We start from the raw sequence: 57671 nt of genomic DNA on the forward strand, positions 1-57671 counted from the left end.
CTCAAGGAGCTGCGCCTGCACGGCATGGCCACGGCCTGGGCGGAGTTGACTGCGCAGGGTGAGTCGAACACAGCCTCGTCCAAGTGGCTGCTCGAACACCTGCTGGAACAAGAGCACACAGATCGCGCCATGCGCTCGGTGAGCCACCAGATGAACATGGCCAAGCTGCCGATGCACCGCGACCTGGCCGGCTTCGACTTCAGCGCCTCCAGCGCAGACGCTCGTTTGATCAGCGAACTGGCCAGTCTGGCCTTTACCGACACCGCGCAGAACGTGGTGCTGATCGGTGGGCCTGGCACCGGTAAAACCCACCTGGCCACTGCGCTGGCCGTGTCCGGCATCACCCGGCACGGCAAGCGCGTGCGCTTCTACTCCACGGTCGATCTGGTCAATCTGCTGGAGCGCGAAAAGCACGACGGCAAAGCCGGGCGGATCGCCCAAGCTCTGCTGCGCATGGATCTGGTCATCCTCGACGAACTGGGTTATCTGCCCTTCAGCCAGGCCGGCGGTGCGTTGCTGTTTCACCTGCTATCCAAGCTGTACGAACACACCAGCGTGGTGATCACCACCAACCTGAGCTTCGCCGAATGGTCGAGCGTGTTCGGCGACGCCAAGATGACCACCGCCCTGCTGGATCGGCTGACCCACCACTGCCACATCGTCGAAACCGGTAACGAGTCCTATCGCCTGCAACACAGTAGCTTGGCGGCCCAGGCCAAGATCAAATCACGGGAGCGAAAGCGTAAGGGCGGCCAGGAACCGGAGGACGATGAGCCGTTCTGATTTCATGGCGACGACGGCCTGCTACATGGCTGCGTGTGGCAGGTCTTAAACAACTGAACTGGGCTAGCGAAGGAGTGGGGGCAACAGCAGCTGCGCTGGTAGACTTATCCACAGTTGCTGGTAACAAAATCAGCAATCCGCCCTGGGTCAAATTTCAATCGGCAGGGTGGGTCAATTTTCCATCAGCGCCAACACACTAAGCAACCATCAGAAAATTTTGACTGTACGCCAAAAAATTCGCATCTACCAGCATCTAAACAGGCGTTGTTGATTATCATAAAACACTGACACTGTATTATATAATCGTGCTTTTGTGTTATTTTTTTAATATTTACTGATTACGTACTTGCTTAACCACTCAGTTGCGCTAGAATTAATAGACGCGAAATTTAAATCTCTAATTTTCCAACACTTAGTAAAACTTCGTTTGCCATCCCACTACCATTGTAGGAGCAAATCAGGAGACATAAAAAATTAGCGGTAGCGTGCCTGGCCCTCTAGATAAGTATTGGAGACTGTAATGAAGTTTGAAAAGTCACAGACAGCAATCGACCACCTGACTCCCGAGCAACACCGAATTACCCAGGAGGCGGGCACCGAAAGGCCCTTCACGGGCGAGTACAACGACAACAAGGAGCCTGGCATCTACGTCGACATAGTGTCGGGAGAGCCACTGTTCGCTTCGACGGACAAGTTCGATTCGGGTACTGGCTGGCCCAGCTTCACCAAGCCGATCGTTTCGGCAAACGTGAACGAGGTGCGGGACAGCGCACACGGCATGGTCCGGACGGAGGTCAGGTCAGTACACGCAGACAGTCATCTCGGCCATGTGTTCCCCGATGGTCCTTCCGACCGCGGCGGTCTGCGGTACTGCATCAACTCAGCGTCCCTTCGCTTCATCCCGCGCGACGAGATGGAGTCCGAGGGATACGGTGAATATCTCGATCAAGTAGAGGAGGCTTAACATGCATCAGCGCGCTGTTCTCGCAGGAGGATGTTTCTGGGGCATGCAGGATCTGATCCGCAAGCGGCCCGGCATCATCTCGACCCGTGTGGGTTACACGGGCGGCGATATTCCGAACGCCACGTATCGTAATCACGGCACGCATGCCGAGGGGATCGAGATTGTCTTCGACCCGACAGTGACGAGCTACCGGAACATCCTGGAATTCTTCTTCCAGATCCACGATCCGACGACGCTGAACCGCCAGGGCAATGATCGTGGGCTCTCCTACCGGTCGGGCATCTATTATGTCGACGAGGAGCAGAAGCGCGTCGCCGAGGATACGATCGCCGATGTGGATGCCTCGGGGCTGTGGGATGGCAAAGTGGTGACCGAGGTCCAGCCGGTCGGCGAGTTCTGGGAGGCCGAGCCCGATCACCAGGATTATCTGGAGAAGCGCCCGGGCGGCTACACCTGCCACTTCGTCCGTCCCGGCTGGGTGCTTCCGAAGCGCCAAAAGGTTGACGACGTACAGCCAGCGGCCGGGACCGCGGCGGAATAGGCTTCACTGCCGTTGCCACTGCGCCGGTCCGGTCCGCAATCTTCGTGACCGCGTCGTTCAGCGACGCGGTCATCGAACCCTACTTCAGAGTGACGGCTCGTTCCAGTCAGTCGCCATCGCAACACCAGGATCGCAGATTTATGCCAGACCTCTCGTCCTTTCCGATCACGCAGCGCTGGCCGGCATCTCATCCCGATCGCCTGCAACTCTACGCAGCCCCTACGCCCAATGGCGTCAAGGTCTCGATCATGCTTGAGGAGACTGGCCTGGCGTACGAGCCCCACCTGATCGACATCTCGAACAACGAGTCGAAGGATCCGGCGTTCGTGTCGCTGAACCCGAACGGACGCATACCGGCGATCATCGATCCGGCTGGCCCTGACGGTAGACCCATCGCCTTATGGGAATCCGGTGCGATCCTCCTCTATCTGGCCGACAAGACGGGTCAGTTCATCTCCACCGAACCAGGCCAGCGTTACGAGACCCTAGCGTGGGTGTTCTTTCAGATGTCGGCCATCGGGCCGATGTTCGGACAGCTAGGCTTTTTCCTGCGATTTGCCGGCAAGGACTATGAGGACAAGCGACCTCGGCAGCGCTTTGTTGATGAATCCAGGCGTCTTCTCGGGGTCCTGGATCACCGGCTGGAGGGCCGCGAATGGATTGTCGATGATTACTCGATCGCGGACATTGCGACGTTTGGCTGGGTGAATGCGCTGGTCGAATTCTACGCAGCGGGCGACATCCTCGGCCTAAGCAGCTATTCGAACGTGCAGGCATGGCTCGAACGCGGGCTGGCGCGACCGGCTGTACAGCGTGGCCTGCGAATTCCTGCGAGGCCTGCATGACCATTATCGCCGCATATTATTACAACGAAGGTAAGCGAGTCCGTGAAATCAGGCTCGATGAGCACGTCGAACTAAACGAGAATCGCTCGGGCTTCTGCTGGATCGCGCTTAGCGAGCCCACCGCAGACGAACTCAGCGCGATCCAGACGACGTATAACCTCCATCCTTTGGCGATCGACAACGCCATGCACCCGCTGTGCCCGCCCAAGCTCGAGGTCTACAACGATGAGTTGTACGTCGTCGCCCAGACCGCCGAGCTGGTCGGCGACCGGATCAGCTACGGCAAGATGGCGATCTTCACCGGTCACAATCACCTTATCACCGTGCGGCACGGCAATGCCGGAGCGCTGGGCAAACTTCGGGAGCAACTCGAGGCATCGCCGACACAGTTCGGCAAGGGTGTCGACTATGTGCTGCACGCGATCTTGCACCGAGTGGTCGACCAGTATCTGCCCATCTTCGAAATGATCGAGGACGACGTCCTGGCGATGGAGCGACGGTCGCTGCACGATTTCCTCGGGCCAGAAGAGGTGGCGCGAATCTTCGAACTAAGGTCCGAACTCACGCGGTTCCAGCGCACGCTCGGGGCTATGGCCGAGCTGGTGCGAAAGCTCGTTCGCGGCCACTTTCCCTGCATCAGCGCCGAAATGACACCATATTTCCACGACGTCGCGGACCATGTCCACCGCGTGCAGTCCATGGTCGACGGCCTCCTGCTTGTCCTGTCCACGGTCTTCGAGGCCAGCAGCCTTCTGGAAGCGCAAAGGATCGGTGTGGTCACTCGCCAGCTCGCGGCCTGGGCGGCGATCTTGACGGTCCCGACGGCGATCGCCGGAATATATGGCATGAACTTCAAGCACATGCCGGAACTGGACACGCCATATGGCTACTTCGTCGTGCTCGGAGTGATAGCGGTGTTCTGCCTTCTCCTGTTCATGCGCTTCAAGAAGGCCAAGTGGCTATGAGTAACGCACTTCGCGAGCTTCTCCGTCCGCCGAGTCACAGCGCGCTTTGTGCGCGAGCGTGTCCAATCCAGTTCAAGATGAAGGTGCTTCCATGACCTCCCAGGTGACCGACGTTCTAGAAGCAGTCCAGTCATTCATCGCCAACGGCTATGACCGCGAATACCGCGTCAAGGACGGCAATCTCGTCGATCTCGAACTAGGGTCAACCCTCGATGCATGCAGCATTCGCGTCGATGCGGCGTTGCGCCTCGAGAGCGGGGACGACGGCGAAGATGCCTCCAACATCTACGCGATCACCGATCCGGCGACAGAGCATAAAGGCCTGTTGATCGACGTGTTCGATGAAATCTGCTACCGCGACCCAGTTCAAGAGTCGGGACCTCAATGTAGAAGAAGTTGACTAACGAGCATTCGCGTCATCCGATCAAGCAAGCTGGAGACATTTATGAAAGCCATTGGTTACAAGGTTCCGGGACCCATCGCCGCGGATGCCGCGCTGGTCGACATCAATCTGCCTCGGCCTGTCGCTGCAGGATACGATATCCTGGTTGAGGTGAAGGCCGTCTCGGTCAACCCGGTCGACTACAAGGTCCGCAACAGCACGCCGCCGGCAGATGGCGATTGGAAGGTGCTGGGATGGGATGCCGCCGGGATTGTGCGCGAGGTCGGCCCCGACGTCACGCAGTTCGAGTTAGGCGACGAGGTCTATTATGCCGGATCGATCACACGGCCCGGTACCAATGCGGAGTTCCATCTCGTCGACGCCCGGATTGTCGGTCACAAACCTGCGTCGCTCTCCTGGGCGGAAGCGGCGGCGCTGCCGCTGACGACGTTGACGGCCTGGGAGGCGATGTTCGACCGCCTGGACGTGGCGAAGCCCGTACCCGGTGCGGCGGAGGCGATCCTCATCATCGGTGGCGCGGGCGGGGTTGGGTCGATCGCCGTCCAGATCGCGCGACAGCGCACGGACCTCACCGTCATCGCCACAGCCTCTCGACCGGAAACCCAAGAGTGGGTAAGAGGGCTTGGAGCTCACCACGTCATCGACCATTCTCGTCCGCTCGCGCCACAGATCGCCGAACTCGGCATCGGTGCTCCCGCTTTCGTCTTTTCGACCACACATACCGAGCAACATGTCGCCGACATCGCCGAACTGATCGCCCCACAAGGACGGTTCGGACTGATCGACGATCCCAAGGCATTCGATATCATGGTTTTCAAGCGCAAGGCGGTGTCGATCCACCACGAGCTGATGTTCACGCGGTCGATCTACGGCACGCCCGACATGAATGAGCAGGGCGAGATTCTGGATGCGATGGCAGCGCTGGTTGACGACGGCAAAATCCGCACGACGCTGACCCGGCGACTGTCGCCGATCAATGCCGCCAATCTGAAGACGGTGCATGCACTGATCGAAAGTGGCGCGGCTAAAGGCAAGATCGTCCTCGAAGGCTTCTAACGACCGCGATCGCCAAACATCTTGTCCAACCTCAAAAAGCCGAACGGGTTATGCCCCAGCGATGAGAATCCCATGACCAAATCTATTGCCACCGCCTCGATCAACCGCGAAACCGCAGTCGCCCTCATCGACGCGGCGCTCGCTGCGGCCCGTGCCATCGGCATCCCGGCTGCCGTCGCCGTCGTCGACGCCACCGGTAACCTGCGCGCGTTCGAGCGCACCGACGATGCGCCGTTCCTTACCGTCGATGTTGCCATCGACAAGGCCTGGAGTTCCGCCTCGTTTGGGTTCCCGACCCATGTCTGGAACGACTATGTGACCAACGATCCAAAAGTGGCGCCGCTAGCCTATCGCCCTCGGATGGTCGCTGTCGGCGGCGGTTATCCGATTCTGGAGGATGGGAAGTTGATCGGCGGCATAGGCATCTCCGGAGGCAACTATCAGCAGGATCAGGATGCGTGCGTCGAGGCACTCATGAAAATCGGGTTCCAGTTGCCAGCCTGACGACTGTGAGGCCATCACCGGTGGTAATGGCCAACAGATCCAACCTTTGAGAGGCCTAATGATGGAAGCGTTCGTCGTCTTTACGCGGGAAGAAACCAGCGACCCACATGCACTCGCAACCTATTCTGCAGGCGTCGGACCATCGTTCGATGGTCACGACGTTACCTTTCTCGCCGCTTATGGCGCGATCCAGCATTTGGAGGGGCCGCCCATCGAAGGGGCCGTAATCTTGCGTTTCCCGACGATGCAGGCCGCTCGCGACTGGTATGACAGTCCCGCCTACCAAACCATCGCTGCTCAACGCTTTGCCGGTTCCCGTTACCGCGCCTTTATCATTGAAGGGCGGCGGTGACATACCGACAGAAGCACTTCGGCGCTGACCACGAGGTATCGGCGTGTGAACTCGCATCTTGGGAATCTGTGGGGGGGACCAAGACAGCGGCGCTAGGGGCTCATATCGTCGATCGGATCAGAGAGTTGCTCGGCGAGAATGGGTTATCTATTGCCGAGCTGACGGAGCGGAGCCGCCCTCTCCCAACGGATTGATTCAATCGTTGACGCTCCTCCTATCCGGATCCGGGTTTTCGCACGCTGATCAACAGAGTTACAGCGCGCAACGCCTGTAGTGGGCATCAGGGGATGGGTGGCAATCAGGATGATTGCCCACCTTCCAACGATTAACCTTGCTCAAGTTGCTTCACTAGTCGCTCCGCGTCGAGATGGAAGTCCGAGAAAACAATGCTACCGCCAGCGTCGATAACCGTAAACCACGGAGTTCCTCGTGTGCGGTAGTCTTCCATGAAGGTTGGAAACGGCGAGCCGGTCGGTTGCTCGTCGTGACCGAAAACGATAGGAAGCTCATACTTGAGCTGGTTCACGCGCAACTTCTCGAAGGTATTCTCATGCGTTCCTTCGAAGACGGTCTGGATCACTGCGAACCCCACGTCTTTTGAGCTCAACGCTGCATGCAACTTTTGTAGCGTCGGAAACCCATGCAAATGGCAACCTTGGCACCAATGCTGGAAGGCAAACAAGATTTTCGGGCCGGGCCCGATATCTGACAGTTTGAACGGCGCGATACTTTCCCCATCTTTGCCAATCCATTTTTGCACCCGCAGCTCAGGCGCTTGTCGTTCGATCTCGTTCATCTGATCCTCCAACCCCGATACAGAAGCTTAGTGGATGATCGCGCGTCGCGACGGTGCGCGAACGTCCGACCTTATTTTCCCTATTTCCTGAAGCCAGAATAGATCAGATCGACATTTCGTCCTTAATATACTCAAGCTGCCGGCGAGCGCGAACTGGGCAACCATGCGCTGGTGAGCCTTGAGCTTTGCACGCTGCCCATCCGTTTGAGAGCGAACCTGCAACTTCCGCTCCGCATACCGCAGATCAGCGTACGCAGCCTTGGGGTTATCTACCCTATAGCCATTGGGTATTGGGAATCATGCTGGCCTGACGCTATGTTCGATACGCGATTTTTTACGATGATAGAGCATCTGTATCTGATTTTTAGTCGATTGGCTTATTCGGCGGATGTGCGGGCAAATGCTTTACGCAGAGTACTGAAATGAAGGCCGGCTTCGGTCTGCCGTATCGAGCAAGAGGGGTCACTATGGTCACCAGAGGTTTCACCGGTCGCGGTTCAGGCGACCAGTCCGATCGGATTCCGCCAGGTCAGCATCTGGTGGAGGATTTCCCTGTTCTGTCGGCCGGCCCTACGCCGAGGGTAGAGCCCTCCGACTGGAAATTCACAGTCAAAATTGGTCCGAAGCCCGTCAAAACGTGGAATTGGGGCGAATTCAACACTCTACCAAAGACCCAGGTGACAAAGGATATTCACTGCGTCACCTCTTGGTCCAAACTGGATACCGTTTGGGAGGGTGTACTCATTGAAGACATCCTTGCAGATGCAGAGCTTGATCGGCCTACCGATTTCGTCTTGGCGCACTGCTACGATAATTATTCGACAAACGTCCCTCTGACGGATCTGCTTTCCGGGAAAGCGATGGTCGCCCTCAGTTATGCGGGCAAGCCACTTTCCCGCGATCATGGGGGGCCGGCGCGTCTTCTAGTGCCGCACCTTTACTTCTGGAAATCCGCCAAATGGGTGAATGCGCTGCAATTCACGACGCGTGACGAGGCCGGCTTTTGGGAGCTGCACGGCTATCACATCTACGGCGATCCGTGGCGCGAACAACGATACACCCATGACTGAAAACGAAGCGCAAGTCCGTTCGTGGCAATCATGCGTGATCGACGACATCATCCAGCAAACACCGAGTATCAAGAGCTTCTTCCTTCGGTTGAGCAAGCCGTTCGCGCACACCGCAGGTCAGCACGTCGATATCCGGCTGACCGCGCCCGACGGCTACAGTGCAATGCGCAGCTACTCGATCGCGTCATCGGCAGTTTCGACCCCGATCGTCGAGATAGCTATCGAGCGCATGCCGGATGCCGAAGTTTCGCCGTTTTTTCACGACATCGCGGCGATTGGTGACGAAATCGAAGTTCGCGGTCCGCTCGGTGGCCATTTCCTTTGGCCTGAGCCTGCCATAGATCCGGTTCTGTTGATCGGGGGAGGCTCCGGCCTCGTGCCGTTGATGGCAATGATCCGGCAGCGCCGCGCATTGGCCCAAGCCGTTCCGACAGCGTTGCTCCTGTCCGCACGAACCGCCGAGGACGTTCTCTTCTCAGAAGAACTTCATTGCATCGAAATCAGCGATCCGGCGTTCGTCCTGGCGCTCGCGATTACGCGCGAGAAACCGGTTCGCGCATCGGACTTTGCGCGACGGATCGACGGCATGATGGTCCAAGAAATTCTAACCAGGCTTCAGGGAAAGCCGACGCAAGTGTTCGTCTGCGGGTCTAACGGATTCGTCAACATCGCAACCGATAGCGCGCTGCTGGCGGGCTTGGACGCCTCCATCATCAAGACGGAGCGCTACGGGGGCTAGCGGCGCGAGCTATCTCACGTCGCGCCGATCGTAGACGTGCGCCCTGGGAAGCTTTGGCGATCAACGTGAACCGTTTTGCCGAACACAGTCTTCGTACCCCCCGGCCTCTAGAACGCCTTCGCTCGCGATACCTGGCTCGACATCAAGCTCAATTTGAAAGTTCCTGCACTATCCGTCGTCCTGATATGCTCGACCAGCATGATGGGCGATTCGAGCGGGACCGCTTCCGTCCCAATCGAGGCTCGGTTACCTTAGAGCATCGGCTCGGCGCTACAGGAGGCGCGTGCGGCCTCTGCCTGGCGGTGAAAGCACTTTGGGCCATGTCGCCTGGATAGCGGCCAATCGTCAGCATCTGCTCCGATGTCGGCCAAGGTGCAGTCGCCATCTTTGAACGCCGCGAATTGGAGATCAACGCCATGACAGCGATCCGCGTGCAACTGCCGGAGATGCAATATGACAACTGATGTATTGCTGTACACCACGAATTGGTGCCCGTTCTGCCGCCGAGCGAAGGCGCTCCTCAAGGAAAAGGGCGTGCGATGGAAGGAGCTCGATATTGAGGCGGATCCGGCTCACCGGCAGGCCATGGCGGAAGCGTCGGGGCGAAGCTCCGTGCCGCAGATCTTCATCAATGGCACCCTTATCGGTGGCTCCGATGAGCTATTCGCGCTCGATGTCAGAGGCGAGCTCGACAAACTTCTCGGGCGCAACCCGCCTGCCACCTGAGGAGGTGCGGCTTGGGGCAGCCAGCCCGCGAGCCTTCGCCGGTTGATGAATACAAAAGGAGAGTCCGTTGGTCTCAGCCATCTGGAAAGACACTACTATCGCCACAAGCGACGAAACAGTCATCGTCGAGGGAAATCACTACTTCCCACCGTCAGGAGTCGACCTGAGCCTGCTTGAGATGAGCCCGCACACATCTGTCTGTCCGATCAAAGGCGCCGCGCGCTTCTTTCATGTTCGCGCGGGTGACGCGCTCAACGTGAACGCCGCTTGGACCTATCCCGCCCCCACTCCGGATGCCGAGGGTATCCGGGATTACATCGCTTTCTGGAAAGGCGTGGACGTTGCCTAGCAGACTGGACGGACGACTTCGCTGATAGCCATGCGGGCGCCGACATCTCAATTATCCTGCCCACCCCGGGCCTCGTCGGCTGCAGGAATCTGCCCGGCACCTTAGCGCGACCCGGCACTGGCGGTCTCGCACCCGCCGCGCCTCTGTTCTATCAATAAGGATGGATGACATGGAGCATTCCGAGTTCGATGCCGCTTTCGCGAAGCTTGCGGAGGGATACAGAGAAGGGACTTATGAAGGCCGGCGTTTCAGCTTGATCGTCCGGCGATCTGGGGACGGACGTCGCAACAGTCTGTTCGCCAGGGAGTTGGACGGGACTGACATTGTCAGCTTCAACCTCTTCCGCGTTACATCAGATAGGACATTGTTGAAGCCGTGCGAAATGTCCGCCGAAAAGGTCGTAGCGTTCGTGCTGGAGTTCCGACCGGACACCTGACGGGCAGAAGAAGATCCCGGCCAACCGGCGCGCCTGCGACGGCCGGCTATCTAAGGCTGCGCAAGCCTATAGCCGCAGCTCATTGCACTTCGTCTGGCGAGGAATTCAACATCGATACGTCGCCATCCGCGGGGATATCGGTACAGGCGCCCGTGTAAGCCAGATTGAGAAATCCTAAGCGATGACTAACACCAATGACGCCACCCTTCCGACACATTCTATTCTTGAGGAATGCACAGCGATGGCTGTCGTCAACGCTCTGAAGATTATTCTGAAGAACAGCTACGCGATCTACCTTAAGACAAAAAATGCCACTCGGGCGCATCCCGCCCCTACTTCAGGGACTTTCACTTGCTTCTCGCTCTGTCACTCACAGCATCGGCACGCCCATGACGCATGGTATCCAGGCCTCATAATTTTCCCATATAACCTTCTTGTCTTTTGCGCACCCAGAAAGACTCGAGGCTTTAACTGGACAGATGAACCCTCGAGGGTAGTGTTCACCTGATTGGCTTTCTCATATCTGATGTTGATTCGCACAGTGTGCCAACCAGGTGATAGTTTCAAAAAACCTGCGCTTCAGAGCGAATTAGACGATCTTCGATAAGAGCGATCCGCCTCAAAATCCAAAACATCTAACATTGTCCTAGAGCCATATTTGTACCTAGTACTATGGCGCTCCCATTAACACATTTGATGATGCACAGAAAACTTAGCTCATGATAGCTTTCAGCTAACAGCTATTCGGAAGCCCGAAAGGATTCAACCGTTTAAGCGTGAACCGTCGATTATAAATACTTTCGTAAGTTAGCTTTAAAGGACGCTTTTAGTCCTTGTAAATACGCATTACGACTCCACAGCTACCAAATCCATACGGCGCCAGCAACCATTAAAACACCCGACACTACTAAAACAATAGTAGAGGCGCGATTGCTGCCTTTCAAAGTATGACCAACACCCACATCCATAACTAGGTGTCGAATTCCGGCTACGAGATGATAAATAAATGAAGAGTATACCAACCAGAAACTAACTTTGCCGAAAGGTGAAGAAAAAATCTCCTTGACTTCATTAAAACCCTTTTCTGACTCCAACGATTTGCTCAGCATATACAGTATCAGTCCCAGAAAAATAAAGAGCATAATTCCTGAAATCCGGTGCAGAATCGATGTAAGCGCCGTGAGAGGAAGCTGAATGGTTCGAATATCAAGATTAACCGGCCGCTTTTTATTCATTTTGACTCCAGTCAACAATTCTAGTGGGGGATTTCAGTTTTCGATCTCATTCATCATAGCAGCTGTAACTAAGGCTGGCGGCGACAATAATGGAGATATTCTATATCTTATCTTAAACAAATCTCTAAAATGGAACAAGTCACATTTAAAGTGCTTTGCGCTCATCATGCTTGTGATTATTTTAAAGCAAACATGTAATCTTTCTTCTGCATCTAAAGCCTTGCCCATCAAGTGCTTACCACAATCATTTTATCGACGTATGCAGCGCTTCTTTGCAGGTCAGTATTTTGATTATCGTCAAATTTCTCAGTTGATTTTCAATATGTTTTCATTCGACCAAGTGCAACTGACTTTAGATAGAACCAATTGGAAATGGGGAAAACGAAATATTAATATCCTGATGCTCGCAATCGTTTATCGTGGAATAGCGATACCTATCCTTTGGACATTGCTTAATAAACGTGGAAATTCAGATACGAAAGAGCGCATTGCTTTGATTCAACGCTTTATAGCCATTTTTGGTAAAGACCGTATTGTGAATGTGTTCGCAGACAGAGAGTTTATCGGTGAGCAGTGGTTTACATGGTTAATTGAACAAGACATCAACTTCTGCATTCGTGTTAAAAAAACTTCATTGTCACCAATCATTTAGGAAAGAATCATAAAATTAGTGATTTATTTCGCCATCTTAAAGTTGGTCAAATTGAATGTCGTAAACGACGGATTTTGGTTGGTCGGGTGAAACTATATATAAGTGCACTACAGTTAGAAAATGGAGAGCTTTTACTCGTCGTTTCTCCTCAGTTTAATGCCAATGCTATTCAGGATTATGCATTACGCTGGGAAATTGAAACCTTATTCAGTTGTCTCAAAGGACGCGGGTTTAATCTTGAAAATACGCGCTTGACAGACCCTAGACGAGTGAAAAAATTGATTGCGGTGTTAGCTATAAGCTTCTGTTGGTGTTACTTAACGGGTGAATGGCAACATGATCAAAAAAAAGCGATAAAAATAAAGAAGCATGGACGACTCTCAATGAGTTTATTTCGCTATGGTTTAGACTATGTTCAAATGGCGATTCAGCGTTTAATTGGTTTTGGGAAAAAAGAAGAGTTTAAGGAAATTTTGGCAATTTTAAGAAGGCAGAATCCTGATAGGATAAGGGTTCTGTGAAATTTGTCGTGTACAGAGTTTTTTCATTTAACAATATCCTCATTACAGATTTTTATAGCATTGGTATTTGTTCGATCAGTTGAGAACATAACTGAATGTTGTTTTTTCATAAGCATATCGACATCATCATTTATGAGTAGAGGTAATAAGGAATTTTAAAGGTTGAGCCATATTCCACTACACCAAGTTTTAAGCGTTGTGCTTATTTAATTTAATTATAGTGAAAAAGTTAGCTTATAAATTTTAAAAAAAAATTAATGACCATGGTTTTTATTAAAATATCTATATAGACAATTAAGCTAATTAGGTGGGCAATTATGAATATGTTGGTAAATATAAAAAGAGAAGTGCAAGCATCTGAATTAGACTTTATTGAAGTCGAAAAGCTAATTTTGCAATGCGAAAAAGCAAAATCGTCAATAAAGGTTATTTATGAAAGCATCAAAGATATTGAACTTGATGCTTACCAGATTGTGAGTGCAATCACCCGAAAATCATATTCATCATCATTCAATACTGAAGAATCTGCTTTAAAACAAATATCGTCATGCTTCTGGAGGAAGTTAACTGAGATCATCAATCTTAGAAACTTTATATCTGAAAAAGAATATGATGCGTTGTCAGATAAAATTGCTCGTCATGAAATTGAAGATTTCACGATGGATAACGTGAATGTATTTTTAGAATCTATCTGGTCTACGCGCCACATGGCATATGCTCGTAAAGTTGATTCATTGTTTTGCCAATTATCAAGCAAATACAAAACCAATCTTGGTGCTGGTATTAACCCGTGCGTGATCATTCATCACAATAGCTACCATTCTTATTGCAGACGAGATAATTTAGTGGAAGAAGTACGCTTTATAGCAAGGCAGTTATTTGGCAAGCCTTTAGACCACACTAGATTAGATAAACTCAGGTTAGATCGTGGTATCTGGCATAGCATTGATGATAATTTATTACGCATTAAGATCTACGAAAACGGTAACTGTCATATCTTGTTTAATCAATGCGTAGTTGATCGCATTAACCAGGTATTAAACCTGTTATATCCGAATCAAATTGGCATAGATCCAAATGTAAAACACAAACGCCGTGCGTATGATGAACCCATTTTATAAAGCTCATTAAAAAACCATCAATTGTTATTGTGGTTTTTTTTTAGATATATACGGTACTAATTTTGCGATCGTGCCACTGGTGAACATACACTGACCATATCACTATGGATACTTGGGATAAATCATATCCCTTAAAGGCAGATTTAAATTTAGACTCCATTTTTCGGAGCTGCATTCTCTTATCACGAGATGGCTCTAATTCAATATCCCCAATGAATTGAGAATTGCAATAAGATCTTGTTCAGGTGTATCAGCAAGCACCGTCACGTTATAGCCACCGCTAAACTGGTGTAATTCAGCACAGTACTCAACATCAGACGCCGTGAGTACCAATTCAACATCAAAATATTGAATCACTTTAAGCACCTGGTACTTAGAGATGGATCCGTAAATTTGAACAACTCCTATAAGTGATATTCTGCTCCTCAAATGATGTTATAAACATCAATATATGGAGTATTTTATGGCACGTAGACCAAGAAGAAATCATTCAAATGATTTTAAAGCTAAGGTAGCACTTGCTGCGATTAAAGCAGAAAAAACACTTGCTGAATTGAGTGCTGAGTTTGATGTTCATCAAAACCAAATTATTGACTGGAAAAATCAATTGATCTCAGCTTCCTCGCAAGCTTTCGATCAATCAAAAGCTCCAACAGAACCACCCATCGATCTAAAAAAACTACATGCAAAAATCGGTGAGCAGGCATTAGAAATTGATTTTTTAGAAGGTGTGTTGAAGAAACTGGGCCGCTTCAACCACAAAAGTTAATCGACGACTCACTTCAGATTTCAGTATCTAAGCAAGCTAAGCTGCTGAAAGTCTCCCGTGGTTGTTATTACTATCGCCCAAAACCTGTGAGTGCATCAGATCTGAAGCTGATGCGATGTATTGATGAATTACATATGCAATATCCTTTTGCAGGCAGTCGTATGATGCGTGATTTGTTGAATCGTCAAGGACATCATATAGGACGACGTCATACACGTACTTTAATGAAGAAAATGGGTATTCAGGCGTTATATTGCAAACCAAATTTAAGCCAGGCTAATCAAGCTCACCGTAAATATCCATATCTGCTCAAAGGGTTGGCTATTCAGCGCAGTAATCAAGTGTGGTCTACGGATATAACGTATATCCCTATGGCAAAAGGCTTTGTTTATTTATGTGCTGTGATTGATTGGCATAGCCGCAAGGTACTTGCGCATAGGGTATCGATTAGTATGGAGGTGGATTTTTGTATTTCGGCTTTAAATGAAGCGATTGAAAAATATGGTCGACCTGAAATATTTAATACAGACCAAGGCAGCCAGTTTACCAGTGATGCATTTATTGATGTATTGAAATCAAATGGCATTCAAATCAGTATGGATGGTAAAGGTCGATGGGTAGATAATGTGATGGTTGAACGATTATGGCGGAGCGTTAAATATGAAGAGGTGTATCTCAAAGCTTATAGCAGTGTCACAGATGCGAAAAAGCAATTAAGTGCATATTTTGAGTTTTATAATTTGAAACGACCTCATTCGAGTCTAGACAAAATGACACCAAATGAGTTTTACTATGATCAGCTACCCCAACAAAACAAGGTGGCTTAACTAGAGCGGAATATCACTTATAAATACGCTTTTAGTTGTTCAAACAAGTGGGACCACCTCTCTTTGCTTTAAAGAATCCGTTGTTTTCAGCTAACTTCATCGCTTCAGCAATGGTGATGTTTTCAAGCACAAGACGGTCTTGAGCTGGTTCATCTTCATATGTTTTAAAACTTAACAATTTAATTAAACTTAATTAATTAACTAATTGCTCGTTAAATTATTCTTAATGCATTACGGCGATACGGCTAATAGAAAAATCATATTAGTACGCAAGCGATGTTTTTTAATTGATTAAAAAAGATTGAAAATCTTATTTTTCGAGAAAAGTTTGCCAGGTTGTGTTTTCCCATAAAATGAAACTATCAAAAGCAGAAAGCTTAAAACTTGGAGTGAACAGCATGTCAAATTTAAACGCTCAATCAGTACAGTTACAAGGCACTTTATACATCGGTTTCCCTAAAACTTTTAGCGGTGCTCACATGGAAACATTGTTTGATGAAATCTCAGATTACATCGACAACAACTGTGATTTAACCCTTGCGGATCTTCAAGCGGATAGTGACTATGCTCAACTTCAATTTCAACAGCACATGCCGACATTGGCTGATAAAACAAATTTCTTCTTCATGGACGTTGAAATCTACGTTGCAACATTAAAAGAAAACTTTGGTCATACATCAGTACTCGACCAAGTTACCTCAGTAAATATCTTTGGCAAAAACCTTGAAGACATTTGCACGTTAATGGCTCAAAACGGCTACGCATACGACCGTATAGAAGATTGTTGGTCACGCGAACTTTCTTAATTCAATTCACCCATACGCACGGATAACGTGCGTATGCCACTGAATCACATTTGAGGATATAAACCATGCAAAACCTAATTACAGCGCATTGCGAGCTAACCATCAAACATGATGAAAAACAGCAAAAAAATGTCGGGCCTGTTGTTGTGACGTTTGGGGCGATCTTTACTGCTGAGTCGGTGAATGAACTGTTTTGCGCTATATGCCAAGACGGAATCAGATTTAAAGCAATCTATAACCCCGACAATATGTATTTTTTACGCCATGAGCTAAGCCCAATTGCTGATTTGTCAGTTAAGACAGACCAAGACGGCAACATTATTGTCAGTGTGATTGCATCCACTAGCCCATATTTTGAGATCAAAGTACTAAAAAATGGTTTTACCAACTCAGACACCTTAAATAGTTCTGCGATTCGCACGTTGGTTCGCAACCATCAAAGCCCATTCCAAGAGCAAATTTCTGACTACTTTGAAACAGACCAAATTTTTAAAACCATGCAAGCAATTTTTGCACACACGTATTTAAGCCGATAAGGAACTTCACCATGACGACCGCTACTGCTACCGCTGAAAAGACCGTGTTCAAACGTGAAACGTTGGAGCTGAAGAACATCCATGTTTACACCCAAAACGACCGCATTAACCAAAAGAGTCGCGTTGGCGACCGTGCATACGACAATGGATTAGTGAAAGACATCCTGTTCAGCCCTATGCTTTGGGCTACCCCTGAATTTTCATCTAGCTATGTTACTCAGATTCAAATTAAAGGCACACGCATTTATGATTCACTTTGCAGTTATACTGGCGTTCGCACCTATTTTTATAAGTTGTCAGACAGTGAGTTTGGGTGCATGTATCAAAAACGTCCGTACCCACAAAACGACTTTCTCTTAATTTTTGCAAACTTAACGCAAATGTTTAACGATGCAGTTTGTTACTTTGGAAACAACAGTAATAAAAACGCTTTTAAAAGTCTAGATTTTGACATCGAATGCGGTGTTTCACGGTTCAATTTACAGCAACGCTTATTAGAGTTTTATAAGAAGTCTAAACGCCAATTGACCATCAGTGAAACAACAAGCGGGATGCTTGGTGACTCGAATCTTCGCTATAACATCTTTGTTCGCAACCAACCAAAATTGGACAAACACGGCAAGCCGTTAAAATGCACCAAAAAACTCATTAAGCTGTACAAAGAGCGTGGCACAGTTGCGATCTATGGCGGTGACTGCATTTCACCACTCAAGCTCGTTAAACACCAACAAATCAAGCTAGAGAGCGAAAATGGCAAGTTTTCATATACGACTGACTTCATCACGTTGTACTCAGTAGAACAAGACATGTACACCTTATATATTCCCTATTCTGTACTTAATGAAAGCTACGGAACAACTAATAAATTTTATGGTTTGCATCTCACCCAAGAAGAAGCAGAAAAAACCATCCCGAAATTATTAGAACGTACTCAAAAGTATTTAAACCATAAAAAAGGTTAATACCCTTGCGTTGATCAGCTAATTGATCAACTGCTGGCTTTATAAACGCAAACGATGTTTTTTTAATTGATTAAAATAATCCAAAACTTAATTTTGATAATTCAGCACCCATAATTCTACTAATGCATTTCCATCAAGCCTTAATTCAAACCATATTCAATTAACAATGAATTAACACCACTACGGCGTTATTTCTTAAATGTGGTATATGGCTTTACCCACCCCCTACTCGTCTATGGCTAATTGTTCCAGTGTCAGTCAAAAAATGAAATATAATTCATTCTCAAAAATGAGAATCTGTTCACAAATGGGAACGCGAAGCAGCCTTAATTTTAAAAATACCAGTTCATCTAGACTAAATTTGAGTAAGTCTGATTAATATTGAATAAAAAACCTAAGTTTTTCGCCGTATGTTTTAATCTTCAAGGGTTTAACTTTAATGAAATTTTTTTTAAATAAACTAATTTAGTGGATTTTGACCGTTATAATGGTTTTATCTCGAGGCATATTGCCTTAAACTTGGAGCCGTGTGATGTTAAAACTATCTAGTATCTTTTCTCATGAAGCTAGGATTGAATCCCTTGTTATTCAATTTGAAGCCGATTATCAAACTGCACTAAAGCAAGGTTTAGATATTTACTTTGGCGTTGGCTATGCAACTAATGAGGATAGTCAATCTATACAGGCGTATCTTGTGAAAGATAAGGAGATTTATAAAAAGCATTACTGGAGTTGGGAATACCCAAGAACACCACACAAAATTGAAAAAACTAAAGCTGAGCACCGCCATTGGTTAAACCTAGCTGATGTACGAAACGCTGCGCTCGAGGCGAATATTACAAAATAAAAAGGTAATCTAAATGATAAAAAAAAGTGTGGGTTTTGAACGTGCTTCTGATGTTCAAGCCATCGTTTACTCAGTAAAAGATGGATCTGCAGTTTTTGTCGTACCAAATGGCTTTGTGGTGCTGGAGGTTCCATTGTCACAAACTCAAGCCGAGTACTTCAAGATGTATGAGAAGTCACCTAATGTATTTGTGTTGTACGGTAAGGCAAAATTCCATTACGTGTGTGATTGTGAAGTTGAACTGGTTGGCTTTAGTATAGAAAAATCTAAGCTAACAAATCAATTGGTCAATCCAAGCTTATTTAGCCACATTGATAAACCTGCAGTCAGTATAGATTGCATCTATGATGATATGTCTGCACCAACTATAAGCCCTGGCTTTTATTGTTAATTAGCTGGTATAAAAGATGCCCGAAATTCGGGCTTTTAATTTGTCTGAAGACAAGTTATTTCAACTCGCACGGCGCTTTAATTCTGATGTTATTTGCCCAAGAATAAACATCCGAACCTTTTTGTGGGAAAGGCTGACTCTTAGAATACTGCAACCAACACACCGAATTATGGGTTGGATCTTGTGCCTTACGTTTTTCACGTAATTTAATCAGGCTTTCTCTTAACGCTGCAGTATCGTATTTTGGATCAAGTGACCTCTGCACACGACAAAAAAATCATCCCCACCCGATTTTCATAGGTTTAGGGGTTAAAAAGCTAACTAACTGTCGAAATACAGTCTTATCATTGTTAAAGAACACCAAGTGAAGGCCCTCAATCAACACATCCAGGCCAAGCGCAAACAAACTGGCTTGAGGTCGAGCGTTTGACTTTAACTTGCGCTTTAACGGCTTATCTTTGTCTTTATAAATACCGACATGATAAGCCCAACAAAATGCTAAGGCGTTCACTGCGACTAATTTACTGACCCGATCAAGATGGGTTAAGTGGGTATCTTCAAGATTAAAGCCACGGCCCTTTAGACAAGCAAATAAAGTCTCAATCTCCCAACGCTTAGCATAGCTTGTCATCGCATCCACTGTTTCTAGTTGATTGGTGGCCACAATCACTAAACCATAGTCTTTATCACGCTTGGCAAATACTCGAACCAAACAACCATCGACAGTCAGTATTCGTCCATGTCGATATGTTTCTTGATGGCTAACATGGAGTAATAACTCTTTAATCTGTACCAACTTGCCATGATGATTCTTAACTTTACTGTTCTTCTTAATCCGTATGGCAAAGGGTATGTGATTATTGGTGAGCCAGTTAAACCATTTTTCGCCAACAAACTCTCTGTCTGCTACTATCATCTCAAGGTTATCTTTGCCAAATTGTTTGATAAACCGCTCAATAAGTTCACAGCGTTCAAGATGGTTTGTATTACCTCGCTTATCTAGCATTTGCCAGTATAAGGGGATGGCTATCCCTTTATATACCACCCCTAGCATAAAGATGTTGAGGTTACTTTTACCCCATTTCCAGTTGGTGCGGTCAATGGTTAAGGTGAGTTTGCCTAGCCCAAATAGTCGATATATCATTAAAGCCAGTTGATCGTAGTCTATCCTCGCTTCGGCAAAAAATCGCTGTAGTCTGCGATAGTGACTGTCGGTCTTGCCACCCTTAGGAAGGTGTCTTGCTATTTTTTTTAAGATTACTGCTTTGAGCAGTAATCAGGGCTATTATCATTAGGCTCAAACATGTGATTCTTGCCTTGTTCATACTCAGGTTTTGGGTTAAAGTTTCACTAAGTCTGTTAAAGTTTGGCATGGTCTGATTCGTCTTAAAAATTACTATTATGCCTTTGCTTTAACAGACTTTTTTGTTTTTTGTCGTGTGCAGAGTCAAGTGACATAAAACCTACCGCAAACAGATCCGCATAAGATTCTCGCCATAGTTGCGTTTTACCGCTACTTTCAGCCGTTACAAAGGTAGATACATCATCCATCTTTACTTTGGACCGATCAGACGGCGCAATTGAATTTAATGCTTTAAGTGGCTGGCCAAGTTCACCAGGCACATCGGTCGCACGATCTAAACAGTGAGATAACTCGTGCGCTAATATCAGCATTTCCCAATCGTTGTAGCTTACATCGGTTTTTGCTTCTTTATACATGGTGTTCATGCTGGTTTTAGACATATTCACCAGGCAATATCCTGTACTAGATCTTAATGAAGCTGGAGAAGCTTGCGGTATATCTAAGGAAGTTAAAGCCCAACTTTCGTTAAAGTCACCTAACACAAGTGGCGCGTTGTAGTTTTCCTTGGCAAACTTTTGTAGTTGATTGAAGTTACTACCCGGTACCATCGCAGCAATATGGTCATGGTTGAACTGTTTCTTTTCTAGCGTTTTGAAACACCATATAAAACCATATGACAGTAGAAACATTAGGAGTGGAACAACAGCAACAGAGAGCATAAGTAGCTTAAAGTTTTCGTCTAGTCGCTTGGTTCGGTCTTTGGTCTTAATATAAGGTGTTGCCAAGCACCAGCTGAGCACTACTGTCATCAATATTAAAATAACAAGAAAAGTCATGGTGTAGCCAACTGGTTCAATAAACGTAAAGGCAATCCACGCATAACAAGTTAGGACGGTTAAGGTCCACAAAATGATGTTTAAAATGATTTTTGTTTTCACGCAGTTAGCATCCCTAATCTATAAAAATAAATGTGGCCCATTAAACGGGCCATATTGAGTCTGTTCTCTTCATCATCGCCAATGTGGTCGATATAAATAATTAACAAATCATCAAAGCTAAAAACTTTTCTTAAAAATTTAAGTTGGCTGCACACCAGGATAATCGTTGTAGTTGCCATCAATAAATTGATTGGTCGATTTACTGACATCATACCAAATCGGCATGCATTTCGACTTGTCACTTTGATCGATGGCCATGTATGGAAGTCCTAATTCGTTTTGAATCAATTCAGCACCCATAAATGGCTCAAGAACCTTCATAGGAATGGAAAACAAACACTCAACATACCCATTATCATGAATGACCTTCCGACTGGCTTTAGAAGCACTGTCAAAGCGCAATGCATTCCACAAGTGAGAAGCTTCATTGATGGTATGTGGTTGTTTTAGGTAATTAGGATTTTCAGACGCATAGATCGACAGTGTATTCACATCAATCATCAGCTTAAGTACACCTGAACCGACCATATGTTCAATCGGTATATACAGCATGATAGCGCCGTATCCTAAGCTTCGTTTTTTAGCATCTGGATGTTCACCAATACCACCAATAACGCTATGAATAAGAATAGGTAGAGTTGTGTTCATTTTATAAACCTTTCAATAGTTTTGTAGCTCTTTATACATTTGATACCGCGTATAGCAGATATATAACACGGCGATGTTAATAGAGATTGCATGAAGAATGATGATCAGGTTGGCACCCGATAATTCATCATATAAGGGCGAATAAAACGCATAAACGACTGAGAGTTCAGACATTAAAATCCAAAAAAAGCGGATAGAGGGGATATATTTAAAAGCTTCACTTTTTGCTTAATTTGTTTTTGCTGACTCATATTTCTCACCATTAGATTACAGCCATTAATATTGATTAATGATTTCATCCATCACATAAATTGAGTAGTTGTACTGGTCTAAGCGATATTTGCTTTCTTCAGTATGTTCACTGGCCAATGCTTGTAGTTGAGTTTCGTTCATGGAAGAAGCATAGCGGTTACGGATTGATTTAAGCTGGCTCAATTCTAAACGTCCAGTACTCTTGGTCAGATTGCTGACAGTTGTGAATAGATCCTGGTCATATTCTTGCAATTCACCATACAGCCAAGCAAGGTGTTCTGCATTGATGTATGGGTTATTTTTTTCATAGTAGTTTTTCAGTTTGAATAAACTCAAACCACATATGAACACAGCAACCATAAGGCTAATGACAAGCCCCTCACCGAGTTTAAGTAGGTATAGGAATATAAAGATACTAATCACGCCAATGGCAATAGAGATATATCGCATGGTTTGATTTTGGAACATTTCTAACATGGGCATTACTCACTTTTTGTAATGTTGTTTTGATAAAGATGGTCTATTTGAGCGATGGCAAGTTTCATGCGTTCCGTGGTGCAAGTCAGGTCGTCATCAAAACGATGGTTGAATTCAACAATCCCCTGTTCTTCCATGTCTTGCATTTCACGCTTAGCATTACTTAAGCCTTTTTCTATACCAACCAGATTCAAGTTAAAGAAGTCTTCTAGTAGCTTTTCACTCTCAATGATTTGTTTGAGCTCAGTAACATAGACTTCAGTTTTCTTTTTGCTGATTTCCGCAGCCATCGCATAACGAAAGTTGCCGTTTACAACAACAGTTTTGAGATCTGGTGAATATTCGTTGTATTCACTTGGAATTCGACTAACGGACTGGACGGCGTGACTCCAGCCATACTTCTGAAAATATTCAATTCCCGTCATGGTATATACCTACGATTGTTCTTTTTTAAGTTCAATAACAGCCAATAACGCTTTGTTTTGGCGTTCCAATTCATATTGTTTTTGACGGTCTACATTTTGGCGATCGAAAAGTTCTCTAATCTGCTGTTTGTAGTGGTTGTCATAGTACGAATAGGCTTTACGTTCTGCTTTTCTACGTGCAATGCGAACTTTGGGATGCCAGTTGAATTCTTTGTCGTCTGCATAACCCCTCATGAACTCAACCAGTTTGCTATCACCACGCATTTTACAAACCTTAATGAAGCCCATTTCTAAAACTGTAATTGGCGCACGGCGCGGATCTCCAAACTCCCAACGCCGTTTAATCCCAAAGCCACACATCTCTATTTGAACCGTAATCATGGTTTAACCTTTATCAAATGTTTGAGCTTCTGGATCTTCGACATTAAATCTGGACCATCACTTTCATGGTAAACAAGGTGTTCATTAACGAATGTGATAAAAGCATCCAATTCAGTTTGAATCGTTGCCAATTGATTGCGTAACCACTGGCATGTGGCTTCATCTTGTTTTATCGCCGTTTCAAGCAATCCTCTCGCATGTTCATAGGCATTTGCCTCACCTTGCGCCACCATATCTGCAGATGATTTCCAATCGCCCCATTTCTTATTCCAAAAGTCATCGAGCAACTGCAGTAATTTTTCCACTTCCAATTGGTCATCGCTGATGGCTGGTGTTTGCATTTGATAGATAGATTTTTTAGTTTCTACTTCACTTTGCATCCAACCATCACGAAAAGCTTCCCATTTCGCCTGATGCACCCAAGAAGAATAATTGCCACTGGCCAACAGACTACCGACCACGCCGTATCTATTTTCAAAAGCGCTACGAGCTTCAATTTCTGAAGCAATGTTTTCATTAGTATTTTGCGTATCAATCATGCTGACTATCCCCATGAAGCAAAGGCACTTGTAATGAGATTTTTGTTTCCTTCATCTCATGAAGTTTTTGAATCGCACGTTCTGGATCTATCACCCATGCATCAAAGAGAAGTTGAGTGACAAAAGAAAACTTCTCACCAACTTTGCGGAACGGTGCGCCGTGGCTATTCAGGAATTGTTCAAACACAAGATATTGCTGTTCGATGGCCTGGTTAAGTTCAAACAGGTCAATACAGCCCTCTAGCAAGTTGTACTCACCTGAAGCATTCGGCATAAACATCCATTTACGCTCATGGGTTAAGCCATCTACATGTAGGTAGGCATGTTTGTTGAGACTAGTCCACTCAGGTTTCATCATGACGTAGGTGTTGTACTCGTCATCTTCAAGATAGTTGTAGTGGGTAGCATCAACGGGTTTCTTTGCTAAAACAGAAATGGCCTGTTCAAGTGTCAGACCGAGAATGAGTGCATGTGGTGTAGTTGATGATTGGTGATCCATATTCCCTACCCCTTAGATTGTCGGGCTAGTCGGTTTAGGACCACTCAAACAAACTTCGTTTTGAACGTGATTGTAGATCTCAGCCAAGTGAGGGCGTGTGCTAAAAAATTGATCTTTTGATGTATCAGAGAGGTTAGCACTCATGATGGTGAGTAGTGCTTCATTTTTGAATTGCGCTTGAACCGCCGTCTTTAATGCACCATTCAATGAAGCATGCAGATTGTTGAATAGCGAAATAACACGGGCATTCTGATCATTCTTTTTGAAGAAGATAAAATTAACTTCACGTTCACGGAAAAACACCAGCTGATATTCAAGCCCTGATTCTGATAAATCATTCCCCATATCAATCAATGCATCATCTGGTACGGCGAACGCAGCGTATTTTGAATCAAAGTTTTGAAGTGCTTTATTTGAGATTAGATTCAAACTTACTTTGCTTTGAATCGGCACACATTGGCTCAGTTTCTTAGCCAAGTAATGTGCAGCAGCCATGTGATGTGATCCACCAGCATTTTGAACAAAAATCTTAGGACTCCAGCCATAGATAAAAAATTGATCAGTGGTTGTATCTGGAGAGTTCAATAAACGGATTTCTGGCCATAACAACATTCGATCTAAATTTTCCATACTCACATCACTAATGTAATCAGGGCATGCGTTTTTTACAAAATCATCAATGCTACGGTACTGGCTTAAATCCGACTTGGAATTTGAGAAGCCCCCAATTTCAGATAGGTCAAGTAAGCATGGTGTTTCAAGATGAATGATTTCTGCAAAAATCGGGTTAAATACTTCAGCCAATTCTTCAGCAAAGGTAGAGATGTAGAACGGCTTATGATTTTGCGTATCTTGACCAAGGTAGCTGATGGAATCGTTATCTTTGGCATGTGGATTCAAAACAATGTTTTTGCCTGGTACAAAATTAGTAGGAGATATACCAGTCATACAAAGAGAATCTTTGATTTGATGAAAAGGGAAAACATCGGTCATGGCGATGCTGTCAGAATTGACTAAACGGGTATCAATAAAGGGTTTTAACTTGAGATTCTTATAAAGCTTATGTTTTGCTGAAAATACCGAAAGTAAAGTGTCTAACATTTTAAGCACTCCATTGATTAATGCTTTATTAAAACTAATAAAGATATATTAATACAGAAAGTGCTTATAAGTATTTTTTTGGAAAATTAATTTAAGAATTGCGGTTGAGTGGTATTAGTTGCAAGTGGTTGTACGGCGTTGTTATCGACAGACTTTGAGTACTGTTGCACTTCAACAATTCGCACACCTTTAACGTGTAAACGTGTTTTATAGTCAGTCATTCCAAGTGTTTGTAAGTCGTCTAGCTGTTCTTTAGTCATTGCCTATATCCTGTATATTGGATGTGATTTAAGGGCAATTTAATTGATGTATTAAGGATTGTAAAGGGTAAAACACAGTTCATTAAACTTTTTATGAAATGGTATATACCGATTAAGCCTAAAACAAAACAAGGTTTTAAGAAGTGGTTTAGTTATGTTTAAGAATACGCACGTTAAAACTAAGTTGTTATATTAAAATGCATCTAAACTAGGGTTAAAACCAAACTGGATGCCAATATGTGTTCAAACATTGAATCTTACGCCGTGAACCTATCCAATGTACCTAAAGCTATCTCTTGCTTGAATATGTATGACTTTCAAACGTTAGCACTAGGACCAACCTATTTACCCCGATTTATCACTTGCAGATCGCCACATTCCATATACGGCGCTATTGGTTGCATTTGATGTGAATGCTCTGAAAAGTTTCGCTTAATCGAAATGATGGTGCCTGAAGCCATTCCGCTGTCGCAGTTGTTGTTATTGGCCATATTCAATGAAACGCCGTATAAGAGCGAATATGAAATAGCCCAATACATGCCGAGTGATGAATTAAGGCGTATTAAGTACAAACAGCTCACCCAAAAAAACTAAAGGCTGGATAACCAGCCTTATGTCTTCTACATGGATGCGTTTAGTCATCCTTTTTTTTGATTGTAATGCCTGATCGTAATGAAGCTGAAGAACCTTTTGAACCAAGTATCACCAACAATTTTTCAAAAGTAACGCATTCGTGCGAGAACGGGTTTTTCATCAAAGCTTTTTCAAACTTAGCTGCATACTGTTGTTCTACGAATTCCATTTCATTTTGAGTGCTATGTGAGATGGCTTGATCAAGACTGGCTTTGTTTTCCGCAATGTATTGTGTCTGATCTTCAGGTTTTACATGGCGTGGTATCTGAACAAGCTGATATTCAGTAATTGGCGCAACGGTTAAGTCATATCCTGTTAGGATCTCTTTCAATTCATCATAGTAGCTGTCTAGGTTCATTGGTGTGATAACGGCGCGAGTCACAGTTTCAACATCACTTTCCTGTTGAGCCTGTTCAGGTTCGCTTATACGTTCACCATAGATATTAAATTCAGCATCAAGATCCGCATTGTTGTAAGCACCAGCTTGTACTTGAGGTGAAATGTCAGAATCTTTACCGAAGTACTGGAACTGTTTTCGCTTCTCAATAATCTGGTCTTTAATGTTTGCTTCTTTTTGTGCTGAAACAATACTTTCACGGTGTTTTTGTTCTTTGGAGATTTCACCTTTCGCCGTGGACGAAGACATTACTGTTCTTTGACCAGGTGCCATCCCTTCAGGTGTGATGGATTCAAGACGTCTTGCTTCAAGAATCTGATGTACAAAATCTTGAGTAAAGTCTTTTACCGTGTTGTTGTTTTCGTACAAGGTGTTATTGAGCTTTCTGCAGATCTCAAAATCACCAAGCGCCGTGACATTGGCAGATGAATTGTTGTCTGTCAGTAGCGTGTGTTTTTCCTCAATCTCATGAATGAAGTCTTCAATTTTTAAAGTAGGATCGTAGATTTCAGATTTTTGGATATTGAAGATTGGGCAAAGGTCATTTAAGCGTAAGTACTTGGGTTGATCACCAGCCACATAGAACGCCAACATTGATACGATTTTAACGTCTGAAGTTTTACCACCTTCCCCTTTAGTTGATATGAGCAAGGTAAATTCGCCGTTGTGCTGTCCGGCAATTTGTTCAATTGTCACACGTTTTTCTTTGGCGAACTGGACTTCTGTTTGTGGTACCGAACGGTTGAATACTAGACCTTGATACATATTGATTGAGTTAACTTTACCTTGCCACTCTTCACCAGCAAAACCATCAACCAATTTGTATGTTGTACTTTCAGCACCCGAAGTAGTACGTCCAATGGCTTTAACGGTCGTGTTACCCCATGTAGCAGCTGCTTCCTCTTTAGATCCACGTTCAATATCTTCAAATGTTTGAGCACCGAACGTAATAGAGAAGTTAAGCGAACGTGCCTGAGCTGGTAAAACCGAAGCACCGACAATAACGATGTAGCCCCATTCGTCCAAAAATAGCTTAAATGAAGTAGAGGCGTTGGTTGGTCGTGCGTCAATAATGGCACGGCGTAAACCTTCCATTTTGTTACCAAGGGAACCAGCCATCATTTGTTTAATTGAGCCAATGATTAATTTTCCGAGCATTTTGAGTGAGTCTGGTGAACGCTCAAGAGCTGGTAATGGCACAGTTAAGATACGGCGGTTAAGTACAACGTCAAAAATATCAATATCACCGCCATGCTCTACACCAAAGATGTGACCATAGTTAAACGTCAAGTCGTTAATCGCCTTGGTTAACTGCATGGTGATATAACCGTGTTGCTCACGGGTTTTGGTTTCTTGTTTCTTTAACTTTTTAGGGTTGCTTGAATAACCAGGTAATGAAACGAGGTAGCCTTGAAGCTGTTCAGCCACACGTTCAAAGTCAATCCCGTATTTATCGTTATGACAAAATACCAATTCTTCAAGTGCTTCAAGTTCCATGTATTGCGTGAATACTTTTGGTGAAAGCTGAATGAAGCCATTGTCACGTAGATAGACCAAAACTCGTGTAAGTGCAGCGATAAAGGCCATCGCACGACCTTTCCACATGTCACCACCGCCACCGCCTGAGTCATCAAGCAAGTTGATCAAGAATTCAATCAACATCCCTGAGCTGGTGTTGCTCATTTGGTTCATTGAGTTGGTCATCTTGTCGGTTTGTGCACGTAGCATGTTACGACCTGAGGTAATGAAGTTGATCGTTAATAGATCCTCATTACGCCCAAAGCGGTTACATAAACGATAGTGGTCTTGTTGAGCCTTGGTATCACCTTTTGCGTCTACAAAGATATAACCTGAGTTTTGTACGTACTGGTTGGCACAGTTACCTAGCATGTATTCTGTTTTACCCGAACCCGTAGTACCTAACACAATTTGATGTGTACGGTCATCGGAGTTGGATGCATAAACAGGTAGACCAGTTTCACGGCAACGACCAAGGTAAGTCACACCCTCACCTTGTAGCTTATCGCGATTGGTACGTGCGTATTCCAAAAAGGCTTTTGGATTGTCCAGTACGTCATCTTTTACGCGTGATGTAATGTCAGTTGACGCATCCAGTGAGTTTGAATGCAACGGCGCACGGAATGGCCACTCAAAAAAGTAATCATTCGGATGTGTGTAGCGTTTTAATAGGTAATACGCGATCCCTATAAATATCTCACCGCCAAACGGAACAACAAACAAAATAACTGCAATAGCACCAAGAACGCCAACCAAATAATTAGCGCCGTCTGGCGCTGTAAGTTTTAAATGGATTTTCTCTAAGCCTGATCGTGTATCACGCTTAAGCGAACTAGGTCTGAACTTTGTTTGTGTGCCGTATTTTTGTGTAGAAGCCATACTTTGCGACCTACTCTTTTATCTTCAGGATAATAGGCAAAGTCGTTGTTTAACGACCTTACCCATATCCAAGCACTTCAATGTATATACCAATTAACGCAAATCTATATAGCTGATTGGAGTTAAGAAGAAACAGCTTCAGACTTACGTTGGTTCAGTAATTTTTTCTTCATGTTTTGCTCAAGTTCATAGCGTTGATATTCAACAACCATCTCTTGTGCCATGGTAGAAATCACTGAAGCAGTTGCTTTGTTTTCGTCAAAGTCCGTGCCTTTATTTTTGGCATTTTTCTCAATCATGGTACGCCGTGTCTTAATCTGGTTCTTCGCACCTTTTGGATAGAATTGTGCAAGGACCTTCAACGCCTTACCACGTTCACCGATAAGGTCATACGTGTAGTTACGGAGCGCACGTTCATCGGGATGTGTACTGAGTGACCATAAAAGGATTGGACCAAGTGAAACGGTATATAAGCCCGAACATTCCATTTTTTCGAGTTTAATTTTACTGAAGTACGTTAAGCCTTGATCTGAGAAACCTACGTTACCTGAACCAAGCGCATCCATTTCTAGTTGAGTTAGACCGATGCTGTCACGAATAGCTTCACGAGATTCGCGTGTACCAGGATCGACAATCACATACGCCGTAGCAAAGCCCACCAAGTCTTTAAAGTCTTCTACTTTGTGAGATGCCAAGTTAAGACGAGCACCCCATTTACGCAATGTACGTGCGTCTTCAGCCAATTCTTCTAATAGGATTGGATCGCCTTTCGCAACGTGCAATTCGTCATAAGACATAATTTTGCGGTCTTCAAGAAGCTCATTAATCAGTTGGGTTGCATATTCACGATAAGCTTGTGGGAATTTTGGAATATCGTCACGGCTCACGGCGAACTTACGTTTAATGAACATCCGTACAATCTGGAAGAATAGCGATGTAGTTTTAGGATCTGATGATGTCGCAACTTCGTTTAAGTCGATAGAAGCTACACGAGCGTTACCAATGTCAAAGTTGGTGTGATAGAAGAATGCTGGATAGGTATTTTGTGCAGCCATAATCTGATGCGCCAAAAAGTCCAGTGCTCGTTCATTATCAATATGAACATCACTCCAAACATCTAAAATTGATGAATCAGAAAGTGTTTCAATCATATCGCCAATAGTCGGCATTGCGTAACGGTGAGCCAACGTGCGTCCACGGATCTCATTCATTGAATGGAAAAGATCACGTAGAGCGTAATAAGAAATATCCTTACCTTGTTCAGAATGTGGCTCAATCAGTCCGTGTTTTTCCATGATGCGATCTAGTTCTGGATCTGCAAAGCGCATGTACTTACGTGCTTTATGATCAGCATTCGTATCATCAGCAAAATAGAATGTACGGCGTAGGACCGCACCAATAACGTCAGAAGTGTTTTTGGCTGGTTGCCCTTTCAATTCAGGCGGTGTTACCAATGAACTTAAAAACGCTGTCATTTGACGCATTTCGTAGTTCAACGGGTAGCGTAAGCCCATACTGAATTCAAGCGGATTAATCGCTTCTTCTTTTGAGTTTTTAATACGCTTATAGATGGCATAGTGACGTAGCTCTTCAGGCAATGAATCTTGCACTGTTTCTACTAACCCACGGCTTGACTCACCCACATCGACAATATAGGTCAACGGGATACGTTCGTTACCAGGCATCATGATGTCCTCAAGCATGCCTTTGTTCATTGTGACCGATTTACCCGTACCCGGTTTACCAATGTTAATAGTCGTCCATACAGTCACTTCATTTGAGAACGAATCAAGAATAATCAGTTTACCGTCCAAGGTTTTGTTGAGCTGATGCCCTTTATGGAATGGTGAGTTAATACGTGTCAGCGGTAACATGTAGAACACATCAAACAACGGTGCTGGTGAAATAGGTGCGTGATTACGTACCATCAAGCCCGGTATATGTGATGCCCAAGTCAAAATAGGATCGCCAGCCTGTTCCATGACTTTTGCACCGCCCCACGCTTCAAAACTCTTCCAAAGCTTTTGGCGCCGTCCTACAAGAATGTTTACACCATCTTCGGTATTCGGTGCCCATGTCATCATGGTCATTTGCAGACCAGCAACAGTGTCTACTTGATCTAGGTCATTTTTAGTGGCCATCAAAATGTTACCAGCATTACGAATGGCTTTGTTTTGTGCCGTCATAAAGTGAATAACGCTTGATAACGTGCGTTTCATCATGGTTCCAGCCATACCATCACCAGTAATACAGTAACTCACCGCATATGGGATAGAACGGATGTTACCGTTAGTGTCGTGCGTTTTGGCCTGGTGTAGTAAGCGGAATAGCGTTTCAAACGTATTCGTCTTAGCTGGATATATATCTACCATCAATGGCGCATATACAACGCCGTCAGTGATAACACTTCCCACTGGATAGAATGAACCTTGACTTGTACCAGGTAAGATCGCATTCGTCATGAGTTGTTCTGAGATCGGTTGATACAAAACGTGTGACGCATCATGTTCTGATGGTATTTCTTTCCAACGCATCGGTAAGCGTGTATTCAACATCGGCACAGACAAGGTGAAGTCATCTGAAGTTGAATGTGAGGCAATTTGTTTTTTAATCGTTAGACCAGCTTCAATAACATTCAATACTTCATAGATTGCTGGAAATTCTTCAGTTGAGAGTGAGTTTAAGAATTGTGAGACAAAAGACTCATGGTGTACGTATAAGCTGTCCGATGATTTAAGCATGTCTTGAGCATTGACCGTACTTGGCATTGTAATTTGCGACAGTAGCTTTTTACGGTTTTTTGAGTCTTGAGCTTTATCGATTGGCGATAGTAAGGTTGGCTCAGAGATTAAAGCGATATAACAGCTTTCGTTAAATACACCGCCTGAAATGGTTTCTGTCATTTCATCAATGATGATGTCTAGATTCATCGCACAACGCGCCGTGGTCGCCTTTTGCATGGCGTTCAAGTCATGAATGGCGTATGGCGTCTCATGGTCTACTTTGAACGCTAGATGAATCGTATGTCCACGGTCTTTGAAGTAGTTACGCATGTTGCTCGTCATCAAACCAATTTGACGGCTGAATGCATCACCACTAATTAAACTCTTAATCCCCTTATATTCGATGATCGTAATCATTGCACCAGTTTTTGTGACAAACGTATGTTCGTCCGATACTGTTTCTAAATCGCAATAATCCTCTACGTCAGCTTTCATGCTTTGTAGGAATAACATCAATATAATTTCAATCTTGGAGTAACCAGTCTTATTATAACCAGACTTCTCAGCTTTCTTCTTACTCATTTAAACACCTTTATTAATTCACCTTTCTACGTCTATCTTTGATTAGACATGTCTTTAAGCATTAAGCACTAAAAAACGGTAATTCTCTTAAAACGTTAATCGCACTGTCGAAATCCTTTTTTTGAATTGCGACCTCAAGACTTTTAACAGAGGGTTTTAAGCTTGTATCTAAAACCAACCTTAATAAAAGCTCATAGAAGGTACTGTTAAAAGGGATATTATCATTTTTTGAATTAGTAAATACATCAGTTTTAACGGTTTCGTCCTCTTTTAATTCGACATACTTCTTAAAACTATTTAGGTCAAACACTAAACCCTTATTAAGCAGTTGCCAAAACGCCGTTTCTAAAACCTCTTGGCTTTCCCCTAAAGTACCCACCTTGAAGTTTAAGGAACCTGTATTTTTAAGTTGGAAGTGAACCTTATCAAGCTCTATGTAGATCTCTTTGTTCTGGTATAAGCCCTGTTCGTGGAAAACTTTAGACACCGATAGCTTTAAGTTTTGGTATATACAAAAAGATTGCAGCGAACTCATTTTTAAGTTGCCCGTATCTATCTGGTTTGTCGCATCTTCTACGGACGTTGGTAGGTGTATCATCGGAAAGTAGCGTGTCAGTTCTTCAGACAGTTTCTTTTGTTCCAAAACGCTTATAATTGATAATGGATTGTCAAATCCAAAGTTGGTGCTCAGTAATTTCTTATGCTTCACACTCACACTTTGCTTAACCTGTATTTCAACGTCTAAGCCACTCAGCGCCGTTATTTTGTTTAGGTGTACCAAAGTGTCATCCAACAGCAAACAATCGCTGTTAACGGGGATATTCATCAACAGTAGCGCTTTAATCAGTGGATCTTGAAAATGCCCCGTTGTGTCTTCACCAGTTGTTGTCTGATTCCCTATCGCTATATGTACAACATGGAGTAGCAATAGCGTGTTAGATGTATGGCCAGTGTCCCGTGTCGTTGGTATATACAAATCGTTCAGGAAGTTGAAAGCCTCAGTACCTATAACGCATAAGCGAAATATCGATAGCTGATCGTGCGTTTCCTTTGGTAGTGCATCTATCCCAAGTTCCCAATATTTGTAGATGTATGGACCAATAAATGAGTATTCATCATTCAATATGTCCGTCTCAAATACGCTATCCAATACCGCTATATCATTCACTATGTCAGGCTTAAATGGCTGTAACACTATGCCCGATATAACCTCTTCTAAGCTCATATCTATGTATTCGGTATCTGCTAAGCATTCTGTCATTTTTGTGAGCTCACTTATCACCCAAACCCTTAAATACATCTAGTGTTTGGTAGTACTCATACTGCTCGTCAGTAAAGATATTCGGGGAAAATACTATGTAGTGGTTTGGCAGATTAAAGCTCTCGTATGCTTCGTCTGATACCTTTTCCAAAGCTTTTGCGAGTTGATACAAAGAAAAGTTTTTGTTCTCTTTGATGGCATTCAAATACCACTCTTTGTACTTGCGGAGCTGGTCTACGTAATCAACGTTCGCTACCAACATATCTTCTTGCTTGGCTTCTTCATATTCAGCCATTGTGTTGAACTTAATGTCCGTGAAGTACAGTTGGGTATCAATGCTTTGGGCTCGTGTCTTAATCGCATTAAACGCCTGTATATCCTCAAACATATTACGTGCGTATTCTGCTTCAGACATCTTTGTAGGATTAGGGCGTTGATGGCGCTTTAACGGCTCTACAAGCAAGCTTTGGCGATGTCGCCGTGCGAACTTAGCAAGCTCAGGATCTTGGTTGTCAGACTTATGCGATAACACCAGTAATGAACGTTGATATTGATTAAAGATCTCTTGAGGTATGTTCGTACTCAATACGCATATTTCAGCTTTCTTTTCCAGTGATAGTGCAAAGATGTGGTTTTGTGCATGGCATAGCGTACAGACCGCTACAATGTTCTCAGCCGTATGATTGCTATGATCGCCGTCTAAGTGATGTGGCTCTAAAAAGTATTCGTCATAGAAATCACAAAAATAGCATTTAGCTGGTTGTGAAGACATTATTTGCTTTATTGTCTCATTGGTTTTAAAACCATCATGGATAGTTTTATCTTGACGTATCTCTTGCTTGTCGTTTACGCCGTTAATAGGTCTTAAAATACCAAACTTACGGTTTATATGTTTCACTTAAACCCCTTAATACTATTAAGTAAGGTCTAATTAAAACATGTATATACTATTTTTAAAATAAAAAAAGCGCAGCCTAAGCCACGCTTTTAAACTTATTTATTATTATATTACGCTTTACCAGTAATAGTGTTCGCAGCAGAGAACATGATGAAGCCTACGATTGATAACGCACCACCTACAATAATACAGATCCAAGCAGTTTTCTTTTTCTTTTGTTGATCTTCTTCTGATGTATACATCATATACAAACCAGTACCAACTAAGCCTAAACCAAGCACCATGAACACTACGATTAAGAATTTATAAACGTTTTGACCTAATGTTTCACCACGGCCTAAGATTTCATTCGCATCAGAACCAGCAGCGTGTTTTCCGTAAGCTGAACCACCCGGGTTCCATGTGCCAGTGTTTGCATATGCAACTTGACCCATTAATGCAGAAACAAAAGCTAAAAACATTACTTTTGCGCGGAATGCAGTCGCTTTTACAGTGCGAACTGAGTGTTTTACTAATGATACCATTGTCACTTTCCTTTTATTTAATATACGGGAGCTAATCTCCGCACTGTAATTAAACATTCTTAAAACCCTATTGCTTTAAGTTGCTTAATTTTAAACTTCTCGTTAAATATCTTCAATATCTTATACAAGGTTTTTAAGAAACTCTCACCCTATTTTAAGAAGATTGTTTAAAATATTGTAAAAAAGGTACCTCCTATTTGTGTTCCAAAGGTATTAACAAAGGCATTGTGTACGTCCTGAACGTATACGCATAATACACCTGTTATAATTAAAACCCATGCTTTGCGGTATGTCGCATTGCCTTGAGCATCAATTTTCTCTACAAAACCATATAAGCCACGAGCTACCGCTATAATCCCTACCAGTTGCGTAAAACCTACAACCGCCGTAACGATATATGCACCTAAATCATTAGCACCAGCATCAGGCAAGTAACTTTGTACCGTTACAAGTTCTATGCCATTACCACCAAACAATGAAGAACCTAGTGCACCAATGATATATCCGTCATATCCAAGTGATGCAAAAGCACCACCGATAAGAACCTTCAACAATGCCCCACCAGTGGTAGGCTCTTTCATTCCATGACCAAAGAACTTTTGTTGAGGTGATGATGCTTGCACTAAGTCAAAAAGCGCCGTGCCAGTAATCACCAACCCCGTTACAACAAAGCAAATGCGTATAAAGCTTAGTAGTGGACCGTATATGTTTAATATCGCTTTAACTATATCTAATGCATCCACGCTATTTTCCTTATTTCACCCAAATGGCTTGTTCGTTTTCGTCAGCAGCATAGACCCTGCGATTGTCTGGCATCTTCTGACCTACATAGACTGTATATGTGTGGTTTTGAGAATCTGTCATCCAAGCACGATCGCCTACAACCGCAAAAGCATCCAAACGTTTTGCACCTTTTGGAATTGATAAGGTTTTAGATCCCGATGTACTTAAAGCCTTTTGCTTAGTCTGGTCTTTAGCTATTGTGATTAAACTAGTCTTTAATTCCTTAATTGCCTGTTCTTGCAATTCAACAAGGTTTTTAAGATCGTCATTTTCAGCTTTCAGTTGTTCATTTTTGATTTTGGTTTCTGATTGAGCAACTGCAGTTTGTTCGCCGTTTTGTATTTGCCCTTGCGCTTGCTCTTTTTCTTGCAAACGGTGTAATAAAACAAGTGCATTCGTACCCTGACTTTGATAGAAGCTAATTGCCTCTTTTCCTAGATCAGAATCAATCGGATACGACATGGATTTGTACATAATCATGTATTGACCAGTGGTAGGATCTTTAAACACAATATTTTCATCAACAATGAACGCCGTATCATCAGCAATACTATTGTCCTTTAAAGGTTGTTGATTTTGGATGTATGTTGCTTGTGTTTGTTGAATGCCTTGACCAACAGTATCAATGGATTCTGGTGTTTGTTCTGGAGCAACTGCCGTGCTGACGTCTTTTGGTTTACTCATTTGTATCCAAAAGAAAGTACCAATCATAATTAAGGCAATAACACCAATAACAATAAGAAGTTTTGGAGGAATACCACCCTTCGCACCACCTTCGCCTTTTTGGGGTTTGCCTTCAGCATCTTTTAGATTTTTCTTTGCCTGTTCAGCAGTCATTTGATTATCAGACATTTCGCTTACCCCTTACTTTTCGGTGTTGTTACGTCAGCATCAAAAAAGACTTCAAATACTTTTCCGCTGTTAACGATATACGTAGTTGGTCGAACTGTTGATGTACGTGCCATGTTCGCCATTTCCGTACCAACGTTACCAATGATGTTCCCGGCAATTTCTTTATCGTTTGGCTCTTCCTTCGTGCTTACAACATTGCCAGTATTTGTGATTTGGGTTGTACCAATGTTTTGATAGGCTTGTCCGTACCCCTCAAAGATTCCAGCAGTAACCATACCGCCAAGCTTTTGCAAAGTGTGTTTTTGGACTTTATCAGCCATACCCGATTGTTTTGTTCCAAGAGTTAAAGCTCGTACTTGGATTGCATACTCTTCGCCCTTAAACAACATACGGGTAAAGTTAAATTCAATATCCGCAGTATTCAGACCAACAGTACCAATAAGTTTTGCGCCGTTAAATTTACCGCCAATAACAGTAGCAAATAGGTTTTTACCTTTATCAGTATTCACACCTGTATCTAAACGCGCTTTCATTGTTGTACCAGCTTTAATGATTGCTAGTCCTTTAGTAGATTCGCTAGTCGTTTTCGCAACGTTCAAGCTTCCAAGGTTTTGTTGCCCTTCCGATGCTTTAGTGTTGTGTGAATATTTATATGTTGAATATCCGTTGACCTTGTTCTTTGTATTAGAAAACGCAGCAAGTTGATCAACAAAAGCAGTTTGACTTAATTCACGCGTTGCAACATTACGTTCTGCATTAGCAGCTGCTTGTTGGCTATATACACTAGCAACATCATTAGCAGCAGATGAAGCATGTTCATATTGTTGCGCGTAGTTAGTTTGATAAATCGGTGCGTTTTGATTAGCACCGTTTTGTGCTTGTGGTTGTTGTGGTAGACCACCGCTAGTTGGTTGAGGTAATGCGCCACCATAAGCACCACCTTGATTTGCCATATTAGCTCTGGCCATCTGGTCAAGTTCAAGCGTAATGTTTGGTGTACCAGCTTTTGCAGAACCGTTTACAGGTTGCCCATTTGGACCTGTAATAAAATTCTGATCGTTCAGATCGCCGTTTGGATCTTGTGTTGCAACTGTTTTAAATTCGGGTAAATAGCTTTCACCATTTTTGCCAGCTTGAGCAGCTTCTTCAGCTTGTTTTTGACGTTCATATTCTACGTATTCAGGAGGGATAACATTTGTACCCTGTCCTTGGATTTCTGGTGTAGCAATAGCAACCTGATTATCTAAAGCTAGTTGGTCACTTTTCCCCATTGGGTTAAACATAAAAAAGCCTAAACCACCAACTACTACCAAACCAATAATTGCAACAACGCGAAAGCGCGTATCTGCAAAAACACGTTTTTTGTTAGCAGTTTTAATACTTGTATTTTTCAGTTTTTTAGGTTGGTCTTCTTCTGAATGAACTTGGTTTGCAGAAATAATAGTTTCATCGGTAGTACCTACTTCAGTGCTACGACTAGAATTCTCTTCAATGTCATTCGGGTTATTTTGTTGGTTCGTTGAATCCATTTTTACTTCTCACTTAATGACTTAAAATGCGTCTTCGAGGTAAACAGTTTTAGGTGTACCGCCAGTCGTTGAAAATGTGATGTATTTCAGATCTTCAGAATCTTCATAACGGAAGATCTTCATACCGTTGTTAGCGCGGAAAGAACTCAAAAAGGCTGGTTGAATAACACCAAAGTTACTACGCACATATATATAGCCACCAAACTTCCAAGCACGGACATTAGGACTATCGGTTCGCATTTCGACAGCACCTTCAGGCGCCAAGCCATCCATAAATTGCAAACTCACACCATCTGGAATAATCGATGTTTGATTGCCTGTTGAATACATAGCTTTGGCTGTTGGGCTTCGACCAGGTATACGTGCGTCTACACGAACATCTAAATCACGTTGGCCAGTAGCTAACATCAAAATTACTGGAGCACCCAATCCCTTTAATGTGACCGTTACGTTTCCGAAAGCAGCTGGATCTAATGGTTCGATTGAAAGGATGTTAGTTTCAGGGATTTCATCTGGCTCTTTTTCGTTTTGCTCACCCAAACCATCTGAGAAACGTCCACGGTCCAAAGAAATCTTTTCAATGTTCCATGGATTTCCTGAAGAATCGGTAAAGACAATAGTAGATAGCATGCCAGCGCTTAAACGAATTACTGGCGGTTCCTCACCAGGGTTTAATGAAATACCCAAACTACGGGTTTTCGCTTGTGGCGTATTTACATAAGGACTAGAAAGGCTTCGTTTTTGTTGCAACAAAAGTCCTTTAACTATTTTTGTTTGCTCAGGTGTGAACTGCAAACCAACAAGGTTGTGAACCTGTCTGTCAATTTCCGATGCTGTATCAACTACCTCAGGTGCAACCAAAGGAGATTGAGCATCCGCAAAAGTATTCGGGGGCATATCAGCAGCATTAACTATTGTAGTTAATGCAGTAGAAGCAAAAAGAGCCAAAGATAATTTTTTCAATTTCATAAGTTTCATCCAATTAACGCGCTGGAGTTAACGTAATTGTCTTAACAGCAATACCGTTGTAGTTCAGATAAGAACGTGGATGCTCAACAATAGTAACTGTCGCAATGAAGCGGTGAGTCTCTTTAGGTTGTTTGTCACCTAAAAAGAATTGAGTAGTGATAGGAACACGAACAGTCCAACTAGGTTCTGCAGCATGTAAATCACGGTTTTCGATTTGTGGAACATCAGTAGCAGTAGTTCGCATCGTTAGGTTGTTTTGTACGATTGTGCCAACTGTTTGTGATTGAGCGATTTGCTTCATCAATGAATCTTTACCGCCCTCAGTGAAATACATTGAACCAGCATTGTTAATAACGTCACGCCAGTTCAAGAAATCAAAGTTGTAGACAGAAAGTATTGCACTCTTACCGAATTCAGAAATAACAACGTCAGTAACGCGAGGGTTTTTTGATGCTTCGATTGGACAGATAACCGAGTTATCTACTGTTTGAACAGCTTTAACTTTAGGGTATGCATTAAAGGCAGCAAAAATAATCATCGCAAGAACAGCACTCACGATAAAAGCGAAAAACACGAAAACAAGCCATCGTCTTAACTTTGCAATCTCCTTATCTTTTTCATCCACCTGTTTTCTTAGCCAAAGACTAGGATCACAAGAACCTATTTCAGCGTTTTCATTAGATTTGTCTTTAGACACAACAGCACTCCTATTTCGCTGGCTGATATATAACAGATGGAATTGGACGATCTGATTTAGAGCTAAGCACACACTTAACTGGTGTGCCGTCATCAAAAACCATAGATTCGAAATCTGTTGTGGTGAGTTTAAAAGCCACAAAACTAAGCGTTGTTAAAACGGTTAAAATGCACAATGAGGCAAACGTACCAACCAACACTCTTAAAAGCCTTGCGTATTTTCTTTTACCTATTATTGATACTTCAGCGTAAGGAGAGCCCCATGTTGAAGTAGTCAAATTAGTTTTAGAGTTATCCATTTAGTCAATCACTAAACCCGACTTTAATTCGTCCTTATAATAGTCGGTATTAAACTCATTTGCTATATTAAGATCAAAATAATAAAAGGTATCTAGGTTATTAGCTAAAAGTGTTTTAACAAATTCATGGCTACCATTAACGTTTTCAATAGAATCTAAAGTAGGCTTTATACTAAAACCACTATGGCCTCTCCACTTTCGCCCATAAAAGTTAGAAGCAGTATCTTTACCAGCATGTCCAAAAGCACCAGCTATCACAAACTTATCAATACCCTTTACCTTAGCATTTGCAATACATTGATGCCTTGTACTGTATAAAGTAGGTCGTTGATCTTCATTAGTTAAAACCTTGCCTCTAAGTTTAAAGTAATTGATATAACTTAAACGTAAACGCTCTTGCAGTATTTTAATAAAAGTCTGTTTTTCATCCCATCCAAAGGTATAGCCACTACTTTTATTTAAACTAGATACCTTTCTCACATACCTATTTAGCAAGTTCCAGTAAAGGTATATCTTTTCTTGATCTTCATGTTTAAGGTCATCAAGTATTAAATACCTTTTAAGTCCATTAGCCCGACCATGTGTAGCCTTGCCATTTTCCACAATCATGATCAGTTTTGGTCCTTTTACTGCACAACAGAATGAAACGGAAAACCACTCAACAGGACGCAATCCAACAACAAGATTGGCATCAACAAAAGCAACCATCATCCGATCAAACTCACTAACCCTAGTGTTACTCTCGTTCTTATGTTCGAATTCTCTTACCAAGTAGTTGTAAAACGTGCGTTCAAAGTACTTTGTTTTCAGCTCAGAAGTACGCTTAGGTTTGTCCTTGTTAGCTGTATATTTTGTGTTAATGATTCTTAAATATAGTTCTTCTAAAAAATATTCATCAAAACCAGCATCTATATCTTCATCATTAATAGAGCCATTATTTAGCTCATTAAGCTTTAGACCGATTCCATATACTAAATATGCACGATATGTTCTAAATGTAGATTCCGCATAATATCCATTTTCAGATTTAGTTTTAAATTCAGAATATATGTTTTCATATAACATTTTTAAATCTAGCTCTGAACTATCTAAATGTTTATCAATCTTTTGCTTAAGCTCAATATCATATTTAGTCTTAGTAGAATACGGAAAATCTTCTATACGACTTGTATATTCTTTTAATGTCTTTGGATAGCTATTAGGATTCTCAAAACTGCTCACCACTACCACCCTTAATCCACATGCAAAACATGAGCACATACTACAACGTTAAACACCTTTCTAAAAGTACTCGTTAAAACGTTTTTCACTTTAAGCAAAATGTTTTTCACTTTTAAGCCCAATAAATGCAAATGTCTTTTTTGACTCCTCTCTTGTTAGTACAGTGGAAAAATTAAAAAAATGAAGTTGAGAAATCATAAAAACACAGTGGGCCTTTTTTACAGTGAAGTGCTTGATATGCGTAGTTTCAATAGTCTTTTGCCAGTGCTGATGCCTTAAATTTTTAGGGATAAATACGACTCTAAGCATATCATTATTGCAGTTTAATTGGTGTTTAAGGTGTAAAACTTTATATTTAAGATGCACAGCACTAAACCATAGGGTAGGTTTTTATAAGTAGCAGTTGTAATGTCTTTAAAGTTTTAAATTAGTAATGGTATATACCAAGATGCATTTTTTCTTCAAACAGTTTTTATCAATTTATTTAATATTAAAGAAGCTGACTTATAAATAAATTGCATTATCCACATTAATATTTTTATTGTTAATTAAAAAACTATATAAACATCTTTATTAATGTACTTCTATATTGTAAAATATAAATTACAGTATTAACAATATTTTAAGTAAAAAATAAACTAAATCTAGTTTGTTATTTTCTGTATAAAATTTATTCTAAAAAAAGAACAATAAAGATTATAAAAGATAATAAAAAGAAAGAATAAGACTATAAAGGATTATAAAAGACGTCTAGCAAACTATAAGAGCTCATTTACTCTCTACAATTGATTGAAAAAAGTACGTTGTATTTCCATTTCAGATAAGTACTACTAAAAAAAAGCATTGTTTTGGACAGACAATGCACCTAAAAAGAGTATTTTTTACAGATTTGTCTTGTTTAGGCCAGGTACGACTGCCTAAAGAACGGCCTTAGATATACGTTAAAGCTTATAAATTAGGTTTAAGCGAGTGTCTAAAAGTCGGCTTTATACCTTTTAAGGGTTTTTTTATAATTAATAAAGTGCATTTTAAAAGTTTTTAGACTAAAATCATTTTGTCTTTATACCCACTTAATCCGGAGTAAAAATGAAGTACAATAAAAAGCTTTTAAGCGTTCTTGCAATTGGTTTAATGATGTCTGGATGTGCTAGTCGTGATGTAACGCAATTAAACGTAGCAAGCCCTTTATCTATTATATCTGAAGCATCTCAAGAGGCTTTAATTGCACAACAGAATTTAAAGAACTCTACTGCAATTCAAATGCAAACTGCTCAGAAGAAACAAGGTAGCATCAACCATGACCTTTTAAATATCGACTACATAGGCGATCCAATACCTTTAATTAAAAGTATTTCTAGCCAATACGGATACCGTTTTGTAGAAGCTGGTCCTACCCATGAGCTTCCAATTGTTAATTTTAATAAAAAGCGTGTTACGGGTGTAGAAGCTTTACGCAATATTTCTGCATATTTAAATACTGCTTCGATAACTCTAGATCATCAAAATAAAAGTATTTTATTGACTTATAACTAACACCCTTTAAATCCTTTTATAAATATCTGGAGTTTTTATGGACTACTCTAATAATGCTTCATTACAAGAGCTACTAAACCCATCTAACCAGTCTTCTTTAGAAGTTCATGTTAGTAATGTTGAACAGCAAGCTCGTTATGAAGCCATGCTTGAATTGGTTAAGCAAAAAGGTATTAAGTTAGGGATCAATACGTATTTAAGCAACTCTCGTGAGGTCATCAAAAGCCAAGAGCGTAACCTTGATACAATCTTTAACTTTAAACCTTACATGATCAAAGGTGTTGTTGTTCCCCCGGTTATTATTGAATCAAAAGATGTAACTGAGACACCTAATGCCATGTCGTACAAGACGACTAAGCAGACTTATAAAATCTTGAAACAAGCTCGTTTCAGTACTCGTGCACCTGATTGGCGTCAGTACCTTGTTTTCCCTACACTTGATAGCAATGTTGATTACGTGACTTTCATTCCGAAAGAAATGTTACCAGCTAACGAACAAGAACGAAAAATATGGAAAGAGACTGCTGCTAAGTCTTATGAAATGGGTTTAGTTGAGGGCCGAAATATTGTTGAAGATGCAGTAGATCGTCTTAAACGAGATTATTTGGGGATGGTTACTTTCCATAAGTTTGTTTTAGAGGGCAAGTTATCAATGCCAGCAATTAGCAGTCAATCACTGGCTGTTACTTCTACACAAGACACTATTGCTCTTGATATGAAATTGCTTCAAATCCAACAATTACCGCAGTTCAATTCAAATATTGAAACTTGGAAACCAATTCTCCAACCTGAACAAATTGCACCTAGCTATCAAATTCCAAAAATTAACCTTGTTAGCGAACCTTAAGTTCGCTAACTCAATTGGAAGTTTTAAATGCAAATGAAGGTTTCGACATTAAAAGCAAAATCTGCATTATTTGATGTTAACAAGATTAAAGGATCTGAAAATAAGATTCTGACAGCTACCAAAGACATTCGCAAAGACTACGATTCTAGTCGTGGTTTTGGTTTGGCTACATTAACAGCCATAACGACATACAAAGATCCGAAACAAGGGTTTAAAAGTCGCGATGAATTTGAAAGTCTTCTATATGAAGCATTAGCTCATGGTGCTTCAGATATTTTCATTAGTCCAGATCGCCCCATCACAATGATGAAAGACTTGGACTTATATTCGTTAACACACCGTATTATCAATCGTGATGAAGCTTTACACATCCTAAGAACGATTGCTGATGAAAATGCCTACTTAGTCCTTATTAATAATAAGTTTATTAATAAGGCATATCGTATTCTGCAGAAAGACGCTTCAGGTAAGGAAACTCGTTATAACTTTCGTGTGAACGTATCTCGAACTTCGTATCGTGGATCTGGAGATTCTTTTCAGATAACGTTACGTACAATTTCTGGCATCCCCCCTCACTTTTCAAAAGTGGGTTTAGATGAAGATTTCATTAAAAGATCGCTACCTCACAATGGTTGCTACATCATCGGCGGTATCACTGGTTCTGGTAAAAGTACAACACTAGCTTCAAATATTCGCTATGTGTTGGAAAATAATACTCATATTCGTGGAAATATTTTAACTCACAACGAGCCTATCGAATACGAGTATGACGCAATTGAAAGCACACACAGTATTGTTAGTCAAAGCGAAATCCCCAATAACTTCGAGACTTTTGCGGATGCAAATAGAGAGGCGATGCGTAGACGTCCTGCTGCAGTTGAAATCGGTGAATTGCGAGATAAAGAAACAATTTCTGCAGCTCTAGAACTTTCTTTAACTGGCCACCCTGTTTTTGCAACGGTTCACGCAACCACAGTAGACAAAATTATTCCACGTATGTTGAAGCGCTTTAAGCATGAAGAACATCTTCAGGCTGCAGCTGACATTATTGGTTCAGTTTATACATTGATTGCTCAACGTCTTGTTAAAGATGTGAACGGCAAGGTATTTGCTGTAAGGGAACACTTAATTTTATCACCTCAACTTAAAGAACAATTGCTTTTAATTGATGATATTCATGATCAACAGAAGTTTATTCGAGAGTTAATGATTAATTCTGATGGTTCAGATCCAAACATCAGTAAGAGCTTCAGGAAACAAGCTGACGATCTACTCAAAGCTGGTCGTTTGCATGAAGACTACTATTACAAACTGATTTATTAAGAGGCGAATATGGATGATCAATATGCACACTGGTCGCAATTTAGATTAAATCTAATCCTATGGGGCGGTTTAAACGGATATTTGTTTATACCTTTTCTAGCTGTTGTTATTAAGTTTTCCTTATTCAAACTTATGCTTTTCATCGGCTTGATAGTAGCAACATTGGTTATTGAAAAAGTATTTAAATACAAATACAGCTATATCCCCTCTGCTCTTAGACGCTTAGTTTTTGGGGGCAATAAATACACTAGACGCGGTAGAAGACGTTACTCGTTGTAAATCTTGAAAAATTGAAAGGTAAACTTATGAAAAATACTCAAAATGAAAAACCAGCGATTGAAGAACGTTATATTGTTCTAGGTATTGATGATGGACATGGCGGTACAAAGCTTTATGCTGGTCTAGATCCAGATGGAAATGAAATCAAACTGACTATTCCTAGTATTGCTTATTCAGGAAAAGTCCTCACTGGCGAAGAGGAATCTACTGACTATTATGTGGTTAAAGTTAATGAAAACCTTTATACAGTTGGTAAGAAGATCAATAGTAGTGTTCCTCTAGATACCAGAACAGATGAATACCCGACATCTGAATATAACAAGGCACTAATACACCAGGCAATTAAGGCCTATATTGACCATATCGGAACATATGATGGTAGAGCGTTTGCAATCGCTACTTCACTTCCTGTTAGTCGCTATTACACACCTGAAAAAACCAAAAACATGCCACTTATTGATATGAAAACTAATTTTCTACTCAATGGTGATGTTTGCTACAACTTAAAAGATCATAAAGCTGGTAAACCGCTTAATATCATTAAAAGACATATTGTTAAATGTGAAGCTCAAACAGCTTATTTTAATGAGATTATTGATGTACACGGAAACGGGTCAGAAGATAGTGATCTTTTAATAAGTTCTGAATGTGCTGTAATCGATATTGGCGGTAAAACCACTGATATTGTAGTCACATTAGATGGAGGAAACATGCTTGATGGCCATCGTTCTACATCACGTAACCTTGGTATTCTTACCATCTATGAACGAATCACTAGCTTAATTCTTGAATCTGGCTATAAAACTGTTAACGCTAACTGGCTAGATTTCGCACTAAAATCTGGAAATTATGGTATAGGATCTCAAGCCAAAGATATTACAGGTTTAATTCAGCAAGCTAAAAACGAATTCATGATCGAATTAAATAACTTTATCTCTAAACAGATCGGTGGAGGAGATGATTTAGCATTAGTATTATTTTGTGGAGGCGGTGCAGCTTTTCTTGAAAAAGAGATTAAAGAAAAGTACGACTTACCGAACGTAAGAATCGCAGAATCACCAGAGTACGCCAATGCTAAAGGTTTATATAAGTTAGCTAAATACATGTATAAAATGTACGCAGAAATCAAATGACAGATTCAAACTACATACAACTATCCTATCAATTAATTCACTTAACAAGAGAAGATCTTGATGTGATTAGTAGTGTTAATAGAAATCTACCAGGTCTAGACTTAAACGCTTTTAGTTTAAGTCTGCTGTATTTGGGATTTATCTTTTGTACTGACAAGCAGAAGATTTTTCTAAATGCGCCAGTGCAAAATGAAATAGACGAGATGTTTGCACAGCCTGTACGAATGAAAATAGATAAAAATGCAAATCAAAAACTATTTAATTCAATTAAAAAACATCCTCAAGGAAAGCTTCGTAGAAATTACATAACTGCTGTTTTACATGCTGGTATAGCGGTTCTAATTGAGCTTTCATACCTTTATAAGTTGTATGAAGTTAATGAGGATATGGCAAGCCTATATTCTGTCAATTCTTTCCTATTAAGGTTTGGTTTAAGTACTTGTGTTGAAACATACACCAAGTTTAATACTGCTTACTATGTGTATGATATTGAATATCTTGAAAAAAAGTATCTTGATCATATCACCATACAAATACCAGAAAGTAGTAAGGAGAAAAGTGAACAATCACCTAAAAAGCCCGTAACTGATTCTATCAAGAGCAAGGAGGTTCCTGTTCAAAAAGCAGTTAAGATAAAGGAAGCTAAACATACTGAACATAAAAACATTCAGGACCACTCCCCTACCGTTGAAACATCTCAAAATACCGAAACATCCGAAATTAACAATGCTAAACCAAGTCAAAACGTATCTGAATCAAAACCAGTAACCAATCCAAGTAATTCGGATTGGCTTAACAAGACTTTTAATCCAGATCTATTATAAAAAAACCGGCAATGCCGGTTTTTTTCATTCAAAGTTTTGAAACTTCAATCATTCAAGCTCTTAAAAAACTCTTCAATTTTTCTAGCTTTCTCTTCTGTAATATCGGCATCCAAGGCTACTCGCAACTTAAGTACACTCTTACCTTTGGTACCACATTCAGAACTCATAGAACCAAATTTAACGCCCTTATCTGTTTTAAAATCGAATTTATTCTTACTCGATTGTTCTTCAGTAGTAGCTTCTTCAGTTTTTTCAGGCTTAGTCGCCTTATTTGCTTTTTCTTCTTCACTCAAAATAGCTATAAATCCTTTATGACGCTTGCCCGTGGATTTAAATTCTTCAACGTATTTATCCCATTCTGGTCTTAACAAGTCGAAAATTGCTTTTTCGGTTTTAGTTTCTAAAGCTTTATTTATTGCGGTATTCACTTCTTGAGCAATATATCCAGAAATTAGCTCAGGATCTTCGTTCAAAGAGTCCAAAATGAACTCAGGTAAGTCTAGAATATATTTGAGACGGAAATACTTCGACTTATCAATCGCAAATTTTTCAGTAACAAATTCATAACTTTCAAAAGGATAACCGAACTCTTCACATAATTGCTTGATTTTTAATATGCTTTCAAAATCTGTAAGATTATGTCTAGCAGTATTATCCAATAAAGCTGTTATAGCAGCTTTATCATCATTCATAGATGTTTTAACTAAAGCAGTAATTCTCTTTAGCTTTAAAATCTCTTTAATTGCTCTAAAACGTCTCTCACCAGCAATTAACTCGTAACGATTACCCTTCTGTCGAACAGTAATTGGGTTAATTTGTCCATTAATTTCTATATCAGCAGCCAAAATTGGCAACTTCTCATATACACGTTTATTCATGATACGTGGTTGATAAGGTGATGGATCAATTAAATCAATGTCGATTGATTCTAAATGAGATCCGCTAACAATATTTTTTGTTTCTCGCTTAGCTAGTGGGTTAAGACTCCCCTCTTCTATGGCTGGAGTCGCTGTATTTTCTTTTACATCAGTAACTTGAGCGTCACTCCCTGTTGCATTAGCAACAGGTGTTTTTTTCATGCTTTTTACTTTATCTTTAAAGTTCATATCAGCACCTTATAATTTTTTGTATTCAGAAACCATTAGATCTACAAGTTGATTAATTGCTTGTTTTGCTGGTGTTTCTTTTCCAGCATCCAGATCAAATACGGAACACTTAACATATGATGCTTGACTAAAAACCGTAGCATTTGGAATACAGATTAATTCCTTATTTACCAGTTTTTCTTGTAATTTTGGTTGAGCATATTCATTGCGAATATCTTCAGCCAAGGTAAGATCCACTGTATTACGCTTGTTATAAAAGTTTAGTACTGGCGATAGAATTTTTAAATCTGGATTGCTTGTCTCTAAATCATCCATAGAGTTAAGTATATCTTCCAAACCCTGAATACTGTATTCACCCTGTAATGGAATTAATAAACTGTTTGATGCTAACAAAGCATTAAAAGTTAAAGTTTCCATTCGCGGTGGACAATCTAACAAAATAAAGTCGAAATCCCCTTTTATCTTTCTTAATACACTTCTAATAATTTCATTAGGAACTGGACTAGAACGCTGAATATTGATCTCAACATCACGAATGTTTTTAGCACAAGGAATCAAAGATACATTTTCAAAGTTGGTTTTATCTGGACCTTGTATAACATCGTGGATGTTAATTGTTTTATAGTTTTCAAAAATATCTTTTAGAGTGCCATCTATATCGTCAATATCTGGAACATTTGAAATATGTTTTGTTGCATTACGTTGGCTATCTAAGTCGATTACTAAAACCGTATAACCTAATTTTCCAAGCTTAGCAGCACAATTCACTGTAGATGTTGTTTTGCCCACACCACCTTTAAAATGGATGCTTGTACAAATATAAGTTTTTCCTGAGTTCTTTTGCATTTTTCAATCACCTTTCAAGTAAAGTCAAACAATACAATATTTGAAAAATATTTAAAATACTTTTTCACTTTATTTTTAATATATTTTAACTTTTTCAATCTATATGCCTAACATGTGTCCATATCTTATGTGTTTTTCATTATCAGACTGATAACAGCTTTCGATTCCTAAGCGTGGTTTTTTTCATTATCAGGCTGATAACAGCTTTAGATTCCTTAGCGTGGTTTTTTCATTATCAGACTGATAACGGCTTTCGATTCTTAATCGTTGATTTTTTCATTATCAGACTGATAACAGCTTTAGATTCCTTAGCGTGGTTTTTTTCATTATCAGGCTGATAACAGCTTTAGATTCCTTAGCGTGGTTTTTTTCATTATCAGACTGATAACAGCTTTAGATTCCTAAGCGTGGTTTTTTTCATTATCAGGCTGATAACAGCTTTAGATTCCTTAGCGTGGTTTTTTTCATTATCAGACTGATAACAGCTTTCGATTCCTTAGCGTGGTTTTTTTCATTATCAGACTGATAACAGCTTTAGATTCCTAAGCGTGGTTTTTTTCATTATCAGGCTGATAACAGCTTTAGATTCCTTAGCGTGGTTTTTTTCATTATCAGACTGATAACAGCTTTCGATTCCTTAGCGTGGTTTTTTTCATTATCAGACTGATAACAGCTTTAGATTCCTAAGCGTGGTTTTTTTCATTATCAGGCTGATAACAGCTTTAGATTCCTTAGCGTGGTTTTTTTCATTATCAGACTGATAACAGCTTTCGATTCCTAATCGTTGATTTTTTCATTATCAGACTGATATCAGCTTTAGATTCCTAAGCGTGGTTTTTTCATTATCAGCTGATAATGGCTTTCGATTCTTAATCGTTGATTTTTTCATTATCAGACTGATAACGGCTTTAGATTCTTAATCGTTGGTTTTTTCATTATCAGACTGATAATGGCTTTCGATTCCTAATCGTGGTTTTTTCATTATCAGACTGATAACGGCTTTCGATTCTTAATCGTTGTTTTTCATTATCAGACTGATAATGGCTTTCGATTCCTAAGCGTGGTTTTTTTCATTATCAGGCTGATAACAGCTTTAGATTCCTTGGCGTGGTTTTTTCATTATCAGGCTGATAACAGCTTTCGATTCTTAATCGTTGATTTTTTCATTATCAGACTGATAACGGCTTTAGATTCTTAATCGTTGGTTTTTTCATTATCAGACTGATAATGGCTTTCGATTCCTAATCGTGGTTTTTTCATTATCAGACTGATAACAGGGGAGTTGCCAAGAAGAGGGGAGGGCTTACTACTACTTACAGTTAAACAAATGAGTAGACGTAGTGAAATGCACAACTGAAAATGATCTATATTAGCTGAGTAGGGGAGTGCCCTATTCACTAAAAAGACTACCAACAATATTTATAGAGAAATTTATAATATAGGCGATTAATACACTTAAATGTCTAGTAGGGGAGGGCTTCTTATTCATTCTTTTTAGTATTTGACCAAGAATACTGGCTTAGTGTTGAGGTTGACCTGATTTAAGCTTTAAAAGGTATTAAGTGTCACTTTAGTCAACATCTTAAAACCAAACTTAAAATCCTTAAAAGGTTTAAGGGGAATTAGATTAAAACCAATATTAACTATATAATACTCAACAATACACATATTAATAGGGTATAAAATGGCAGATCCAAAAGATAAGCTTGTACATGAGAATCATATTTATATATTTACTGTTGTTATGGTTTTAGTGGCTTTTTTGGCTGTATGGTTTGCTTATAAACCTCAAATTGTAGGGTTTTTAGTATACACAAAAGGCATTTTAATTATTCCTCTATGGTGGATACATAGCCTATTCAAAGCTATCGGGCTTAATTACGTACCTTTACTAAGTGAGTTGGTGTATTCAACAGAACACCTATGTAAACCAACAAACAATTGGCTTCCATTATTTTGTCAAAATAAGTTTAGCGAAGTCACTATTTTTCAAATTTCAAAAGCCAGTCAAGCATGGAATTTATTAATATTTTTGCTGGCAACACCTTGGATAAAGAAAGCTTATGACCGCTTCAACAGCGAGCATCCAGCACGGGGCTTTATCAAAAGCATGAACCTAGAAGAGTTCATAGAGGAACAAATTCCAAACCAAAGACACTTACAGGTTTTTGGTCCATTAGACTTGTCAAAATATGATACGAACAATGGTCATTTTAAAGCGCTTGATTCAACTTATGAGTTTGCAAATAGGCATGAGTTAATTACAGGAACAAAAGAGCGCCTTGTGAACATTACAATCAACGGAGTAACGAAAGAATATAATGATAAAAGCGAAACAGTACCTATCATAGATGAAGAGAAGTTTTTAAATGTCTTACGTGCACAACTAGGGGATCTTTGGATAACCCTTGATAGTTCAAAAGAAACAACACCCGATGAATTATCGTATTTATCCGATGTTGATACAATTTTGCTAGCTTTGTATTTACCAGTAGCATGTGCGACTGATGAATCTATGGATGATGAAGAGTTCCGTAAAATCAAAAAAGATTCAACAACATTAATTAATTACTATTGGGATATTTGCACAAAAAATATACCTAGCAACCCATTGTTTACAATTGAAAATCAGTATGTTGAGGGCGATCGTAAGCTTGTAGGGTTTAATTTTGACTTCCTTAGAAAAAGAATTCACAAATACATTAAACATCCCGTTGCTACTAAGATTTTTAATAACCATGCATATGTAAGAACTATTTTGTGTGAGGTTGTATTAACAGCAAGACAGCTAGGTGTAATGCCACCAACAGATATACGCTGGTTAAAACTATACAATCGAACTGCATACGCATTCATACAGAATATTGGTAGACCGTCTTTGTTTAGTGAGGGTTTAGGTCCAATCTCGCATTATCTAATTGAGGTGAAATTAGGGAAGCCATTAGAAGAGCCAGACTTTAACATTGGTCTTGTTGGTTTTGAATACGAATTATTGAGTTTTGCCATGACTGAAGCTAGACAAAAAGCTGCTGAAGATGTAAACAGTATTATTCGAGTAGTAGAGTTTACGGACAAGGAATTAAACAACGGATCTTATAACTCTAAAAACAATTATAAAGATGATTTTAAGTATAGTGATGATCATGTTTTTGATATGGTGAGTGTAGAAATACCACAGGATGAAATACAAAAAAACAAGCAAAAAGGGTTTTAGTCTTATACTTATAAGTTATAATTGACCGGTATTAAAACACCGGTCTTTTTTATTTAACTATTTTTTTAAAACCATATTTTAACTATACTATTAAAACATGGCTTAAAAGGTAATACTCTAAAATGCTTTTAAATAATTTCACTAAAATAGTAGCAAGTTGCGCTATTAGTATTATTACAATCTCTACTTACGCTGCACCATCTCAGGACCTTACTTCTAAGATGCAAAAAATGGGCAAAGTAAAAGAAGTTAAACCCTTTAGTGGAGGTTTAACTTCTTGGATTCTTGAGGCACCTAATGGGAAAAATGCGGTGTTTTTTACAACATCCGATGAAAAAGTCATCTTACATGGTACAGCTTGGGATTCTGCTACTAAAAAAAATATATCTGAGCCTCTTAAATTAACTGCAAAAAAAATGAATGCACCAGCACAACAACCAACAGCTTCCGTTGGGAATTTGGCCAGTGCATACAATCATCCAGTCTTTAAAGCTGTAAAAACGCTTTCAGGGTTTAAAGAGGGAAAAGCGAATGATAACAACACTGTTTACATCATTTACGATCCACGCTGTAAATATTGCCACGAAACATTCAACCTTTCTCGCTCATACGTTAAAAGCGGTGCAACTATTAAATGGATTCCAGCTTTAGTTCTAAACCAAAGTGAAAACGGAAAACAATTAGCTGCTGGAATTCTTCGTAAACCATCTGAAGATACTATTAATAAAACCTTTAATGGAACAGATGAAGAAATTAACTCAATTAAAGTGATTCCTACACCACAGGAACTTGCTGAGTTGGATAAACACTTAGGCGCTCTTCAATCTATCTTCTTCTATCACGAAGATATTGTTGCAATGCCAAAAGAAGATCGTGAACAGCGAGAAGCAATTCGTAGCGCTGGACAAAAGCCACAGCCACTAACTGCTGGTGTACCAGTTGCTATCTTTGTAAATAAAAAGACTGGAAAAGTTGAAGCTCGTAGAGGAACTTCAGAAACAGCCACTCTTGACTATATTTTCAAATAAGAGGGAATTGAGATGAACAAAACTCAATTGAAAGCTTTCCAATCGATTGTCGGTAACTTTTCACCTTATTTCTCTAAGATAAACAATGAGTCTATGTTTTTAGATTCTGACCTTTCTGGAGATACGGATAGAAATCGCCAGGTGAGCATCTTCAATATAGATGCAAAGGCCACAGATCTACTATTAACGATCAAAGGATTTGATCAGGTCGAGAATAATTTGTTTAGAGGACAAGTTTTCTTAAATTCTGACGAAAACACAGAAATTCTTATTAGTGAGCCATGCTATTACTTAAACAAAAGCAAGGTTCGTTTCAGTACAAATGAACTTCAAAGCTACATAAAGGAAGTTTGGCATCAAGCTCTAAATGAATATAAGGCTGATGTTACAGACAGCACTATACGTTCTAATGAAGAAAAATACAGCTTATCTTTAGCAGATAGATTCTCTAGTTTTAAAAAGTCTTGGCCAGCTATGGGCATTGTAGCTGCAGTAGTTGTTTTTGCTGGAGGCGGTTACTTTTTAGGTTCAGGTACTAATGCGAAAAATGCATCTTCAGAAACAAGTTCGCAACAACTAAGCACATCTGATAACCCTGAACTTGACGGTAAAGCCTTGGCTCTTAAAAACATGGGGTTAGATCCTAACTCAATGGCTTTTGATAACTCATGCTTTAAAGAAAAATAAGGTGAATTATCTATGAGAGCTAGACGAATAGAAAACCTTGAAGCATTACAGCTAAAGGCCTCAGAAATAGCACAAATAACCGTTAAAGAGTTGGAAGCACGACACTATTTAGTTTGGTGGTTGAGCTCATATGACCGAAACATGAAACGTGGCTATAACAATGAAACCATTTGTTTAAGCACCTATCAGGTGAATGAGTTTTGTTTTTCATATGCAATCACAAGCGAAGTTGAAAAGTTTTATTTACTAATACAACCCGAAAATTGGTTTTTAAATGATTTAGCTTTCGAGTCTGCTTCTATAGATGAAAAAGGCTTAGTTTTAAATTTAGCTGAAGTAAATGATCAGTTATTCAAGCTGTATATATCGCGAATGCAAATCAGATTTAATCTTGATGAAATTCATGCTGAACGTTTAACACACGCAAAGAAATATGCAAAAGAACTGGTCTTTATTCAATACAACCCACAGAAAAATCAGGTCATGAATGTAGGTGTTTCTATCAATTTAGAAAACAACACAATCAATCGAAAATCATCAAATCAAACGGCAAAAAATAAGCGTTTGAAAGGGGCATTCTAATGAAGAAATCAAACTATTTTAAGGTAATTGGTGCAGTAGCAGTTTCAACAGTTGTTTCACTTGCTTATGCTGGCTTTACTGAAATTAATAGTTCTGGAGACATTGTTTCTAAAGACAGTGCAAATGCTTTACGCACCAGTTTTTCAACACCAAATCAAAATATACCAGCGCCATTACGCACATATTCACTATGGGATAAGATCTCAGAGACAACCAAATATAATGGCACAGTAGAACCGAAGCCAACACCTGTTGCAATTGCGAGTACATCTTCTCAAGCACAAAATATTCAAAGCAAAAGCAATATTAATGTGGCTAACATAGAGAGCCAACAGGAAATCAAAAGATTACAGGCAGCACTAAAAGAGAAAGAAACTGAGAATAACAAGCTCAAATATTCAAACCTTGACATGCAAGTGCAAGTAGTTGAACTAAAAAGCGATATAATCGAACTGAAGCAACAAGTTAACTTTTTAGCAAGCCAGATGCAAATTGTTGAAAGCGATGTGCTTGTAATGAAAAACAAAAAACCAAGTTCTTTTCTAGCACGAAATTAAGCAATGGTTGTGAAGAAAATTACTCAAAAACCTACCAGTGAACAGCAACGAGCAATTGATAAAGCAACACGACTAAAAACCAGTTTTAAATTGATTGCTTTTGCTGGTACTGGTAAGACTACGACATTGATCCACTGTAGTAGTGCTTTGCAACAACTAGGTAAGCTTGGACTATATCTATCATTTAATAAAAAGATGGCAGATGAAGCTAATCAAAAATTCGCTGAATATGGATTGAATTCAGTCACATGTTCTACATTCCATTCCCTAGCTTACAGAAATATACCCGGTTGGCTGAAAAATAAGATTAACAAGCCTACGTTACTTCCTAAAGATATTGTTCAAAAGTTTAAACTTGAAAACATTCGATTTCAGTACAACGGGAAAAACCGACAACTCACCGATCTAACATTAGCGCTGATTATCCTTAATACATTACGTTATTTTTGTATGACAGTGGATCAGACTGTTACCAATGATCATGCTTACATAGCATTAAAAGAACAAACATCAATTAAGCGCAATGACGTTCTTGAAGATAAAATCACTTCAATTGCGAAAATGATCTGGAATGATGTAGTTGATCCAAACGGTGATTATGGTATTACACACGATTACTATCTCAAGTGGTGGGTACTGCAAAAACCACAACTTGATTTTGATTACGTGATGGTAGATGAAAGCCAAGATAGTGACCAATTAATACTAGATGTACTCAAACGTCAAAAAGCAAAAGTTATTTTTGTTGGAGATCCATACCAAAGCATTTATGGCTTTAGGGGTGCGAAAGATATTTTACAGAACCTAGATCTTGAAGCATTGTACTTAGAGCAGTCGTTTCGGTTTGGTAATGCAGTTGCAGATATAGCTAATCTACTTCTCAATAAACTTTTTGGTGAAACCCGACAGTTAAAAGGTTTACCAAGTAAAACGTCAAAAGTTACCACTTTCAGTACATCAAGTTATGCACCATCTTCATTGAACGCGATTATTTGTAGAACAAATGCTACGGCTTTTGAATACTTTTTTAAGTTTCATAGCTACCTTAATGGCGAAAAGAAAATACGTCTTGAGGTTGATGGAAAGCGCAGTAAAGATATTTTCAGTGGTATTTTTCAACTGAGAGCAAATAAACGGCCAACGTGTAAAGAGCTTCAAAACTTTTCTTCCTACCAAGAGCTTGTGGACCATATACAAGTGTTTGGAGAAGTGGAGGGGGCAACTACAGAATTAAAAACCTTTCTGGATCTAACAAACCAATACTCATGGCAAGTGATTGAGTGGGCGTTAGAAAATAGTATGGCTGATGATGAAACTGACCCAAAAAACACTTTGGTCATTAGCACATCACACAAGAGTAAAGGTTTAGAGTGGGATAATGTCCTAATCGCAAAAGGGTTTAACTATAAAATTCTCGATAAAAAGCTAATGATTTCTGCAGATGAAAAACGGCTGTTGTATGTGACCGTAACACGAGCCAAAAACATATTATTTACAGATGGCATTAATGATTTATTGGAACACTTAAATTCAAAAAATATGGAGATTTCAAATGCCTAATCAAGTTGAAGTTCTGCAAAATAGAGTGTTTCAGGCATGTCACAATGCTAGTTATATTCGCGGAGAGTTTCATCACGAACCGTATATCATGGAGCTAGTTAAGAAAAAGGGCTCACAGGTCGCAGATATAATCACACCACTTCTTGAAATGTTTCATCTAATTGAAAAGGAAACAAAGTCAAACTTTAGTTTCACAGAAGATTTTAATTTCAAGCAACGCCATTTTGAACCAGGTGTTTTTCTCAAAACTAAAGAGATATTAAATGGTGTAGAAACGTTCGATGGCCTAGCTATCGTTGATATTCCTTCAGGATCTTTTAGAAGCATTGTCATAGATTCAGGCGGTGGAATTGCTTCAAGTAAACATAC

At 41.3% G+C, this 57671-nt stretch carries 65 protein-coding genes (1 of these 65 running past the window's edge); 37 read left to right on the forward strand and 28 right to left on the reverse strand.

Annotated elements, in window-relative coordinates; all coding sequences use genetic code 11:
- Positions 1–24 precede the first annotated feature (24 nt).
- The 9 genes from istB (at position 25) to ACFN7Z_RS17590 (ending at position 6413) form a co-directional block, all read left to right on the forward strand.
- Positions 25–783 (forward strand): IS21-like element ISPst3 family helper ATPase IstB, encoded by a 759-nt coding sequence (gene istB, locus ACFN7Z_RS17550; RefSeq protein ID WP_074964445.1) that lies wholly within the window; start codon positions 25–27, stop codon positions 781–783.
- A 520-nt stretch (positions 784–1303) separates the two neighbouring features.
- Positions 1304–1747, forward strand: coding sequence for a peptide-methionine (R)-S-oxide reductase MsrB (msrB, locus tag ACFN7Z_RS17555; protein WP_003464965.1), 444 nt, complete (start codon positions 1304–1306; stop codon positions 1745–1747).
- Position 1748: 1 nt separating this feature from the next.
- Positions 1749–2288 carry a peptide-methionine (S)-S-oxide reductase MsrA gene (msrA, locus tag ACFN7Z_RS17560; RefSeq protein WP_003464967.1) on the forward strand — a complete coding sequence of 180 codons (540 nt, stop codon included), beginning with the start codon at positions 1749–1751 and terminating at the stop codon, positions 2286–2288.
- Positions 2289–2428: 140 nt separating this feature from the next.
- Positions 2429–3133: a glutathione S-transferase N-terminal domain-containing protein gene (locus tag ACFN7Z_RS17565; RefSeq protein ID WP_005006007.1), complete on the forward strand. Its 705-nt coding sequence runs from the start codon at positions 2429–2431 to the stop codon at positions 3131–3133.
- Positions 3130–4098, forward strand: a complete 969-nt coding sequence (locus tag ACFN7Z_RS17570) for a magnesium and cobalt transport protein CorA (protein ID WP_002118270.1) — start codon at positions 3130–3132, stop codon at positions 4096–4098. Before ACFN7Z_RS17565 ends, ACFN7Z_RS17570 begins: the two co-directional genes overlap by 4 nt.
- Before the next feature lie 91 nt (positions 4099–4189).
- Positions 4190–4498 (forward strand): hypothetical protein, encoded by a 309-nt coding sequence (locus tag ACFN7Z_RS17575; protein ID WP_005006003.1) that lies wholly within the window; start codon positions 4190–4192, stop codon positions 4496–4498.
- A gap of 45 nt (positions 4499–4543) precedes the next feature.
- Positions 4544–5557, forward strand: a complete 1014-nt coding sequence (locus ACFN7Z_RS17580; RefSeq protein WP_002118279.1) for a zinc-binding alcohol dehydrogenase family protein — start codon at positions 4544–4546, stop codon at positions 5555–5557.
- 72 nt (positions 5558–5629) lie between these two features.
- Complete coding sequence (locus ACFN7Z_RS17585; protein WP_005006001.1) at positions 5630–6061, forward strand: heme-binding protein; 432 nt, start codon at positions 5630–5632, stop codon at positions 6059–6061.
- A gap of 58 nt (positions 6062–6119) precedes the next feature.
- Positions 6120–6413, forward strand: a complete 294-nt coding sequence (locus ACFN7Z_RS17590; RefSeq protein ID WP_010591688.1) for a DUF1330 domain-containing protein — start codon at positions 6120–6122, stop codon at positions 6411–6413.
- Between the two features lie 325 nt (positions 6414–6738).
- Here the strand turns inward: ACFN7Z_RS17590 and ACFN7Z_RS17595 are convergent, their stop codons facing one another.
- On the reverse strand, positions 6739–7209 hold the full coding sequence (locus ACFN7Z_RS17595) for a hypothetical protein (protein WP_003464979.1): 471 nt from the start codon (positions 7207–7209) through the stop codon (positions 6739–6741).
- Between the two features lie 185 nt (positions 7210–7394).
- On the opposite strand from ACFN7Z_RS17595, the gene ACFN7Z_RS17600 reads away from it, so the two are divergent.
- From ACFN7Z_RS17600 to ACFN7Z_RS17625, 6 genes are all read left to right on the forward strand, one after another.
- A complete protein-coding gene (locus tag ACFN7Z_RS17600) occupies positions 7395–7520 on the forward strand; it encodes a hypothetical protein (protein WP_256380712.1) in 126 nt (41 codons plus the stop codon).
- A gap of 156 nt (positions 7521–7676) precedes the next feature.
- Positions 7677–8279 carry a sulfite oxidase-like oxidoreductase gene (locus tag ACFN7Z_RS17605; protein ID WP_003464980.1) on the forward strand — a complete coding sequence of 201 codons (603 nt, stop codon included), beginning with the start codon at positions 7677–7679 and terminating at the stop codon, positions 8277–8279.
- Complete coding sequence (locus ACFN7Z_RS17610) at positions 8272–9018, forward strand: ferredoxin reductase (RefSeq protein WP_002118292.1); 747 nt, start codon at positions 8272–8274, stop codon at positions 9016–9018. Before ACFN7Z_RS17605 ends, ACFN7Z_RS17610 begins: the two co-directional genes overlap by 8 nt.
- A gap of 453 nt (positions 9019–9471) precedes the next feature.
- The gene (gene grxC, locus ACFN7Z_RS17615) at positions 9472–9744 is read left to right on the forward strand and encodes a glutaredoxin 3 (RefSeq protein WP_005005995.1); all 273 of its coding nucleotides are present in this window, start codon (positions 9472–9474) and stop codon (positions 9742–9744) included.
- A 67-nt stretch (positions 9745–9811) separates the two neighbouring features.
- Positions 9812–10093 carry a DUF427 domain-containing protein gene (locus ACFN7Z_RS17620; protein WP_003464986.1) on the forward strand — a complete coding sequence of 94 codons (282 nt, stop codon included), beginning with the start codon at positions 9812–9814 and terminating at the stop codon, positions 10091–10093.
- A 169-nt stretch (positions 10094–10262) separates the two neighbouring features.
- Positions 10263–10529, forward strand: coding sequence for a hypothetical protein (locus ACFN7Z_RS17625; RefSeq protein ID WP_003464988.1), 267 nt, complete (start codon positions 10263–10265; stop codon positions 10527–10529).
- A gap of 860 nt (positions 10530–11389) precedes the next feature.
- On the opposite strand, the gene sdhC is transcribed toward ACFN7Z_RS17625, so the two are convergent.
- Positions 11390–11764, reverse strand: a complete 375-nt coding sequence (gene sdhC, locus ACFN7Z_RS17630; protein ID WP_005005993.1) for a succinate dehydrogenase, cytochrome b556 subunit — start codon at positions 11762–11764, stop codon at positions 11390–11392.
- A 97-nt stretch (positions 11765–11861) separates the two neighbouring features.
- Here sdhC and ACFN7Z_RS17635 point away from each other — a divergent pair.
- Both ACFN7Z_RS17635 and ACFN7Z_RS17640 read left to right on the forward strand, forming a co-directional pair.
- Positions 11862–12937 (forward strand): IS4-like element ISAba1 family transposase gene (locus ACFN7Z_RS17635; RefSeq protein ID WP_117008103.1). Its coding sequence is split into 2 segments (ribosomal slippage): positions 11862–12387 and positions 12387–12937, totalling 1077 coding nucleotides; the frame shifts between segments, so codons are not numbered across the junction.
- Positions 12938–13254: 317 nt separating this feature from the next.
- Positions 13255–14058, forward strand: coding sequence for a DUF4942 domain-containing protein (locus ACFN7Z_RS17640; RefSeq protein WP_005005990.1), 804 nt, complete (start codon positions 13255–13257; stop codon positions 14056–14058).
- 195 nt (positions 14059–14253) lie between these two features.
- Here ACFN7Z_RS17640 and ACFN7Z_RS17645 read toward each other — a convergent pair whose 3' ends face one another.
- Complete coding sequence (locus tag ACFN7Z_RS17645) at positions 14254–14415, reverse strand: hypothetical protein (protein ID WP_395442700.1); 162 nt, start codon at positions 14413–14415, stop codon at positions 14254–14256.
- Between the two features lie 106 nt (positions 14416–14521).
- On the opposite strand from ACFN7Z_RS17645, the gene ACFN7Z_RS17650 reads away from it, so the two are divergent.
- From ACFN7Z_RS17650 to ACFN7Z_RS17675, 6 genes are all read left to right on the forward strand, one after another.
- A protein-coding gene (locus ACFN7Z_RS17650) for an IS3-like element ISAba14 family transposase (protein ID WP_223155595.1) occupies positions 14522–15654 on the forward strand; the annotation gives its coding sequence in 2 pieces (ribosomal slippage) (positions 14522–14774 and positions 14774–15654; 1134 coding nt in all).
- A gap of 398 nt (positions 15655–16052) precedes the next feature.
- Entirely contained in the window at positions 16053–16460 is a 408-nt protein-coding gene (locus ACFN7Z_RS17655; RefSeq protein WP_005005986.1) for a hypothetical protein, read from the forward strand.
- A 65-nt stretch (positions 16461–16525) separates the two neighbouring features.
- On the forward strand, positions 16526–16996 hold the full coding sequence (locus ACFN7Z_RS17660; RefSeq protein ID WP_005005983.1) for a hypothetical protein: 471 nt from the start codon (positions 16526–16528) through the stop codon (positions 16994–16996).
- 11 nt (positions 16997–17007) lie between these two features.
- A complete protein-coding gene (locus ACFN7Z_RS17665) occupies positions 17008–17958 on the forward strand; it encodes a hypothetical protein (protein WP_005005981.1) in 951 nt (316 codons plus the stop codon).
- 532 nt (positions 17959–18490) lie between these two features.
- A complete protein-coding gene (locus tag ACFN7Z_RS17670; RefSeq protein ID WP_024160774.1) occupies positions 18491–18805 on the forward strand; it encodes a hypothetical protein in 315 nt (104 codons plus the stop codon).
- A 13-nt stretch (positions 18806–18818) separates the two neighbouring features.
- Positions 18819–19196 carry a hypothetical protein gene (locus ACFN7Z_RS17675; RefSeq protein WP_024160775.1) on the forward strand — a complete coding sequence of 126 codons (378 nt, stop codon included), beginning with the start codon at positions 18819–18821 and terminating at the stop codon, positions 19194–19196.
- Positions 19197–19251: 55 nt separating this feature from the next.
- On the opposite strand, the gene ACFN7Z_RS17680 is transcribed toward ACFN7Z_RS17675, so the two are convergent.
- From ACFN7Z_RS17680 to ACFN7Z_RS17730, 11 genes are all read right to left on the reverse strand, one after another.
- On the reverse strand, positions 19252–19461 hold the full coding sequence (locus tag ACFN7Z_RS17680) for a hypothetical protein (protein WP_395442701.1): 210 nt from the start codon (positions 19459–19461) through the stop codon (positions 19252–19254).
- A gap of 12 nt (positions 19462–19473) precedes the next feature.
- Positions 19474–20469, reverse strand: a complete 996-nt coding sequence (locus ACFN7Z_RS17685) for an IS4 family transposase (protein ID WP_395442709.1) — start codon at positions 20467–20469, stop codon at positions 19474–19476.
- Positions 20470–20582: 113 nt separating this feature from the next.
- Positions 20583–21437, reverse strand: a complete 855-nt coding sequence (locus tag ACFN7Z_RS17690; protein WP_395442702.1) for a hypothetical protein — start codon at positions 21435–21437, stop codon at positions 20583–20585.
- A gap of 138 nt (positions 21438–21575) precedes the next feature.
- Positions 21576–22085, reverse strand: a complete 510-nt coding sequence (locus tag ACFN7Z_RS17695; RefSeq protein ID WP_005005975.1) for a hypothetical protein — start codon at positions 22083–22085, stop codon at positions 21576–21578.
- 276 nt (positions 22086–22361) lie between these two features.
- Entirely contained in the window at positions 22362–22814 is a 453-nt protein-coding gene (locus ACFN7Z_RS17700) for a hypothetical protein (RefSeq protein WP_005005931.1), read from the reverse strand.
- 5 nt (positions 22815–22819) lie between these two features.
- Positions 22820–23239, reverse strand: a complete 420-nt coding sequence (locus ACFN7Z_RS17705; protein ID WP_000145713.1) for a hypothetical protein — start codon at positions 23237–23239, stop codon at positions 22820–22822.
- 9 nt (positions 23240–23248) lie between these two features.
- Entirely contained in the window at positions 23249–23620 is a 372-nt protein-coding gene (locus ACFN7Z_RS17710; RefSeq protein ID WP_005005929.1) for a hypothetical protein, read from the reverse strand.
- On the reverse strand, positions 23617–24159 hold the full coding sequence (locus ACFN7Z_RS17715) for a hypothetical protein (RefSeq protein ID WP_005005928.1): 543 nt from the start codon (positions 24157–24159) through the stop codon (positions 23617–23619). Before ACFN7Z_RS17715 ends, ACFN7Z_RS17710 begins: the two co-directional genes overlap by 4 nt.
- On the reverse strand, positions 24152–24658 hold the full coding sequence (locus tag ACFN7Z_RS17720; protein ID WP_005005926.1) for a hypothetical protein: 507 nt from the start codon (positions 24656–24658) through the stop codon (positions 24152–24154). Before ACFN7Z_RS17720 ends, ACFN7Z_RS17715 begins: the two co-directional genes overlap by 8 nt.
- Positions 24659–24670: 12 nt before the next feature.
- Positions 24671–25759 carry a DUF6685 family protein gene (locus ACFN7Z_RS17725; protein ID WP_005005924.1) on the reverse strand — a complete coding sequence of 363 codons (1089 nt, stop codon included), beginning with the start codon at positions 25757–25759 and terminating at the stop codon, positions 24671–24673.
- A gap of 86 nt (positions 25760–25845) precedes the next feature.
- Entirely contained in the window at positions 25846–26019 is a 174-nt protein-coding gene (locus ACFN7Z_RS17730) for a hypothetical protein (protein ID WP_162900306.1), read from the reverse strand.
- A 441-nt stretch (positions 26020–26460) separates the two neighbouring features.
- Here ACFN7Z_RS17730 and ACFN7Z_RS17735 point away from each other — a divergent pair, with 441 nt between their 5' ends.
- A complete protein-coding gene (locus ACFN7Z_RS17735) occupies positions 26461–26613 on the forward strand; it encodes a hypothetical protein (protein WP_270429215.1) in 153 nt (50 codons plus the stop codon).
- Between the two features lie 40 nt (positions 26614–26653).
- On the opposite strand, the gene ACFN7Z_RS17740 is transcribed toward ACFN7Z_RS17735, so the two are convergent.
- The 12 genes from ACFN7Z_RS17740 to ACFN7Z_RS17795 all read right to left on the reverse strand — a co-directional run bounded on the left by ACFN7Z_RS17740 (position 26654) and on the right by ACFN7Z_RS17795 (position 41783).
- A complete protein-coding gene (locus ACFN7Z_RS17740) occupies positions 26654–29446 on the reverse strand; it encodes a type IV secretion protein DotL (RefSeq protein WP_120384620.1) in 2793 nt (930 codons plus the stop codon).
- A 122-nt stretch (positions 29447–29568) separates the two neighbouring features.
- A complete protein-coding gene (locus ACFN7Z_RS17745; protein WP_005028612.1) occupies positions 29569–32751 on the reverse strand; it encodes a hypothetical protein in 3183 nt (1060 codons plus the stop codon).
- A 61-nt stretch (positions 32752–32812) separates the two neighbouring features.
- Entirely contained in the window at positions 32813–34012 is a 1200-nt protein-coding gene (locus ACFN7Z_RS17750; protein WP_005028615.1) for a hypothetical protein, read from the reverse strand.
- Positions 34013–34022: 10 nt separating this feature from the next.
- Positions 34023–34910 carry an HNH endonuclease gene (locus tag ACFN7Z_RS17755; RefSeq protein ID WP_005005914.1) on the reverse strand — a complete coding sequence of 296 codons (888 nt, stop codon included), beginning with the start codon at positions 34908–34910 and terminating at the stop codon, positions 34023–34025.
- A 110-nt stretch (positions 34911–35020) separates the two neighbouring features.
- Complete coding sequence (locus ACFN7Z_RS17760; RefSeq protein ID WP_005005912.1) at positions 35021–35434, reverse strand: hypothetical protein; 414 nt, start codon at positions 35432–35434, stop codon at positions 35021–35023.
- Between the two features lie 167 nt (positions 35435–35601).
- Positions 35602–36177 (reverse strand): hypothetical protein, encoded by a 576-nt coding sequence (locus ACFN7Z_RS17765; RefSeq protein ID WP_151835051.1) that lies wholly within the window; start codon positions 36175–36177, stop codon positions 35602–35604.
- A 10-nt stretch (positions 36178–36187) separates the two neighbouring features.
- Complete coding sequence (locus ACFN7Z_RS17770; RefSeq protein ID WP_151835050.1) at positions 36188–37069, reverse strand: hypothetical protein; 882 nt, start codon at positions 37067–37069, stop codon at positions 36188–36190.
- 5 nt (positions 37070–37074) lie between these two features.
- Positions 37075–38598, reverse strand: coding sequence for a DotG/IcmE/VirB10 family protein (locus tag ACFN7Z_RS17775; protein ID WP_032055041.1), 1524 nt, complete (start codon positions 38596–38598; stop codon positions 37075–37077).
- Between the two features lie 21 nt (positions 38599–38619).
- Entirely contained in the window at positions 38620–39495 is an 876-nt protein-coding gene (locus ACFN7Z_RS17780; protein ID WP_227518657.1) for a DotH/IcmK family type IV secretion protein, read from the reverse strand.
- Positions 39496–39580: 85 nt separating this feature from the next.
- Positions 39581–40264, reverse strand: coding sequence for a DotI/IcmL family type IV secretion protein (locus ACFN7Z_RS17785; protein ID WP_005005897.1), 684 nt, complete (start codon positions 40262–40264; stop codon positions 39581–39583).
- A 10-nt stretch (positions 40265–40274) separates the two neighbouring features.
- Positions 40275–40562: a hypothetical protein gene (locus ACFN7Z_RS17790; RefSeq protein ID WP_032055042.1), complete on the reverse strand. Its 288-nt coding sequence runs from the start codon at positions 40560–40562 to the stop codon at positions 40275–40277.
- Positions 40563–41783 carry a hypothetical protein gene (locus ACFN7Z_RS17795; RefSeq protein WP_227518656.1) on the reverse strand — a complete coding sequence of 407 codons (1221 nt, stop codon included), beginning with the start codon at positions 41781–41783 and terminating at the stop codon, positions 40563–40565.
- A gap of 1086 nt (positions 41784–42869) precedes the next feature.
- On the opposite strand from ACFN7Z_RS17795, the gene ACFN7Z_RS17800 reads away from it, so the two are divergent.
- Genes ACFN7Z_RS17800 through ACFN7Z_RS17825 form a run of 6 tightly spaced genes read left to right on the forward strand, consistent with a single transcriptional unit; the run spans position 42870 to position 47722 of the window.
- Positions 42870–43316: a DotD/TraH family lipoprotein gene (locus tag ACFN7Z_RS17800; protein WP_032055044.1), complete on the forward strand. Its 447-nt coding sequence runs from the start codon at positions 42870–42872 to the stop codon at positions 43314–43316.
- A gap of 37 nt (positions 43317–43353) precedes the next feature.
- On the forward strand, positions 43354–44163 hold the full coding sequence (locus ACFN7Z_RS17805) for a type IV secretory system conjugative DNA transfer family protein (protein ID WP_005005889.1): 810 nt from the start codon (positions 43354–43356) through the stop codon (positions 44161–44163).
- Between the two features lie 27 nt (positions 44164–44190).
- Positions 44191–45486 (forward strand): ATPase, T2SS/T4P/T4SS family, encoded by a 1296-nt coding sequence (locus ACFN7Z_RS17810; protein WP_032055045.1) that lies wholly within the window; start codon positions 44191–44193, stop codon positions 45484–45486.
- Positions 45487–45495: 9 nt separating this feature from the next.
- Positions 45496–45765, forward strand: a complete 270-nt coding sequence (locus ACFN7Z_RS17815; protein ID WP_005005884.1) for a hypothetical protein — start codon at positions 45496–45498, stop codon at positions 45763–45765.
- A gap of 26 nt (positions 45766–45791) precedes the next feature.
- Positions 45792–46898, forward strand: a complete 1107-nt coding sequence (locus ACFN7Z_RS17820; protein ID WP_032055046.1) for a ParM/StbA family protein — start codon at positions 45792–45794, stop codon at positions 46896–46898.
- A complete protein-coding gene (locus ACFN7Z_RS17825; protein ID WP_005005878.1) occupies positions 46895–47722 on the forward strand; it encodes a hypothetical protein in 828 nt (275 codons plus the stop codon). Before ACFN7Z_RS17820 ends, ACFN7Z_RS17825 begins: the two co-directional genes overlap by 4 nt.
- A gap of 44 nt (positions 47723–47766) precedes the next feature.
- Here ACFN7Z_RS17825 and ACFN7Z_RS17830 read toward each other — a convergent pair whose 3' ends face one another.
- Positions 47767–48828, reverse strand: coding sequence for a ParB/RepB/Spo0J family partition protein (locus ACFN7Z_RS17830; RefSeq protein WP_005005876.1), 1062 nt, complete (start codon positions 48826–48828; stop codon positions 47767–47769).
- A 9-nt stretch (positions 48829–48837) separates the two neighbouring features.
- Positions 48838–49674: a ParA family protein gene (locus ACFN7Z_RS17835; RefSeq protein WP_032055048.1), complete on the reverse strand. Its 837-nt coding sequence runs from the start codon at positions 49672–49674 to the stop codon at positions 48838–48840.
- Between the two features lie 1684 nt (positions 49675–51358).
- On the opposite strand from ACFN7Z_RS17835, the gene ACFN7Z_RS17840 reads away from it, so the two are divergent.
- From ACFN7Z_RS17840 to ACFN7Z_RS17870, 7 genes are all read left to right on the forward strand, one after another.
- Entirely contained in the window at positions 51359–52888 is a 1530-nt protein-coding gene (locus ACFN7Z_RS17840) for a hypothetical protein (RefSeq protein ID WP_227557108.1), read from the forward strand.
- A gap of 122 nt (positions 52889–53010) precedes the next feature.
- Complete coding sequence (locus tag ACFN7Z_RS17845) at positions 53011–53916, forward strand: hypothetical protein (RefSeq protein WP_005005870.1); 906 nt, start codon at positions 53011–53013, stop codon at positions 53914–53916.
- A gap of 12 nt (positions 53917–53928) precedes the next feature.
- Complete coding sequence (locus tag ACFN7Z_RS17850; RefSeq protein ID WP_032055049.1) at positions 53929–54603, forward strand: hypothetical protein; 675 nt, start codon at positions 53929–53931, stop codon at positions 54601–54603.
- A gap of 141 nt (positions 54604–54744) precedes the next feature.
- The gene (locus tag ACFN7Z_RS17855) at positions 54745–55185 is read left to right on the forward strand and encodes a hypothetical protein (protein ID WP_227518668.1); all 441 of its coding nucleotides are present in this window, start codon (positions 54745–54747) and stop codon (positions 55183–55185) included.
- Complete coding sequence (locus ACFN7Z_RS17860; RefSeq protein ID WP_058952563.1) at positions 55185–55742, forward strand: hypothetical protein; 558 nt, start codon at positions 55185–55187, stop codon at positions 55740–55742. Before ACFN7Z_RS17855 ends, ACFN7Z_RS17860 begins: the two co-directional genes overlap by 1 nt.
- Before the next feature lie 3 nt (positions 55743–55745).
- Positions 55746–57302 carry a UvrD-helicase domain-containing protein gene (locus ACFN7Z_RS17865; RefSeq protein WP_032055052.1) on the forward strand — a complete coding sequence of 519 codons (1557 nt, stop codon included), beginning with the start codon at positions 55746–55748 and terminating at the stop codon, positions 57300–57302.
- On the forward strand, positions 57295–57671 hold the 5' portion of the coding sequence (locus ACFN7Z_RS17870; protein WP_032055053.1) for a hypothetical protein. It continues 268 nt past the right edge of the window; the window shows 377 of its 645 coding nt (coding positions 1–377); it begins with the start codon at positions 57295–57297; its stop codon lies beyond the right edge, outside the window. Before ACFN7Z_RS17865 ends, ACFN7Z_RS17870 begins: the two co-directional genes overlap by 8 nt.

It is taken from the genome of Acinetobacter sp. P1332 (assembly GCF_044057475.1).
GTDB lineage: Bacteria > Pseudomonadota > Gammaproteobacteria > Pseudomonadales > Moraxellaceae > Acinetobacter > Acinetobacter johnsonii.

What these genes read in the sequence shown, in the direction of transcription:
- istB (WP_074964445.1), top strand. Translation starts at nt 25, where the DNA reads ATGGCCACGGCCTGGGCGGAGTTGACTGCGCAGGGTGAGTCGAACACA.
- msrB (WP_003464965.1), top strand. Translation starts at nt 1,304, where the DNA reads ATGAAGTTTGAAAAGTCACAGACAGCAATCGACCACCTGACTCCCGAG.
- msrA (WP_003464967.1), top strand. Translation starts at nt 1,749, where the DNA reads ATGCATCAGCGCGCTGTTCTCGCAGGAGGATGTTTCTGGGGCATGCAG.
- ACFN7Z_RS17565 (WP_005006007.1), top strand. Translation starts at nt 2,429, where the DNA reads ATGCCAGACCTCTCGTCCTTTCCGATCACGCAGCGCTGGCCGGCATCT.
- ACFN7Z_RS17570 (WP_002118270.1), top strand. Translation starts at nt 3,130, where the DNA reads ATGACCATTATCGCCGCATATTATTACAACGAAGGTAAGCGAGTCCGT.
- ACFN7Z_RS17575 (WP_005006003.1), top strand. Translation starts at nt 4,190, where the DNA reads ATGACCTCCCAGGTGACCGACGTTCTAGAAGCAGTCCAGTCATTCATC.
- ACFN7Z_RS17580 (WP_002118279.1), top strand. Translation starts at nt 4,544, where the DNA reads ATGAAAGCCATTGGTTACAAGGTTCCGGGACCCATCGCCGCGGATGCC.
- ACFN7Z_RS17585 (WP_005006001.1), top strand. Translation starts at nt 5,630, where the DNA reads ATGACCAAATCTATTGCCACCGCCTCGATCAACCGCGAAACCGCAGTC.
- ACFN7Z_RS17590 (WP_010591688.1), top strand. Translation starts at nt 6,120, where the DNA reads ATGATGGAAGCGTTCGTCGTCTTTACGCGGGAAGAAACCAGCGACCCA.
- ACFN7Z_RS17595 (WP_003464979.1), bottom strand. Translation starts at nt 7,209, where the DNA reads ATGAACGAGATCGAACGACAAGCGCCTGAGCTGCGGGTGCAAAAATGG.
- ACFN7Z_RS17605 (WP_003464980.1), top strand. Translation starts at nt 7,677, where the DNA reads ATGGTCACCAGAGGTTTCACCGGTCGCGGTTCAGGCGACCAGTCCGAT.
- ACFN7Z_RS17610 (WP_002118292.1), top strand. Translation starts at nt 8,272, where the DNA reads ATGACTGAAAACGAAGCGCAAGTCCGTTCGTGGCAATCATGCGTGATC.
- grxC (WP_005005995.1), top strand. Translation starts at nt 9,472, where the DNA reads ATGACAACTGATGTATTGCTGTACACCACGAATTGGTGCCCGTTCTGC.
- ACFN7Z_RS17625 (WP_003464988.1), top strand. Translation starts at nt 10,263, where the DNA reads ATGGAGCATTCCGAGTTCGATGCCGCTTTCGCGAAGCTTGCGGAGGGA.
- sdhC (WP_005005993.1), bottom strand. Translation starts at nt 11,764, where the DNA reads ATGAATAAAAAGCGGCCGGTTAATCTTGATATTCGAACCATTCAGCTT.
- ACFN7Z_RS17640 (WP_005005990.1), top strand. Translation starts at nt 13,255, where the DNA reads ATGAATATGTTGGTAAATATAAAAAGAGAAGTGCAAGCATCTGAATTA.
- ACFN7Z_RS17655 (WP_005005986.1), top strand. Translation starts at nt 16,053, where the DNA reads ATGTCAAATTTAAACGCTCAATCAGTACAGTTACAAGGCACTTTATAC.
- ACFN7Z_RS17660 (WP_005005983.1), top strand. Translation starts at nt 16,526, where the DNA reads ATGCAAAACCTAATTACAGCGCATTGCGAGCTAACCATCAAACATGAT.
- ACFN7Z_RS17665 (WP_005005981.1), top strand. Translation starts at nt 17,008, where the DNA reads ATGACGACCGCTACTGCTACCGCTGAAAAGACCGTGTTCAAACGTGAA.
- ACFN7Z_RS17670 (WP_024160774.1), top strand. Translation starts at nt 18,491, where the DNA reads ATGTTAAAACTATCTAGTATCTTTTCTCATGAAGCTAGGATTGAATCC.
- ACFN7Z_RS17675 (WP_024160775.1), top strand. Translation starts at nt 18,819, where the DNA reads ATGATAAAAAAAAGTGTGGGTTTTGAACGTGCTTCTGATGTTCAAGCC.
- ACFN7Z_RS17695 (WP_005005975.1), bottom strand. Translation starts at nt 22,085, where the DNA reads ATGAACACAACTCTACCTATTCTTATTCATAGCGTTATTGGTGGTATT.
- ACFN7Z_RS17700 (WP_005005931.1), bottom strand. Translation starts at nt 22,814, where the DNA reads ATGTTAGAAATGTTCCAAAATCAAACCATGCGATATATCTCTATTGCC.
- ACFN7Z_RS17705 (WP_000145713.1), bottom strand. Translation starts at nt 23,239, where the DNA reads ATGACGGGAATTGAATATTTTCAGAAGTATGGCTGGAGTCACGCCGTC.
- ACFN7Z_RS17710 (WP_005005929.1), bottom strand. Translation starts at nt 23,620, where the DNA reads ATGATTACGGTTCAAATAGAGATGTGTGGCTTTGGGATTAAACGGCGT.
- ACFN7Z_RS17715 (WP_005005928.1), bottom strand. Translation starts at nt 24,159, where the DNA reads ATGATTGATACGCAAAATACTAATGAAAACATTGCTTCAGAAATTGAA.
- ACFN7Z_RS17720 (WP_005005926.1), bottom strand. Translation starts at nt 24,658, where the DNA reads ATGGATCACCAATCATCAACTACACCACATGCACTCATTCTCGGTCTG.
- ACFN7Z_RS17725 (WP_005005924.1), bottom strand. Translation starts at nt 25,759, where the DNA reads ATGTTAGACACTTTACTTTCGGTATTTTCAGCAAAACATAAGCTTTAT.
- ACFN7Z_RS17730 (WP_162900306.1), bottom strand. Translation starts at nt 26,019, where the DNA reads ATGACTAAAGAACAGCTAGACGACTTACAAACACTTGGAATGACTGAC.
- ACFN7Z_RS17735 (WP_270429215.1), top strand. Translation starts at nt 26,461, where the DNA reads ATGATGGTGCCTGAAGCCATTCCGCTGTCGCAGTTGTTGTTATTGGCC.
- ACFN7Z_RS17740 (WP_120384620.1), bottom strand. Translation starts at nt 29,446, where the DNA reads ATGGCTTCTACACAAAAATACGGCACACAAACAAAGTTCAGACCTAGT.
- ACFN7Z_RS17745 (WP_005028612.1), bottom strand. Translation starts at nt 32,751, where the DNA reads ATGAGTAAGAAGAAAGCTGAGAAGTCTGGTTATAATAAGACTGGTTAC.
- ACFN7Z_RS17750 (WP_005028615.1), bottom strand. Translation starts at nt 34,012, where the DNA reads ATGACAGAATGCTTAGCAGATACCGAATACATAGATATGAGCTTAGAA.
- ACFN7Z_RS17760 (WP_005005912.1), bottom strand. Translation starts at nt 35,434, where the DNA reads ATGGTATCATTAGTAAAACACTCAGTTCGCACTGTAAAAGCGACTGCA.
- ACFN7Z_RS17770 (WP_151835050.1), bottom strand. Translation starts at nt 37,069, where the DNA reads ATGTCTGATAATCAAATGACTGCTGAACAGGCAAAGAAAAATCTAAAA.
- ACFN7Z_RS17775 (WP_032055041.1), bottom strand. Translation starts at nt 38,598, where the DNA reads ATGGATTCAACGAACCAACAAAATAACCCGAATGACATTGAAGAGAAT.
- ACFN7Z_RS17780 (WP_227518657.1), bottom strand. Translation starts at nt 39,495, where the DNA reads ATGCCCCCGAATACTTTTGCGGATGCTCAATCTCCTTTGGTTGCACCT.
- ACFN7Z_RS17790 (WP_032055042.1), bottom strand. Translation starts at nt 40,562, where the DNA reads ATGGATAACTCTAAAACTAATTTGACTACTTCAACATGGGGCTCTCCT.
- ACFN7Z_RS17800 (WP_032055044.1), top strand. Translation starts at nt 42,870, where the DNA reads ATGAAGTACAATAAAAAGCTTTTAAGCGTTCTTGCAATTGGTTTAATG.
- ACFN7Z_RS17805 (WP_005005889.1), top strand. Translation starts at nt 43,354, where the DNA reads ATGGACTACTCTAATAATGCTTCATTACAAGAGCTACTAAACCCATCT.
- ACFN7Z_RS17810 (WP_032055045.1), top strand. Translation starts at nt 44,191, where the DNA reads ATGCAAATGAAGGTTTCGACATTAAAAGCAAAATCTGCATTATTTGAT.
- ACFN7Z_RS17815 (WP_005005884.1), top strand. Translation starts at nt 45,496, where the DNA reads ATGGATGATCAATATGCACACTGGTCGCAATTTAGATTAAATCTAATC.
- ACFN7Z_RS17820 (WP_032055046.1), top strand. Translation starts at nt 45,792, where the DNA reads ATGAAAAATACTCAAAATGAAAAACCAGCGATTGAAGAACGTTATATT.
- ACFN7Z_RS17825 (WP_005005878.1), top strand. Translation starts at nt 46,895, where the DNA reads ATGACAGATTCAAACTACATACAACTATCCTATCAATTAATTCACTTA.
- ACFN7Z_RS17830 (WP_005005876.1), bottom strand. Translation starts at nt 48,828, where the DNA reads ATGAACTTTAAAGATAAAGTAAAAAGCATGAAAAAAACACCTGTTGCT.
- ACFN7Z_RS17835 (WP_032055048.1), bottom strand. Translation starts at nt 49,674, where the DNA reads ATGCAAAAGAACTCAGGAAAAACTTATATTTGTACAAGCATCCATTTT.
- ACFN7Z_RS17840 (WP_227557108.1), top strand. Translation starts at nt 51,359, where the DNA reads ATGGCAGATCCAAAAGATAAGCTTGTACATGAGAATCATATTTATATA.
- ACFN7Z_RS17845 (WP_005005870.1), top strand. Translation starts at nt 53,011, where the DNA reads ATGCTTTTAAATAATTTCACTAAAATAGTAGCAAGTTGCGCTATTAGT.
- ACFN7Z_RS17850 (WP_032055049.1), top strand. Translation starts at nt 53,929, where the DNA reads ATGAACAAAACTCAATTGAAAGCTTTCCAATCGATTGTCGGTAACTTT.
- ACFN7Z_RS17855 (WP_227518668.1), top strand. Translation starts at nt 54,745, where the DNA reads ATGAAACGTGGCTATAACAATGAAACCATTTGTTTAAGCACCTATCAG.
- ACFN7Z_RS17860 (WP_058952563.1), top strand. Translation starts at nt 55,185, where the DNA reads ATGAAGAAATCAAACTATTTTAAGGTAATTGGTGCAGTAGCAGTTTCA.
- ACFN7Z_RS17865 (WP_032055052.1), top strand. Translation starts at nt 55,746, where the DNA reads ATGGTTGTGAAGAAAATTACTCAAAAACCTACCAGTGAACAGCAACGA.